The sequence below is a fragment of the Novosphingobium lindaniclasticum LE124 genome (assembly GCF_000445125.1).
In the GTDB taxonomy this organism is placed as follows: Bacteria; Pseudomonadota; Alphaproteobacteria; order Sphingomonadales; family Sphingomonadaceae; genus Novosphingobium; species Novosphingobium lindaniclasticum.
On record NZ_ATHL01000139.1, the window covers coordinates 1 to 57,671 of the forward strand.

Genomic DNA, 57,671 nt, shown 5'->3' on the forward strand with positions numbered 1-57,671 from the left:
CCGGGCCCTGTCGATGCCGGGCCCTGTCGATGCCGGGCCCTGTCGATGCCGGACGCGATAAGGGGCAGCCATCCCACAGGAAGGCTGCCCCTTATCGCGTTATCCTGTCGTAATCAGAGCTGGCCGAGCAGGTGGTCGGCCGAACTGACTTCGAAGGCGCCCGGCGCTTCGACATTGAGCTGCTCTACCACGCCGTCGTTGACGACCATCGAGAAACGCTTGCCGCGATGGCCCATGCCGAAGCCGGTGCCGTCCATCACGAGATCCAGCGCCTTCACGAAATCGCCGTTGCCGTCGGACAGCATGGTCACGTCCGCCGATCCCGAGGCCTTGCCCCAGGCGCCCATGACGAAAGCATCGTTGACGGCGGTGCAGGCGATCTCGTCCACACCCTTGGCCTTGAGTTCGGCGGCCTTGTCGACGAAGCCAGGCAGGTGCTTGGCCGAGCAGGTCGGGGTGAATGCACCGGGGACCGAGAACAGCGCGACCTTGCGGCCTGCGAAGAACTCCGCGCTTTGCACGGGTTCGGGGCCGCCTTCGCCGGCCTTGATGAGCTTCACGTCGGGCAGCTTGTCACCGATGGCGATGGTCATGGAATGGGTCCTTTCAGGCGTTTGAACTACGCCGCGCAGATATAGAGGTCCGCCGCGTTCCGGCAATGACGGCTGCTGCCGGGCGAGCGATTTAGATGGCGATTACCCGGCTGGCGAGCCGGTCCACTTCGGCGCGGTCGTGGCTGACGTAGAGGATCGGCAGGGCCAGTTCGTCCCGGATGCGCTCGATCACGGTGAGGATCTCCTCGCGCCTTTCCGCATCCACCGAGGCCAGCGGCTCGTCCATCAGCAGGAAGCGCGGACCGGAAAGCAAGGCCCGGCCGATCGCCACGCGCTGCGCCTCGCCGCCGGAAAGCGTGGCGGGGCGGCGATCCAGCAGATGGCCGATGCCCAGGAAACCGAGCGCGGCGTCGAAGTCCATCCAGCGCCGCTCGGCGGGAGCGAGGCGCCAGCCGTAGAGCAGGTTGTCACGCACGCTCTTGTGCGGGAACAGGCGCAGGTCCTGGAATACGTAGCCGCAGCGGCGTTGCTCCGGCCTAAGGTCGATGCGGCGCGCCTTGTCGAACAGCACCCGGTCTTCGACAAGGATGCGGCCCTCGCTCGGCCGGGCGAGACCGGCGATGGCGTCCAGCAGCGAGGTCTTGCCCGCACCGGAAGGGCCGAACAGGGCGGTCAGCCCGCCTTTCTCGGTCTGGAAGGCATAGTCGAGCCGCAGTTTGCCGCGCTGCAGGGTGATCGCGACGTCAAAGGGCATGGTGTGCGCCGCCTTGACCGCTTCGGCGCGCCAGCCACTCGGATGCGACGAGGGCCACGACCGAAACCAGGATCGACAATACTGCCAAGCGCGTCACCTGCCACTCGGAGCCGGGCATCTGAAGCGCACTGTAGATCGCCAGCGGCAGGGTCTGCGTCTCGCCGGGGATATTGGAGGCGAAGGTGATCGTCGCGCCGAATTCGCCGATCGAGCGGGCAAGGCCGAGGACGAGGCCGGCGAGCACGCCCGGCATCGCCAGCGGCAAGGTTACGGTGGCGAAGGTGCGCCAGCGCCCGGCGCCGAGCGTGCGCGCCGCCTGTTCGAGGCGGCGGTCCACCGCTTCGATGGAGAGGCGCATGGCGCGGACCATCAGCGGCAGCGCCATGACGGCAGCGGCCAGAGCGGCGCCGGTCCAGCGGAAGATGAACGTCAGCCCCAACCATTCCGCGAAGAAGCGGCCCAGCGGTCCGTTCGTCCCGAAAGCGATCAGCAGCAGCCAGCCGGTGACGACCGGCGGCAGGACCAGCGGCAGGTGGACCAGAGCGTCGAGCAGGACTTTCCCCGGAAACCGCCAGCGCGCCAGCACCCAGGCCAGCGCGAAGGCGAGGGGCAGGGCGGCGGCCATGGCGACGAAGCTGACTTTCAGCGACAGGACCAGCACCTGCCATTCCTCGGGGGTAAGCGCCGGCATGCCTTGCGTGGAACTAGCGGGTGCCGAAACCGAAGCGGCGGAACACCGCCTTGCCCTCGGCGGAGATCAGGTAGCGGCGAAATCCTTCGGCATCCTTGTGGCGCGACGATGCGAGCAGGGCGACGGGATAGCTGATCGGGTCGTGCGAATTCGCGGGGAAGATGCCGGCGACGCGCACGCCGCGTTCGGCCCGGGCATCGGTCGCGTAGACGATCCCCAGCGGCGCTGCCCCGCGACTGACCAGGGCAAGCGCGGCGCGCACGTTTTCCGCAGGGGCCAGCTTGCCTTGCACCGAAGGCCAGACCCTGAGCCGGATCAGGGCCTGTTTGGCATAAACCCCGGCCGGCACGGCATTGGTATCGGCAACGGCAAGGCGGCTGGACCCAAGGGCCGCTGCCAGCGGGAAGCCGGGCGCGATCTTCAGGCGCCGGGGCTTGCCGGCCGGAGCCACCAGCACGAGGCTATTGGTGAGGAACGACACGCGTGTCTTGGGGCGCAGGAGGCCTTTCGACTGGACCTCGTCCATCCAGGGTTCGTCGGCCGAAACGAACATGTCGGCAGGCGCGCCGGCTTCGATCTGGCGGGCCAGCGCGGAGGATCCGGCGAAGGAGATCTTCGGGCGGGCATGGCCCTTGGCCGCCCACGCATCGGCAGCGGCGGTCATCGATTCCTGCAGACTGGCGGCGGCGAGCACCAGCGGCCCCGTCTGCTGCGCGGCGGCAGGCTCCACCAGGGCTGCAACGGCCATGAAAAGGGAAGCAAGCAAGGCGAAAAGCCGGCGCATGTCGGATCGTCTCCGCGGAGTTGACTGTATCCGCCCGTATATGGCTGAATGGCGGTATTGCAAGGCGTGGATTCAAGCTTCGCTGGCGGCGCAGCGATGCTCTCGCCAAGGATTGAGGAAGATGATAGCATCCGATTCTGCGGGAAGGTTCGGGACGCCACGCCAAAAGGCGGGCGGCATCGGACCGGCGGAAAAAATCCGCCGCGCGAAAGGGGATGTTGTGAATGAACGTCGTTGACGAAGGTATGCTGTTTTTCGAACGCCGCGGCGAAGGTCTCGCCAGCCTCAATCGCGGGATCAGCTCAAGTCTCGTCTATGCCGCGCAGAATGGGCGGCTGGGCAATCCCGACCACGACGCGCGCGGCTTGGTGATCGCGGTGGCGCTCTGCGCGGTGTGCTGGCTGGGACTCGGGTACTTCCTGCTCACCTGAGCCGGCATCGAAAGTCACGGGCCCAGGAAAGCCTTCACGTCGGCGATGAAGCGATCGAACTGATCGTGATGGAGCCAGTGCCCGGCATTGTCGTACTCGATGAGCCGGGCGGTAGTGAAATGGTCGATCCGGCCATCTTCCGCCGGGCTCTGCGCGAAGCTGTTCCTGCCCCAGAGCATCAGCATCGGACACGTGATCGCCTGCCATAGCGCGACGACGTCCGAAGTCGGCAGGTCGGAGACGGACCAGACGTTGACGTAATTGTCGAATTTCCAGCTCCAGGTGCCGTCCTCGTTGCGGCTGGCGCCATGGATGGTGAGGTGGCGGGCCTGCTCCTCGGTGAGGAAGGAATTTTCCTCCTTCATGCGCTGGTAGGCATCCTTGCGCGTTGCATACTTGCGCGGGGTGCGTCCTGCGGCGCGGCGCTTGTCCTCGATCCATTGCTGGATCCGCTCGCCGATCCCGCGCTCTTCCATCTGGCGGCGGATGTGGGGCGGCGGGCCGAGACCTTCGATATTGACGAATTTCGCCACTTTCTCCGGGAACAGCCCGGTAAAGCGCGTGGCGATGCTGCCGCCCAGCGAATGCGCGACGATCGTCACTTGCTCGTGCCCCAGCGTGTGGACCAGCTGGGCAAAGTCGTAGACGAAGGCGTCCATGCCGTAGTGCCCTTCGGGCGACCACTCTGAATCCCCATGGCCGCGCAAGTCCGGGCAGATGACGTGCCAATCGTGGCGCAGTTCCTCGGCTACCCAGTCCCAACTGCGGCAATGATCGCGCCCGCCGTGCTGGAGGATCAGCGGCGGCGCCTCCGGATTGCCCCAATCGACATAGTTGAGCCGCAGGCGCTGCGAGATGAAGCGGTTCGAGGTCGGTCCAAGCTGGCTTTTCATGACTCGACCGTGATCCGCCAGAAGGCCCAGGTCAATGGAATGCTAGCCAGGATTTGCGGGGATCAAGTATTTCCTTACCCCGTACGCCGCTTGGCAAACCGGGGTGCTTGGCCCTATCTCGCGCCCCGACGATATTCGACAGATTCACGCCGGAGGTACACATGGCGACGACGCACAAGACCCGCATGCTCATCATCGGCTCCGGGCCGGCCGGACTTTCGGCCGCGATCTACGGCGCCCGCGCCGGGATGGAGCCGATCGTGGTGCAGGGTCTCCAGCCCGGCGGCCAGCTCACCATCACGACCGATGTCGAGAACTACCCCGGCTTCCGCGAAGTGATCCAGGGCCCCTGGCTGATGCAGGAAATGGAGGCCCAGGCCGTCCATGTCGGCACGCGCATGATGTACGACATCATCACTTCGGTCGATCTCGACGGCCCGGTCTTCACCGCCACCGGCGATTCGGGCGATATCTACGAAGGCGATACACTCGTCATCGCCACGGGTGCGCAGGCGCAGTGGCTGGGCGTACCGGGTGAGCAGGAGCTTTCGGGCAAGGGCGTCTCGGCCTGCGCCACCTGCGACGGCTTCTTCTATCGCGGCAAGAAGGTGGTGGTGATCGGCGGCGGCAACACTGCCGTCGAGGAAGCGCTCTACCTCACCAACCACTCGGACGAAGTGACCCTGATCCACCGCCGCGACAGCCTGCGCGCCGAGAAGATCCTGCAGGACCGCCTCTTCGCCAACCCCAAGATCAAGGTCGTCTGGGACAAGCGGGTCGAGCGTTTCATGGAAGGCGAGAACGGCGAGCTGCGCGCGCTCGCGCTGATCGACACCAAGACCGGCGAGCAGAGCGAGATCCTCACCGACGGCGCTTTCGTCGCCATCGGCCACGCGCCGGCTACCGACCTGTTCAAGGGCAAGCTCGCCATGGACGGGACCGGCTACCTTCTCGTGGAGCCGGGCACGCCCAAGACCGCCATTCCCGGCGTCTTCGCCTGCGGCGACGTGATGGACCACGTCTATCGCCAGGCGATCACCGCCGCCGGCACCGGCTGCATGGCGGCGCTTGACGCCGAGCGTTACCTGGCCGCGCGGGACTTCGCCGAGGCCGTGAAGGTCGAGGCCTGATTTTATTCTGGAACGGAAGGGATCCTGGGGGCTGAGCCCCCAGACCCGCGAAATGGCTCCCCCGCGCGTGCAGCCTCGTCGCGTGTGCATGGCGATGTATGTTGTGCAGCGCCGATCCCGCCTGCCTGACGACCGCGCGGAAGCGGCATCTTCCCGGGATAGCTGGCCTTCAGGACTTCCAGCACTTGCATGGCCAGCCATTCCCGCGCTTCAGGTTCGACATAGCTATGCGTAGCCCCTGCGCAGCGCCGCAACCGGCTATCGGACTTGTCCCAGTTCGCCATAAAGGCGAGCCCCGTCCGGTCTCTTTCGGCAACCAGCAAGCGAACTTCGCTTGAAAAGGCCGCCAGCCCTTGCGCAATCTCCTGAGCCAGACCCACCGGCTGTGCTGGAGAGGGGCGGGCGGCGGCCAGCAGGCTGCGGATCAGGCCGCCGATCGGGACCTGACCCGTGAGCAGGCGCAGGATCGCGGCGGGATCGGCCAAACGGCGGCGATAGTGGTCGCGCACGACTTGGGCGGGCGCTTCTGCCTCCTCGCCCTCGAGAGTCCACGGGTTGGAAAGCACGAGGCCGTCCAGGTCCGCGCCCCGCGCCAGCATCAGCGCACTGGCAGCGTCGCAATTCCCGAAACCGACGATGCGGCGCAGATGCGGGCACTCCGAGCGGAACGCCTCAAGCGCGGCGCGGATGTCGGGCGCGCTCGACCGGAAGCCGCCGTTCTCGCCTTCGCTGTCGCCCACGCCGCGCCGGTCGAAGCGCAGGACGGGAAACCCTGCGGCGGCGATCCTCGCGGCGAACCGGGCCTGTCCGTTCCATGCTCCGGCGCGCACTTCGTTGCCGCCTGAAACCAATAGAAGGCCCGTCTCGCCGGATGCCTCGTCGATGGTCGCCACAAGCCGGTGGCCTTCGCAAGAGAAGGTGACATGCCGCCGCGTCATGGGCGAATGGCCTCGACCAGCAAGGCGGCGAGGGCGTCGGCCTGCTGTGCGTCCTCGTCCGGCTCCGCGCGAAGCCACAGGCCACTGCCACCGATACGGTCCTGGGTGATGACGCTCGGTCCGATCTGCGGCTCAAGGTCCTCCAGTTCGCGGAACAGGCTTGCACCGAGCGGGTATCCGGCCAGCACCAAACCTTCCGCACGCCCTCTGGCCGTCAGCGCCTCACGCTCCTCCGCAAGCCCGGCTTCACGGCTGGCGAGCATTCGGGCCCGGAGCATTCCGCGCAGGATCTGCGCGCCCTTGACCGGGGCATAGTGATAGGCGGGCAAGCCCGGCGTGAACAGGCAGCCGCCGCGAATGCCCAGCACATGCGTTGCTGCGAAATGACGGGCTGCGGCCTGCATCGCATCGCGCCAACGAACCGCATTCTGCGCCTCCAGTCCCAGATCGCTCTCGTTCGTGCCGGGAAGATCCGGCAGCATCGTGTCGATACCGGCGCGGCCCAGCCGCCGCATGACTTCCACCGTGAAGCGGCGCAGGCGGTTGCCTTCGTCGAACAGGGCAGGGACGATCAGAAGGCGTGCTGGGCGCTGGGCATCGCAAGCGAGCGCCATTTCCGCGCCTGCGTCCTCACCGGGCAGCGGCCATGTAACGGGGGTCATGCGACCGCCTCCGCGCGCTGCCTCAGGCGGTTGCGCGCTTGGCTTTCGCGAATTCTAGCAGGCCGCCGAAGGTCTCCAGCATTTCGCCGTCGATCTCGTCGTCCTCGATGATGATGTCCAGGCGGTCTTCCAGCTCGGTCAGCAAGCCGGCGACCGCCATCGAATCCAGCTCGGGCAGGTGCCCGAACAGGCCGGTTCCGGCATCGAACGTCTCGGCCTGACCTTGCTTGAGGCCCAGCACGTCGGTCAGGATGCGACGCAGCAGCAGGTCGGTATCGTCTGGCATGGCCCCTCTCTTCGGGCATTTTTCGTTACCCCGCGCCTCTAGCCGCGCTTCGCAGTCGCGGCAAGGTATTGCGCGCCCGCTCGAAGCAGGTTGCGCCCCAGTATCGGCCAGTTCCGCGGCGAGCCGGGCCGAAACATGTCCAGCCGGTATCGCAGTCGCACAATTTCCATCCAGTCGCGCTTGTACGGATCGTCTCCGGTGCCGAAATCGACGAGATCGACCCGGTCCTCATCGATGACATGGCGGAACAGCGCGGCGCTGAGCACCGAGCCGGGCGATAGCGGCTTGGCCGCGTCACGATGCGCCAGCTTGTGGATCCACGCCGTGCCGCCCTCGACGGTCCACATCTGCGCAGCCACCGGCTCGCCGTCGGCATGGGCGATGCCCAGCCGGAGCCGACCGGCCCTGCCTTCCGCCGCGGCGAAGGCACGCAGGAAGGCGGGACTGCCTTCCTCCGGCTTCCAGCTTTCGGCGTAGATCGATTCGTAGGCGCGCCAGACCTGCTCGTCGAAACGGTCCAGCACCCGCGTTTCCACTTTGCCGGACTTGCGCCTGAGCGTCGTGCGCAGCTTGCCCGGACGCGCGGCGAGGTACTGATCGTAGCTGCGTCCACCCACCGGCAGGATGTGGTTGGTGTCGCAGGCGGTACGGCGCACCAGCCAGCCCGCCTTGCGAAAGGCGGTTTCCAGGCGCGTGGCGCTGCGGTCCTCGTCCGGCACGGCGGAAAGAGTGACGCGCCGTGCCTCAGCGGCAAGCCCCTGCGCAAGTGCGCCGAGCAAGGCATCGGAACGTGAGGCGAGGGGGCGATAGCGGAAGGTGTACCAGTTCGACAGCGCATGAAGATGCCCGCCATCTCCCTGCAAGGGCAGCACGGCCAGATCGCTGCCATCGCGAGCCACGGCGAGCATCGGCAAGAGTCCGCAATGCTCGGCAAGGCCTTCGAACCACGCCAGCCGGTCGAATGGCGCGTGCTGATTGCTGTCGGAAAGCCATGCGGTTAGCTGGCCATCCGATTGCACTTGCTTAAGATCGCGGTGATAATCGACCTTTATCACGTTCCTTCGAACTCCTGTGGAGCCTTTTCCGCCATGATCCTGCCGCTCGACCATCTCGCCTTGCGCGGAGAGGATTCGGCCGAGGCGCTCGTGCTGCGCGGAGACGTGCTGGACTACAAGGCCTTAAGATCGCGTGTCTCCCGCCTTGCGGCCTGGCTGGCGCGCGAAGTGCCGGAAAAAGGCGCGCGCGTGGCCTCCTGGGCGGCGAAGGGCGAACTGACCTGCCTGCTGCCGCTGGCGGCAGCGCGGGCGGGGCTGGTGCACGTGCCGGTCAACCCGCTGCTCAAGCGCGCGCAAGTCGCGCACATCATGGCCGACAGCGAGGCGGCTCTGCTGATCGCCACCCCTTCGCGTCTGGCTTCGCTGGACGAGGGGGACGTGCCCTTGGCTTGCCGCGTCGTCGAGGAAGCCTCCGCGCTGGCCGAGGCGGAAGGGCTTGGCGGGGATATGCCGCCCTCACAGGCAGACCCTGAGGAACTGGCGGCAATCCTCTACACCAGCGGGTCGACCGGACGGCCCAAGGGCGTGATGCTCAGCCACGCGAACATGTGGCTGGGGGCCGAAAGCGTGGCCGACTATCTCGGCCTTGCGCCGGACGATCGCACCCTGGCGGTGCTGCCGCTTTCGTTCGACTATGGGCAGAACCAGCTGTTTTCCACCTGGTATGCAGGCGGCTGCGTCATCCCGCTCGACTACCTGATGCCGCGCGACGTGATGAAGGCGGTCGATCGCCACGCCATCACCACGCTCGCCGCCGTCCCGCCGCTCTGGGTGCAGGTCTGCGAACTGGACTGGCCCGCCGAGGTCGCCGCGAAGCTGCGCTGCCTCACCAACAGCGGCGGGGCGCTGACGGTCGATCTCGTGCGCAGGATGCGCGTCCTGTTCCCCAAGGCGCGGCTTTTCGCGATGTACGGCCTGACCGAGGCGTTTCGCTCGACCTATCTCGATCCCGCGCTGATCGACACCCACCCCACCTCGATGGGCAAGGCGATCCCCCATGCCGAAGTGCTGGTCGTCAACGATGCGGGCGAGATTGCAGCCGATGACGAGGAGGGCGAACTGGTCCATTGCGGCCCGCTTGTCGCCCATGGCTACTGGCAGGATCCGGAGCGCACGGCGCAGCGCTACAGGCCGGCGCCCGCCGGATCGCGCTATGGGGGCATGGCGGTCTGGTCGGGCGACCGGGTGCGGCGCGATGCCGACGGCTTGCTCTATTTCGTCGGCCGCCGTGACGCGATGATCAAGAGTGCAGGCAACCGCATAAGTCCGCAGGAAGTCGAAGAGGCGGCGCTGGCCACGGGACTCGTCGCCGAAGCGGTGGCGCTGGGTGTAGCGGATACACGGCTGGGGCAGGCGGTGCACCTCGTGGTCCGCGCGGCGCCGGGAGTCTCAGGCGCGCAAGAAGAATTACCGCGTAAGCTCATGCAGGAACTGCCGAATTTCATGCAACCCAAAGTGATCCACTGGCGCGAGGCCATGCCGATCGGCCCCAATGGCAAGATCGACCGAACAGGCCTTGCGATGGAACTGGGCGCATGAAGCCGCTCGGTCCGATTCCGGCAGGTTTCACGGCCATCGACGGTGTTCTCGCAGTCGGTGGGAAACCGGTGACGACGTGGGTGGAGCAGGCCGGCGACACGCCGCTGTTCCTCTACGAAGCGGAGCGGGTTCGCGCCCGGGTCGCCGACCTGCGCGCGGCGATGCCCGGGCGATTGGCGCTGCACTACGCGGTCAAGGCCAATCCGTTCATGCCTCTTCTCTCGCTGATGGACGGGCTTGTCGACGGGTTCGATATCGCTTCTGGCGGCGAACTGGAGATCGTGCGCGGCGCGGGTATCGACCTCTCGCGCGTCAGCTTCGCCGGTCCCGGCAAGCGCGACCGCGAACTGGAAGCGGCGATCCGCGCGGGGGTGACGCTCAACCTCGAATCGGAAGCCGAAGCGCGGCGGGCCATCGCCATCGGCGACGAACTCAGCCTGACGCCGCGCCTCGCCCTCCGCGTCAATCCGGACTTCGACCTCAAGGGTTCGGGCATGAAGATGGGCGGCGGCGCCAAGCCCTTCGGCATCGACGCGGAACGGGTTCCCGAACTGGTCCGCCACATCGTGGCGAGCGGCGCGGAATGGCGCGGCTTCCACATTTTCGCCGGAAGCCAGGCGCTGGATGCAGAAGCGATCGCGGAGACCCAGGGTCAAGCGCTCGACCTCGCCGCGCGGCTGGCGCTGCAAAGCGGCGCGCCGCTGCCGCATTGCAACCTGGGCGGTGGGCTGGGTATACCCTATTTCCCGGGCGACAAGCCCGTCGATCTCACGCTGGTCGGGGAGCGGCTGGCGGCGCGGCTCGAGAACCTGCCGGACGTCTTGCAGGAGACCGCGTTCTGCATCGAACTCGGCCGCTATCTCGTTGGCGAATCGGGTGTCTATCTTGCCCGCGTGATCGATCGCAAGGAGAGCCACGGCGAGGTCTTCCTCATCACCGATGGCGGGCTCCATCACCAGCTCGCCGCCTCCGGTAACTTCGGAACCGTGGTCCGCCGCAACTATCCCTCCGCCATAGCTACCCGGTTTGACGCGCCTGTAGAGGAGGAAGCCTCGATCGTCGGTTGCCTCTGCACGCCGCTGGACAAGTTGGCCGACAAGGGCGGCTTCCCGCGGGCCGAAGCGGGCGATCTGATCGCCGTGTTCTGTGCCGGCGCTTACGGCGCGTCGGCCAGTCCGGCGAACTTCCTGGCACAGGGGCCGGCGGTGGAGATGCTGGTCTAGGCCGGGTCAGGGATCTCTGGCGTCCGACGATCGGCAGGAGCCGCACAAAACCGTCATCCTGAAACAGGTTCAGGATGACACGTGGGGATCGACTGAGGATTGTTCGAAAAGCCCGTCGTCGGCCTCAATGCACAACTCGGGCCCTGCTTAAGTTCAGGCGCCCACGTTGTCCCATTCCGGGACCGCGCGGGAATCGCCGTGTCACGACTAACGCAATGTTCATGCTTTTGCGCAATAGGCGAGGCTGGAATTTTGCCCGGTCCGCCAGTCCTGTACGGCGGAAGTGACGGGCGCCTGAAGGGATTGGTCTATGTCGCATCGCCGCTTTAACGGACTGCTGGCCGGCTCCGTGCTCGCCAGCGTGGTTATGACCGGCTGCGCCCATGCGGCGCCCAAGCCGGAGCTTCCGCCGGCGCAGTTCGTGGCCCAGCAGGAAGGGCCGAGCGAAGCCTATGTAATCGGGCCGCTGGATCAGCTTACGGTCTTCGTCTGGCGCAATCCCGAACTCGGCGCGAAAGTGCAGGTCCGGCCCGATGGGCGCATCACCACGCCGCTGATCTCCGACATGCCCGCCGTGGGCAAGACACCCGCGATCCTCGCCGAAGATATTCGCCGACAGCTGTCGCAATATATCCAGGACCCGCTGGTCTCGGTGATCGTCGACGGCTTTTCCGGCACCTACAGCCAGCAGATCCGCATCGTCGGCGCCACCGAGAAGCCCGCATCGATCCCCTATCGTGCCAATATGACCGTGCTCGATGCGATGATCGCGGTGGGCGGCCTCTCGGAATATGCCGCCGGCAATCGCGCCCGGCTGATCCGCTTCGACAAGGCGAGCGGCAAGCAGACCGAATATGCGCTGCGCCTCAGCGACCTGCTGAAGAAGGGCAAGAGCAAGGCCAACGTCATGCTCAATCCGGGCGACGTCATCATCATCCCGGAAAGCATGTTCTGAGAACCTGAGGGAAGCGGATCGGCGCGATGAACGGCCTCTACGAAGAATTGCTCGCGGCGCTCCACAGCGTCTGGCACCGGCGCTGGATCGCGCTGGCGGCGGCCTGGGCGATCTGTCTTCTGGGCTGGCTGATGGTCGCGCTGATCCCGAACACTTACGAATCGCGTGCGCGCATCTTCATCCAGCTCGACGACGCGCTGGCCGAGCAGGTCGGCATCGGCGTGGCCGACAAGAAGCGCGATATCGAGCGCATCCGCCAGACCCTGACCAGCGCGGTCAACCTCGAAAAGGTCGTGCGTGGCACCCGTCTGGGCGACACCATCCAGTCGCCCAAGCAGATGGAAGCGGCCGTGGCAGGGCTGGGCAAGAACGTCTCGGTGGTCGCACAGCAGGACAATCTCTTCGAAATCACGGCGACGGCCAATTACGGCTCGTTCTCCGATGCCGAGAATGCGCAGCTCGCCCGCGAAGTGGCGCAGAAGCTGATCGACATCTTCCGCGAGGAAAACCTCTCGGGCGACCGGGGCGACATGGTCGAGACCCTGACCTTCGTGAACCAGCAGCTTCGCGCCCGCGAGAAGGAACTGGAGACTGCCGAGCAGCGCCGCACCACGTTCGAAGCGCAGCACCCCGAAATGGTCCTGGGCGGCGCGGCGGCGGCGCAGCGGATGGAAAGCTCGCGCACTCAGTTGCGCGATCTGGAGGCGGACCTTTCCGCCGCGCAAAGCTCGCTGGCGGCGATCGACGGCCAGCTTGCAGGGACGCCGCGCGCGATTCCCGGCGGCGGAGCAGGCGGAGCCGCCGGCGCGCTTGCCGCCGCGCAGACCGAGCTCTCCGGCCTCAAGGCGCGCGGCCTGACCGACAACCATCCGGACGTCATCGTCGCCCGCAACCAGATCGCCGCCCTGCGAAGCCAGGCCGCGCAGGAAGCCGCCAATGGCGGCGGCATGCCTAACCCGGCCTATAGTTCGCTGCAGTCGATCCGCGCCGAGAGGCTGGCCAACGTCCAGGCGCTGACTTCGCGCAAGGCCGCCTTGCAGTCGGATCTGGCGTCGCTGACGGCCTCGGCCATCCAGGACCCGGAACTCGCCACCGAGGCGCAGCGCATCAACCGCGACTATGACGTGCTGCGCCAGCAATACGACAAGCTCCTGCAGGACCGCGAGGAACTGCGGCTGCGCGGCGAAGTGAAGACCGAGCGCGAGGCGGTGAAGTTCCAGGTGGTCGATCCACCGACGACGCCGCGCAAGCCGGTGGCCCCTAACCGTCCGCTGCTGCTGGTGGGCGTGCTGATCGCCGGGCTGGTCGGCGGCTGCGCGGGCGCTTTCGCGCTTGGCAAGATCCGTTCCGTCTTCGCGACGGCGGCAGGGCTGGAGCGGGCGACCGGCCTGCCGGTGCTCGGCGCGATTTCGCAGAACGTCACCGATCGGGTCCGCGAGCTTCGCCGCCGCCGCCTCAAGTATTTCTTCGGCGCGGGCGCGGTGCTCTGCGGGCTTTGCATGGTGCTGCTCGCGGTAGAGTTCGTCCAGCGCGGCATGGTGGCCTGAGGAGCGGTGATGACCAAGCACAGCAAGATGCCGTTCTCGGGTCGAGACGAGTCCCGTCACGGCGAGAAGGGTGAGGCTGAACCCCGTTCCGTCAAGACGCGCAGCCGGGGCGAATCGCTGATAGAACGTGCTGCAGGGCACTTCGATTTCAACGCCATGATTGCACGTCCCGGGCCGCTGCCGGCCGAGCCGGCGCGCAAGAAGGTGGCACCTGCGCCTGCGCCTGTCCTACCCGCCGCCGCTTCTGCGATCGACGTTCAGGCAAGCGCGCCGACGCCCAGGATTTCCGCCGAGATCGCGCCTGCTGCCGCGTCGCCCCATCCGGTCGCTTTTAGCGGCGCGCATCACCCGATCGATCGCGAGCATCTGCGCGAGCAGGGGCTGATCGTGCCGGAAGGCGCAGTCACGACGCTGCTGGAGGAGTTCCGCATCGTCAAGCGGCAGCTTCTGGTCCAGGCGGGCGACTTGCGCGGCCAGGGCGCGGGCGCTGCCGCGCAGCGCATCCTGATCAGTTCTCCCCATCCCGGCGAGGGGAAGACCTACTGTGCGCTCAACCTCGCCCTTTCCATCGCCGCCGAGAAGGAAAGCGAAGTTCTGCTGGTCGATGCCGATTTCGCCAAGCCTTCGATCCTCTCGGCGCTGGGACTGCCGGGCGGTCCGGGGCTGATGGACGCGCTGATGGACGAGACCATCGATCCGGCCGCCTGCGTGCTCGGCACCGATGTTCCCGGCCTCTGGGTCATGCCGGCGGGCGACGCTGCGATCAACGACAGCGAGTATCTCGCCTCCTCGCGCACTGCGCGGGTGCTGGAGCGGCTTACCGAGAACGCGCCGCACCGGATGGTGATCTTCGATTCGCCGCCTGCGCTGGCGGCTTCGCCCGCCGCCGAACTGGCCAAGTACGTCGGGCAGACAGTCGTGATCGTGCGCGCCGACCGCACCGCCCAGGGCGCTCTGGAAGACGCGATCTCGCTGCTGAATGCCTGCCCGAACGTGCAGCTTCTGCTCAACGATGCACAGTTCAGCCCCAGCGGTCGCCGCTTCGGCTCCTATTACGGGTACAAGGGATGAAGGCGGCTCTGTTCGGCTCGCTGGGGCTGGTCGCGCTGACCGTTCTGGCGGCGCCTTCCGGGAAGGCGCAGCCGATGAACCAGGACCAGGCGCGCAGCGGTTCGGGCGAAGCCTCGCGCCCGACCGAGCCTGGCGACAAGCGCGCGGGCGCGACCCGCGCCGGGCGCGGCAAACGCGCGCGCCGGCTGGACGTGACGCCCTATATCGAGATCGACCAGGTCGTCGACGCGCAGCTTTCGCCGGGTAACGACGTGCTCACCTATACGCAGCTTGCGGCGGGCGTGGATCTCGGCATCACCGGGCGCAACAATGCGCTGTCGGCCTCGGTCCGGTACGAGCGTTATATCGGTTGGGGCAGGAAGGCCCGCGACGGCGATGCCATAAGCGGCATCGTGCGCGGTTACACCGCGGTGGCGCCCGGCCTGACGTTGGAAGCGGGTGCTCTCGCGACCCAGGCCCGCGTAGAGAACGGCGGATCGGCCCTGTTCAACGGACTGGTCGATGACGACACCCGGACCAATATCTACTCGGTCTACGGAGGGCCTTCGTTCAAGACCCGCGCGGGGGACATCGATCTTTCCGCGAACTACCGGGCGGGCTTCACCAAAGTCGAGCAGTCGGACGCCTTCGTCGCGGCGCCAGGCAGGGCGGCAGCGGATCTGTTCGACAAGAGCGTCACGCAGATGGCCGACGTCCAGGCCGGGATCGCGCCCTATGTGATCGCGCCGGTGGGACTCGGCGTGGGCGGCAGCCTCTACCAGGAAGACGTGTCGAACCTCGACCAGCGCGTGCGCGACATGCAGGCGCGCGCCATGGTGACGGTCCCCGTCAGCCGTACGGTGCAGGTCGTGGGCGCGCTCGGCTATGAGGATGTCGAAGTTTCCAGCCGGGACGCGGTGCGCGACGCGGGCGGCAATCCCGTGGTCGGCCGCGACGGCCGCTACGTCACCGACAAGAGCGCGCCGCGCCGGCTGTCCTACGACGTCAGCGGCTTGCTTTGGGACGTCGCCGTCATGTGGCGCCCGAGTCGCCGCACTTCCCTTTCGGCCCATGTCGGCCGCCGCTATGGCTCCACCAGCTTCGGCGGCACCCTGGCCTATGCGCCGGACGATCGCAGCCAGCTCAGTGTCGGCGTCTACGACAGCATCAGCGGCTTCGGCGGCCAGCTCGGCCGTGCTCTGGACCAGTTGCCGGACGATTTCGTGGCCGTGCGCGACCCCGTCACCGGGGAACTGCGCGGCTGCGTGATCTCGCTTGAGGGCAACAACTGCCTGTCGGGCGCGCTGGGTTCGGTGCGCTCGGCGGTCTATCGCGGCCGGGGCATCGCCATGAGCTATTCGCGCCGGATCGGGCGCCGGATGGAGGCAGGGATCGGCGCCGGGTACGACCGCCGCGACTTCATCGCCGGACGCGACACCGTGCTTGCCGCCGCCGACGGCGTGATCGACGAGAACTGGTGGGTTTCCGCCTACCTCAGTGGCCAGCTTGGCAGCGATGCCGGATGGTCGGCCAACGTCTACGCCAACTGGCTCAGCAGCACCGACGCCTTGACCGGCAATGTCGAGGGCTACGGCGGGACGCTGGGCTACTACCGCATGCTGACCCGCCGCCTGCGCGCCAGCGTGGCCCTGGGCATCAACGGGATGACCCGAGACGATGCGCTTTACGACGACTACTGGACCGCGTCCGCGCTTGCGGGCTTGCGGTACAGCTTCTGATTGCGAAGGAGAGCAGGGATGTTCGACCAATACTACGGGTTCGAGGGCCGCCCTTTCCAGCTGACGCCCGATCCGGCCTTCTATTTCGAGAGCGCGACGCACCGCAAGGCGCTGTCCTATCTCGGCTACGGCCTGGCGCAGGGCGAGGGCTTCGTGGTCATCACCGGCGAAGTGGGCGCGGGCAAGTCCACGCTGGTCGCGCATCTCATGGCGACGATCGACCCGGCGCGCCTCACCGCCGCCTGCATCGTCACCAGCGCGCTCGACGGCGAGGCGATCGTCCATGTCGTGGCGCAGGCTTTCGGCCTGCCGGTAGCCGGGCATGACAAGGCCTCGGCGCTCGGTGCGATCGAGGGTTTCCTTCATGCCGAAGCGCGCGCGGGCCGCCGCTGCCTGCTGATCGTGGACGAGGCGCAGAACCTGGCGATCGATGCGGTCGAGGAACTGCGCATGCTGTCGAACTTCCAGCTCGGCTCGCACCCGCTGCTCCAGACCTTGCTCCTCGGCCAGCCGGAGTTCCGCGCGACCCTGCTGGAGAGCCCGCTTCTCGAACAGCTTCGCCAGCGGGTGATCGCGACGCATCACCTCACGGCCATGGAACCCCGCGAAGTGCAGGCCTACGTCGAGCACCGGCTGGGCCGCGTGGGCTGGAAAGGCAATCCCGGCTTCGACCACCGCCTGTTCGCCGAAGTGCATCAGGCGACGGGGGGCATTCCGCGCCGGATCAACCAGATCGTCAGCCGCCTGCTCCTGCTTGGCGCGGTGGAAAAGCGGTCGCTCATCGATCTCGACATGCTTGGCGAGGTGCTGGAGGAGCTGGACGAGGACGGCACCCGCGCCCTGGTCTGCCAGGGCGAGCCGAATGGCGGGGGCGCCGCGCCTGCCCCGGTCGGACAAGGCAGCGCGTCGCATCCCGGCGGGCCCGATGCGAAGGCGGCCATCGCCCTGATCGAAGCGGCCCTGGCCACGCGTGACGTGCAGATCGAGGAACTTCGGCATGCCATGCTCGAACTGGCCGACAAAGTGGAGCGCCGGAACGACGCGCCCCTGTCCGGCGAGACGCTGGAGGTGGCGGCCCTGCAGGATCAGCTAGCCCAGGCGGCAGCGCAGAACGCCCGGCTGGAAGCGCGCCTGGAAGAGCAGGAACGCACCCTGCGCCATACCCTTGCCATGCTGATCGAATGGTTCGAAGGCGGCGACGGTCGGCGCCGCGCGGCCTGATTTTCGCAGCGGAGCCGGAAGAGTGGACGCCATGAACGATCCAGGGCCGATCAACGGCCTCTCGGTCGATGTCGAGGACTGGTTCCAGGTCGGCGCGTTCGAGACCGTGATCGACCGGGCCGACTGGCCGGCGATCCGCACGCGGGTGGAGCGCAACTGCGACGCGATCCTCGCCTTGTTCGACGCTGCGGCGGTCAAGGGAACCTTCTTCACCCTCGGCTGGGTCGCGGTGCGCCACCCCCGGCTGCTTCGCCGTATCGCCGAGGCGGGGCACGAGGTCGCCAGCCACGGCTGGGACCATGAGCGCGTGTTCCGCATGGATGCCGCAACCTTCGGGCGCGATCTCGACATGAGCCGCAAGGCGATCGAAGACGCGGCGGGCGTGAAGGTCACCGGCTACCGCGCGCCCAGCTTCTCGATCGATGCGCGTACCCCCTGGGCTTTCGACGTGCTGGCGGAGCAGGGCTATGGCTATAGTTCCAGCGTCGCGCCGGTAGCCCACGACCATTACGGCTGGCGCGAGGCGCCGCGTTTCGCGTTCCGCCCGCTCCCGGACAGCCCGCTCGTGGAAATTCCGGTGACCACCGCCATGTTCGCGGGACGAAGGCTGGCGGCCGGTGGTGGCGGCTTCTTCCGGGTACTGCCCTACCGGTTCTCGCGCTGGGCGATCCGGCAAGTGAATGCGGAAGGTCGCCCGGCGGTGTTCTACTTCCATCCCTGGGAAATCGACCCCGAGCAACCTAGGGTGCCGAATGCGCCGCTGCGCTCGCGCCTCCGGCACTATACCAACCTGGGGGTGATGGCGGAGAAGCTGCGCCGGGTGATCGGGGAATTCGGTTGGGGCCGGATGGACGAGCTGGCCGCGCGAGAAGCGAGCCGTGCGCCGATCCTCGAACCTGCATCGCTGGCGGCGGTCGCCGCGTGACCGCGCCGTTCGCTCTCTCCACGGGTGAGGCGCATCTGGTCGATCTGGCGGATCCCGGCGAAGTCGCCCGGCTGGAGCGGTTCGCGGCGCATCATCCCCGGGCGACGCCGTTCCATCGGCCGGCCTGGTTCGTTTCGGTGGCCCGGGCGACAGGAAATCGCGCCATGGCCCTGGTGCAGGAGCGCCGGGGCGAGATCGTTGCTTTCCTGCCGCTCGATATGATCCATTCGCCGGTTTTCGGCCGCCTGCTCGCGTCCTCGGGCTTTGCGGTTGGCGGCGGATTGCTGACGGGGGATGGTGCCGACGTGCCGGCGCTGTTCGCCGCATTGGAAGAACTGGCGCTGCGGCACTCTTGCCCGACCATCGAACTGCGCGGCGGCCTGCTGCCGCAGGAGAATGCCCGCTGGTCGCTCAAGACCGAAAGCCACTGCAACTTCGCGCGGGCACTGGCCGCCGACGACGAGGCGCAACTGACGAGCGTTCCGCGCAAGCAGCGGGCCGAGGTCCGCAAGGCGCTGGCGGGCGATCTCGAGATCGAGATCGGCAGGTCCGAGCGGGACCGGTCGGCGCATTATGCGGTGTTTGCCGAGAGCTACCGCAATCTGGGTACGCCCGTGTTTCCGCGCGCATTGCTCGATGCCGTGCTCGACGCTTTCGGGGACGATGCCGACGTACTGACCGTCCGACATCGGCAGTGGCCGGTCGCCAGCGTGATCACGCTCTACCATCGCGGCGCCGCCATGCCCTATTGGGGCGGCGGCACCCGCGAGGCCCGCCAGCTTCGCGCCAATGACCGGATGTACTACGAACTCATGCTGCATGCCCGTCGGCGCGGCTGTTCGACATTCGATTTCGGCCGCTCGAAGACCGGTAGCGGTGCCTATCATTTCAAGCGCAACTGGGGCTTCGACCCCGAACCGCTGACCTATGCGACCTGGACCGCCCCCGGCGCTCCCCGGCGCGAGGCGGACCCGACCAGTTCCAGGCTCTCGCTCCAGATCCGGCTCTGGCAGCGCCTGCCGCTGGCGGTCGCCAACCGGCTGGGGCCGCTCATCGCGCGCGGGATCGGCTGATGGGCGAGATTCTCTTCCTCGCCCATCGCATCCCGTTTCCCCCCGACCGGGGCGACAAGATCCGCTCGCACCATGTGCTCAAGGCGTTGGCGGCGCTGGCTCCGGTCCATCTCGGCTGTTTCGCCGACGATGCGCTGGATCGGGCCTGCGAGGGCGACATGGCCGCCGCGACCGCAAGCCACCTGCTGCTCCCACGCGACAAGGCCTTGCCTCTGGCAGGCGTCGAAGCGCTCCTTCGCGCCCGTCCGATCAGCCTGACCGCCTTCCACGATGGCCGCATGGCGCAGTGGGTTCGCGAGGTGCTGCGCACGCGTCCGATTGACACGGTGTTCGTGTTCTCGGGCCAGATGGCGCAATATGTCCCGGCGGACTTTCAAGGACGGGTGATCGTCGATCTCGTCGATGTCGATTCGGCCAAGTTCGAAGCCTATGGCGCCAAGGGGCGAGGCCTTCGAAGCTGGATGGAGCGCCGGGAAGGGCGCCTGCTGCGTGCGGAGGAAGCACGGATCGCGCGGCGGGCCGATCGCACGCTCCTGGTCAGCAGGGCGGAAGCCGCGCTTTTCGAAGCGCGCCTGGGCGAGCCGACCTGCCGCGTCGCGGCAATGGGCAACGGCATCGATTCGGCGTTCTTCGATCCCGCAGGCGCGGTGCCCGAGCCGCGTATGCTGGAGATAGCAGGGCCGCGGCTGCTGTTTACCGGCCAGATGGATTACGCCCCCAATATCGAGGCCGTGGAGCGCGCGATAACGCGTATCCTGCCGCTGATACGCGCCTGGAATCCGCAGGCCAGTCTTCACGTCGTCGGCCGCAATCCGCCGCCGTCGCTGCTGGCCCATCACGGCCGCGAGGGCGTTCATGTCTGGGGCCGGGTCGATGACATCCGGCCATGGCTTGCGGCCGCGGACATCGCGCTGGTGCCGCTGGAGATCGCGCGGGGGGTGCAGAACAAGGTGCTGGAAGCGATGGCCATGGCCTTGCCGGTCGTGCTCTCGCCGGGCGCCGCGACCGGCATCGAAGCGGCGGATGGTCGTCATTTTTCGGTTGCCGAAAGCGACGAGGCCCTGGCCGATGCGGTCCTGGCACTTTCCGACGATCCGGGCCGTGGCAAGGCAATGGGGCAAGTCGCGCGGGAGTGGATCCTTGCCCATGCCGGTTGGGACGCCGCTCTCGCCGATCTGCCGCGTTTCCTGGGCTTGCAGGACGAGCGAGCCCCAGGCCTGACCGATGCCGCCTGAGCTTGCCGCACCGACGCGGCCTGCGCGCCTGCTCTGGCGAGACATGCCCTCGCACTGGCGTACCGGCCTGCTGCGCTGGGCCGTGGCGGCGCTCCTCATCGTCGCGGCGTTCCTGCACGATTGGGCGGCGATGGCCCGGCAATGGTGGGATATCTCCACGTACAACCATATCGTCCTGATCCCGCCGATCCTCGGGTGGCTGGTCTGGCAGCGCCGCAGCGAACTGGCGAAGCTGGCGCCGATGTGCTGGTGGCCGGGCCTCATTCCGATGGCCGGCGCCGCGTTCCTCTGGCTGCTGGGGGCCCTGTCTGGCCTCGATCTCGCGCGGCAGGCGGGCGCCGTGGCCATGCTCGGCGCGACGGTTCCGCTTCTGCTCGGGCCGCGCGTGGCGACCGGACTGTGCTTTCCCCTCTGCTACATGGCCTTTCTCATCCCCGTAGGCGAGGAACTGGTGGAGGTCCTGCAGACCATTACCGCCCGAATCACGGTCGCGCTGACTCATTTCAGCGGCATCCCCGCGGCGGTCGACGGCGTGTTCATCGATACGCCGGCGGGCCTCTTCGAGGTGGCGGAAGCGTGCTCGGGCGTGAAGTTCCTGATCGCGATGGTCGCTTTCGGCACGCTGACCGCGAACCTCTGCTTCCTCGCCTGGAGCCGCCGGGCGGCGATGGTGCTGGCTTGTCTGCTCGTTCCGATACTCGCAAACGGTGTACGCGCCTGGGGCACGATCTATGCCGCGCAGATCGTGGGCGTGGAGAAGGCGGCGGGCATCGACCACATCGTCTACGGCTGGGTCTTCTTCGCTCTCGTGCTGGCGCTGGTGCTGGCAGGCGCCTGGCGCTTCTTCGACCGGCCTCCCGGCGAACCGATGATCGACGCCGCCGCCCTGGCGCGTTCCCCCGTACTGGCGCGTCTGGAAAGAGCGAGGATCTCTCCCGCCGCGGCGCTCGCCTCGCTGGGGGTCCTGCTTGTCGCGGCCATGAGTTGGGCGCATCATGGCGCCACGCTTTCGGCGCCGCTGCCTCGGCACATCGCGCTGCCGGAGGTGCCGGGCTGGACGCGGGCCGACTACACGCCCGAGATCTGGTGGGAGCCGCGCGCCGAAGGTGCCGATCATCGCCTGCTGGGGCGCTATGCCGATTGGCAGGGCGGCACCGTGGATGTCTTCGTGGCGCTCTACGCGCGGCAGGGAGAGGGCCGCGAGGCGGGTGGCTTCGGGCAGGGCGCGCTGACCCCCGGGACGCAGTGGTCCTGGCAGTCGTCCGGCCCGGCCTTCCCGCAAGGCCGTAGCGAGCGCCTGCTCGGCAACGGCAAGGTCGAAAGGCTCGCCGTCACCTGGTATCGCACGGGAAAGGTGCTGACAGGCAGCAACAGCCGCCTCAAGCTGGCGGTCATCGGTGACAATCTCCTGCTGCGGGCAAGGCCGACCACCATGCTGATCCTTTCATCGCAAGACCGACCCACCGCCCGCGCCGCCGATGCGATCGCCCGTTTCCTGGCTGCATCCGGCCCCACCGCTGCATGGATCGACCGGGTCACGAAGCCCTGACGACATGAGGTCGCAACATCGGAACGATCAGGTGATTCCCCCCGATTGCAAAATGCTTTAGGTCCATCCGCAATGTGTGGCATCGCCGGTATCTACCATCTTGAAACGCCCAAGCCGGTCGACCCCGCGCGTGTGGAATCCATGTGCGACGCGCTGGCCCATCGCGGGCCTGACGGGAGCGGCGTCTGGACGGCGCCGGGCGTAGCGCTGGGCCATCGACGTCTCTCGATCATCGACGTGGCAGGTTCGCCGCAGCCGATGGCCTCGCTCGACGGGCGGGCGATGCTGGTGTTCAACGGCGAGATCTACAACTACCGCGAACTGCGCCGCGAGTTGCAGGCAAGCGGCGCGCAGTTTCGCACCGACGGCGACAGCGAGGTGATCCTCGCCGCCTGGCAGCGCTGGGGACCGGACTGCGTTTCACGCCTCCACGGCATGTTCGCCTTCGCGATATACGACCTCGATTCGCGAAGCCTGTTCCTTGCGCGCGACCGGCTGGGCGTGAAACCGCTGTTCATGGCGCCGCTGAGCGACGGTAGCCTGGCCTTCGGATCGGAGCTCAAGGCGCTGCTGGCCCATCCCCTGCTGCGCCGCGAGATCGATCCCCTGGCGGTGGAGGATTATCTCGCCTGGGGCTACGTGCCGGACACGCGCTCGATCCTGAAGGGCGTGACGAAGCTGCCGGCCGGCCATTCGCTGCTGCTGCGCCACGGCGCGCCACTGCCGAAGCCGGTGCAGTGGTGGGACGTCACCTTCGCCGATCGCCGCAAGGGCAAGGTCGAGGATCTCGAAGCCGAACTGCTCCATCTGCTGCGCCAGGCCGTCACGTCCCGCATGGTCGCGGACGTGCCGCTGGGCGCCTTTCTCTCGGGCGGCGTCGACAGTTCCAGCGTCGTCGCGCTCATGGCGGAGGCCAGCGGGCAGCCGGTGAAGACCTGCTCGATCGGCTTCGACGTGGCCGCGCTGGACGAAAGCGACTATGCCGCGCAAGTCGCCCGCCGTTTCGGCACCGACCACCGCGCCCGGCACGTCTCGCCCGACGATTTCGAAGCGATCGACAATCTTGCCGGGATGTTCGACGAGCCGTTTGCCGATGCCTCGGCTCTGCCGACCTGGCGGGTCTGCCAACTGGCGCGCGAATCGGTGACGGTGGCGCTATCGGGCGACGGCGCCGACGAAGCCTTTGCAGGGTATCGCCGCCACGTGTTCCAGCACGGAGAGGACCGCATTCGTGGTCTCATCCCCCAGGCGCTGCGTAGCCCGGTTTTCGGCGCGCTCGGCACACTTTACCCGAAGGCGGACTGGGCACCGCGTCCGCTGCGCGCGAAGTCGACCCTGCTCTCGCTGGCGGGAGACAGCGCTCAGGGCTACGCCCGTTCGATCGGTTTTACGCCGCCCGAACTGCGCGACCGCCTCTATTCCGAAGAGTTTCGCCGCCTGCGCGGTGATTATCGTGCCGAGCACACCTTGCTGGAGACGATGCGCGGGGCGCCGGCCCGCTCGGGGTTGGACCGGGCGCAATATGCCGATCTGAAGCAGTGGCTGCCCGGGGACATTCTGACCAAAGTGGATCGCACCAGCATGGCGGTAAGCCTCGAAGCGCGCGACCCCTTGCTCGACCACCGCCTCGTCGAGTTCGCCGCGACCCTGCCGGAAAGCATGCGCGTGCGCGGCGGACAGGGCAAATGGCTGATGAAGCGGACCATGCGGCGCAGCCTGCCGGACGAGATCCTCTATCGTCCCAAGCAGGGCTTCGTCACGCCGATCGCGCAGTGGTTTCGCGGTCCCCTGGCGCAATCCGCCCGGGAGATCGCATCCGGAGAGAGGCTTGCGCGGACCGGCTGGCTGGACGCCGCACGTCTTGGCACCATGGTCGAAGAGCACATCTCCGGACGCAGCGACCATTCCCGTCTGCTCTGGCAGTTCCTCATGCTGGATCGCTCGCTGATCCATCTGGGCATCTCCTGATTTCCTCTTTCTCGAGGGAACTGCCCGGTTAACAAAGGCCTGCGAAAAATATCGTGAAGGCCGGTTAACCTAACTTCTTCTTAGGACCTTTGCACTACTTCCGGCAGCGAAACGTCATCGCAGGGCCTGCATGAAGATATCAGGTTGCCACCACAAGACTGAAAAGCGGATGTTTTCCGCTGAGGAAAGCGACATCCTGCGACTGGGCGCGAAGGGGAACGATTTGCGGGGCCATCATGACTGACCTCGGTGCGAGGATCGCGAAAATCTGGAAAAGCGCCCGGTTTCGCATCGTCTTCTGGGCAGCCCTCACCGGCGTCCTGCTGGGCGTGACCGGCGCGGCGCTGCCGCTGGAGGATGTGCTCATCAACGGCCGAACCTGGCTGCGCCTGCACCCCTCCAAGGGCGAGATCGTCATGGTCCTTCAGGACGGGAAGACTCTGGAAGAACTGGAAGCTCTGGACGTTACGCGAGCAAACGACGCACAAGTCATCCGCAACTTGCAGAAGGCTGAAGTCAGCCGCGTTTTCATCGACCGGTTCCTAGACGATCACGATAAGGAGCCGGGTCGAAGTCAGTTCCTCCAAGCGCTAAAGGCGTTCCCGGATCGCGTGTTCCTGGGTGCGATGCCGGCCAAGGATGGGCCACGGGGCAATTATGCCGCGGCAATGCCGTCCGCTGGATTTCTCGAGAATGCTCACGCCGTTTCGCTTTTGGCGCTCGATCATCCATTCAATCTGAGCAAGAGCCTGCCATTCTCCTCCGACAGTCCAAGAGGGCAGATCCCCAGCCTTGCTGCGAGTATTGCGGGGGTGTCGAGGTCTAGCGATCGTGTCTTCAGACCGGATTACGCTATCGACTACACGACAATTCCGACCATAAGTTATGTCGATATACTCGAGGGGCGTTTCGATCAGGCGGCCGTGCGCGGCAAAGACGTCATCATCGCGCCAAGCGCAGAGGTCTATCATGATCTCCACACTTTGCCGGCGCAGGGCTACGCTCCTGGCGCGTTCTTCCATGCGATCGCGGCAGAGACCCTCAAGGAAGGTGTTCCGATCGAACTGGGATGGCTTCCAGCCTTTCTTGTCGTGCTGGGGGTCATCCTGTCCGGCCTGGGCCGAGGGCGCGTGCTCGACGTCTATCGCTTTTCGGGTCTGGTAGCTGTCGTCATCGTTGCGCCGCTTGCGCTCGACCAGTTCCGCTTTCAGGTCGATATCGTTCCTGCGATCGCCATGGCTGCCGTAGCCGTCTTCCGCATGCGCAATCTCGATCGCGTCGAGGTGGCCGGAGAAACCAACTCCGGTTCAGGCCTTCCGAGCATACAGGTTCTCCGCAAGTACGACGCCGTGTCGAGCCGCATCCTCGTCGCGCTCCAGATCCGGAATTACGGCGCTATTATCGGCAGTTTCGCCGAACACGTAGAGGCTCAGGTCGCCAATGAAATCGTGCGCCGCATTCGCATCAGCGACAGCGAAGTGACCGTCTATCACGAAGGCGGCATGTTCATGTGGCTCTCGACGATCCGCAGCACTTTCGACTTGTTCGAGAACCTCGAGGGGCTGCACCGTATCGTTCAGAACGGCATCCAGGTCGGCGGCCTGGATATCGATCTTTCATTCAATTGCGGAATCGACTCAGAATTCGACCGTCCTGTCTCGAGTCGCGTCGCCAGCGCCATGCAGTCGGCCGAAGAGGCCGTGCGCAACGACGAACTCGTCTACAAGTTCGACAGCCGCAAACATGAGGCGCAGTGGGAGATCTCACTGTTGACGCAACTCGACCGCGCGATCGACAATGGCGAAGTCTGGGTGGCCTATCAGCCGAAGCTGGACCTTACCAGCAATCGCGTAAGCGGGGCGGAAGCGCTGGTCCGTTGGACTCATCCTGAGCGTGGTCCGATCAGTCCGGACAAGTTCATCCGCATCGCCGAAGAGTTCCACCGGATCGAACGCATCACGCGTTTTGTAATTAATGATGCCGTGCGCACTGCCGTCGAACTGCGGCGGCAGGGCTTCGACATGACCATCTCGGTCAACATTTCGGCGCAGCTTCTGAGGAATCCCGGCTTGCCGGACATGATCGCGGAAATCCTCGCGATCTATGGGCTGCCCGCCGAGATGCTGATTCTCGAGATCACCGAGACGGACCGGCTCGATCGCAGTTCGCGCACGTTCCAGATGCTCCAGAAACTGGTTCAGTCCGGCATTCGCCTGTCTATCGACGACTTCGGTACCGGCAACGCGACGATCGACTATCTGCGTTATGTCCCTGCCGCCGAGGTCAAGATCGACAAGGTCTTCATTCAGGCGATGGAGGGCAACAAGGAGGATCTCCTGCTGGTCCAGTCTATCATCGAGATGGCGCATTCGCAGGATCGCACGGTCGTTGCCGAAGGCGTGGAAACCCAGGCGGCATTGGAGATCCTCCGGGCCATGCAGTGCGACGCCATCCAGGGGTACTACGTCAGCCGGCCCGTCCCGTTCCGGGACCTGCTCACGCAGATCGTGGGGAGGGAGGCTCGGCAGATAGGTTAAAAAAGTCTTGATGACCTTTTAACCTATTGTTATCCATGTGCTCAGCCGCAAGATAGCGGCGGATCACATGGGGTAATGTTATGTACAGCTGGAACTGGGGCAGCCTCGGCCGCTAATCATCAAATGGGTGCGGCACTTCGCAAGAAGTGCCGCACTTTTCCTTTCAGGACCGCAGAAATCTGCCGTTTTCGGTAAGATCATCGCATCGCCCTTCCTTCACGGGAACGGGCGTTTTTCATTCGTGCGCTGCTTGATGTCGGCGACAGAGGCGCGCGAATCTATCCACGCGAAGGCGATAGGACCCCTTCCACGTTAAGATTCGATTCGCAGATGTTAACGATTTCAGTCTTCGCCGTGACCCATGGCGAGATAATCGGCGCTCTGCATTTCGTTGAGACGGCTGACCGTCCGCTCGAATTCGAAGCGGCCATCGCCAGCTTCGTAGAGATCTTCAGGGGCGGCATCCGCAGCCGCGATCAGCTTGACCTTGTTCTCGTAAAGCGCGTCGATCAGCGTCACGAAGCGCGCCGCTTCATTGCGGCGGTCCGGCCCCATCTTGGGAATGCCCACGAGAATGACCGTGTGGTAGGCACGGGCGATGGCGAGGTAGTCGGCCGCGCCGCGAGCCTCGCCGCAAAGGCGCTTGAAACTGAAGACGCCCACGCCCTTCAGGCTCTTGGGGACGTGCAGTATGCGCCCGCCGCCGACATCGAGGTCCGCCGAGGGGACATGGTCGCTGTCCTCGGGGGGATAGTCGGTCAGGCGGTAGAAGGCCTCACGCGCCTGCTCGGTCGCGGCTTCGCCCAGCGGGAAGTGCCAGGTCGCCATTCCGCCCAGTCTATGAAGGCGATAATCGGTCGGTCCGTTCAGCGTCAGCACGTCCAGTTCCTTCTCGATCAGGTCGATGAAGGGCAGGAAGTGCTCCCGATTGAGGCCGTTCTTGTAGAGGTCCTTGGGCGCACGGTTCGACGTAGTGACGATCGTCACGCCTTCGTCGAGGATGAGGTGTGTGAACAGCCGGCTCATGATCATGGCGTCGGCGGAATTGTTCACCACCATCTCGTCGAAGGCGAGCACGCGGACGTTGCGCGCGATGGTTGCCGCGACCGGCGGTATGGGGTCGCCGCTTTCCTTACGGCGCTCGTCACGCAAAAGGGCATGAACCTCCAGCATGAAGGCATGGAAGTGGATGCGCCGCTTTTCCTCGATATCGAGTGTCTGGTGGAACAGGTCCATCAGCATCGATTTCCCGCGTCCGACGCCGCCCCACATGTAGAGGCCGCGAGGAGAGGGCTCCTTCTTGCCCAGCAGCTTGCCGAACAATCCGGTAGACTTACGGGCCTTGTAGATCTCGCGCTGAAGCCGGTTGAGGCGGTCGGCAGCGGCAGCCTGCTCCGGATCGGAGCGCAGTTCGCCGGTCGCGACAAGCGCTTCGTATCTCTCGAGCATGGCGGTCATCGCACGCTCGGCTTTCGCAAGGTGCCCAGGAAGCTCGAAACCAGAGTGTCGCCTTGCTCGGCGGTTCCGCGCAGGAACGCGAGGCGCCCCGTTTCGTGCATGACCTCGCAGACGGCGTCGAGCGGCTGACCGATGCGGCCTGCGCCGATGAACTGGTTATGCAGATCGAGCGTCACCGCGCCGGATACCGCCGGTCCTAGAACGGTGTAGATCGCTGCGAACATGGCGACGTCGATGAAGGCGAGAGTCACGCCGCCATGAACATTGCCATGCATGTTGCTGTGGCGGCGTTCGAGTTCGAGCAGGCGCACACGCGCGCTGCGCTCGCCTTCGCGCCGGATGATCATCCGGCCCAGGCCCGCCGTGTTGAAGCAGCTATCGTCGTCGAGGTTCCAGGTGAACCAGCCCGGATGGTCCGGGGCCGGTTCATGGATGAATGCCGCTTCAGACGTCACGACGGCGATACCGTGGCCGGATCCGTAAGGATCAGACCTGGCGCTCCGCCTGCATCTTCTTGATTTCGGCGATGGCGCGCGCGGGCGACAGGCCCTTGGGGCAGACGTTGGCGCAGTTCATGATCGTGTGGCAGCGATAGAGACGGAAGGGATCTTCCAGCTCGTCGAGGCGCTCGCCGGTCATCTCATCGCGGCTGTCAGCCAGCCAGCGATAGGCCTGGAGCAGGATTGCCGGACCCAGGAACTTGTCGGAGTTCCACCAGTAGCTCGGGCACGAGGTCGAGCAGCAGGCGCAGAGGATGCACTCATAGAGGCCGTCGAGCTTTTCGCGCTGTTCGGGGCTCTGGAGGCGCTCCTTGCCCGACGGGGTGGTCGAGACGGTTTGCAGCCAGGGGCGGATCGAGGCGTATTGCGCGTAGAAGTGCGTGAAGTCGGGAACGAGGTCCTTGATCACTTCCATGTGCGGCAGCGGGGTGATGCGGATGTCGCCCTTGAGATCCTCGATCGCGGTGGTGCAGGCGAGGCCGTTCTTGCCGTTCATGTTCATCGAGCAGGAGCCGCAGATACCTTCGCGGCACGAGCGGCGGAAGGTCAGCGTCGAGTCGATCTCGTTCTTGATCTTGATGATCGCGTCGAGCACCATCGGGCCGCAATCGTCGAGGTCGATCTCGAACGTGTCGTAGCGCGGGTTCTCGCCGGAATCCGGGTCGTAGCGGTAGACGGTGAACTTCTTGACGCGCGCAGCGCCCTCGGCCTTGTGAACCTTGCCCTGCTTCTTGATCTTGCTGTTGGCCGGGAGGGTGAAGCTCGCCATGAAGAAATCCCCGTGATCTTGCACTGCGGCACGAACCGCGACTGTGAATGTCCCCTTAGCGATTCAGTCGCGCGGGGCAAGGGCAAGAGTGCGCGCAATAGCGGTTTCCTGGCCTCAGGGTGTTGCAAATCGGTCCGGCGGGATTGCGGCAGGCGAACGATTCCGGGCGCCGGGCGGGCGAAACGGGGGCATGATCGCGCGGTACAGCGGCCTTCCGCTGAGGGCGGGTTTGCGGCTTGACTCCAAACACCGCGGCGCGGCTTGCGAACACATGTGAGCGCGACAATGATGAAGCGCTATGTGATCGAACGCGATTTTACCCGGCGTGGGCGGGCTGAGCGAGGCGGAACTGGGCGGGGCGGCGCGGACATCCCATCCGGCGCTGGGACAGATACCCGGCCTGCGATGGCAGCATTCCTATGTCGCCGGTGACAAGACCTTCTGCATCTACCTGGCCGAAAGCGAAGGGCGGATTCGCGAACATGCGCAGCGGTCCGCCTTTCCGGCGCCGCGCATTACCGAAATTGCGGCGATCATCGATCCGACGAGCGAAAGTAGCTGCGCGAACTGACGTCCGTTTTCCCGCCGGCAAATGAAAGGCCCGCACGTCGCCGTGCGGGGCCTTTCATTTGCCGGGCGGGGCGAGGGCGGGGGTGAACCGCCCTCGCGCACTCAGTTGCCGAACGTGCGCTGCCACCAGCCGCGACGCGGCGCCGATGCGTCATCCAAAGACTCGGCGGCAGTTCCGTCGTTGCTCGGCGCCAGAGCGACCGCCTCTTCGGCGACCGGCGCTTCGGGGGCCGGCTGGACCTCTGCACTGGCAGCGGCCTTGGGCTTGGCCCGGGTTGCGGTCTTTCGCGCAGGCTTGGCCGGAGTCTCGGCGGTTTCGGCCTTCTTGGCGCGAGTGCGCTTCGGCTTGGCCGGAACTTCCTCGGCGGCGGGCGCCTCGGCCGTTGCCTCGACGGTTTCGTCGGCCTTCTTGCGGCGCGTGCGCTTCGGCTTTGCAGGCGCCTCTTCCTCGGCGGCAGGCGCTTCGGCAGCCGGTGCTTCGGCGACCGCCTCGACCGTTTCGGCCTTCTTGCGGCGGGTACGCTTCGGCTTGGCAGGTGCCTCTTCCTCGGCGGCCGGTGCTTCGGCAGTCGGTGCTTGCGATGCTTCGGCAACCGCCTCGACCGTTTCAGCCTTCTTGCGGCGCGTACGTTTCGGCTTGGCAGGCGCTTCCTCGGCCTCGACGACCGGTTCGGCGGCGACGATCACTTCGGCGACGACTTCGACCGGCTCTTCGGCTTCGGTCACGGTCTCGGCCGCATCCTCGCCGCCGTTCTCGGCGCCTTCACCGTTCTCGTCGCGACGTCCGCGCCGGCGACGACCACCACGGCGGCGGCGCTTGCGCGGAGCCTCCGAGTCGTCACCTTCCGCGGCAGGCGCGAATTCGCCGTCGGTTTCGGCATCCGCTTCGCCTTCATCGCCGGCAGCTTCAGGCTCACCTTCGCCTTCACCTTCGAGCTCGGCGCCCTCGTCCGCGCCGTTCTCGTCGCGGCGATCGCGACCACGGCCCCGGCGGCGCTTGCGGCGCTTGCGGCGCGATCCGCCTTCGCCCTCGTCGTCGCGGGCTTCACCGCGTTCACCGCGTCCGCGCGCTTCCTCGCGCTCTTCTTCCTCGAACTCGTCCTCTTCGTCGATGAAGTCATCCTCGACGTCTTCGGCGATCGGGTCGAAGCGCGGCACGAACTCGTTACGCGGGCCGGACGAGATCACGCGCATCTTCGCGCCTTCGTTCTCACCCTCGGGGATCACTTCGACGGTGACGCCGTAGCGGTCCTCGATGTCGGCAAGGTCCGTGCGCTTGGCGTTGAGCAGGTAGATCGCCGCTTCGGTCGAGGCGAAGAGCGATACCACGACGCCCTTGCCCTTGGCCGCTTCGTCCTCGATGAGGCGCAGCGCCGAGAGGCCTGCGGAACTGGCGGTGCGGACGAGGCCGGTGCCGTCGCAGTGCGGGCAAGAGCGGGTGGTCGCTTCCAGAACGCCGGTGCGCAGGCGCTGGCGGCTCATTTCCATCAGGCCGAAGCTGGAGATGCGGCCCACCTGGATGCGCGCGCGGTCGTTCTTGAGTGCTTCCTTGACCGCCTTCTCGACCTTGCGGACGTTGGAGCCGTACTCCATGTCGATGAAGTCGATGACGACCAGGCCGGCCATGTCGCGCAGGCGAAGCTGGCGGGCGATTTCCTGCGCGGCTTCGAGGTTGGTGGCGACCGCCGTCTGCTCGATGCCGTGCTCCTTGGTGGCGCGGCCCGAGTTGATATCGATCGAGACGAGGGCCTCGGTCGGGTTGATGACGATATAGCCGCCCGAACGCAGCTGCACGACCGGGTCGTACATCGCGGTGAGCTGGTCTTCGGCGCCGTAGCGCTGGAACAGCGGCACGGGGTCGGAGTAGGGCTTAACCTTGCGGCCGTGGCTCGGCATCAGGAGCTTCATGAAGTCCTTGGCCGCGCGGTAGCCTTCCTCGCCCTCGACGACGACTTCCTCGATATCGCGGTTATAGATGTCGCGGATGGCGCGCTTGATGAGGTCGCTGTCCGAGTGAATCAGCGCCGGTGCGGCCGAGCGCATCGTCTGCTCGCGCAGTTCGTCCCAGAGGCGGGCGAGATAGTCGAAGTCGCGCTTGATCTCGGTCTTGGTGCGCTGGAGGCCGGCAGTGCGGACGATGCAGCCCATCGAGCGCGGCAGATCCATCTCGGCGATGATCGACTTCAGGCGCTTGCGGTCCGAGGCCGAGCTGATCTTGCGGCTGATGCCGCCGCCGTGGCTGGAGTTCGGCATGAGCACGCAGTAGCGGCCCGCGAGGCTGAGGTAGGTGGTAAGGGCGGCGCCCTTGTTGCCGCGTTCTTCCTTGACGACCTGCACCAGCAGCACCTGGCGGCGGTGGATCACGTCCTGGATCTTGTAGCGGCGACGCAGCGCCATGCGCTTGGCGCGCAGTTCGTCGGCTTCCTTCGAGCGACCGCCGCTGCGGCCACCCTGGCGGCGTCCACGGCCGCGGCGACCGCGGCCACCGTTCTCGTCCTCGGAGGCTTCTTCCTCGCCGGTTTCGAAGCCGTTTTCGACGGCGCCGTCCTCGATGGTGGCGACCTGGTCCTTTTCGGAGGTGTCGACTTCGGTCAGGCCGCCGTCCGAGTAACCCTCGGCATCGTAGCCTTCGCCGCCTTCTTCGTCCTCGTCATCGCCTTCGGAAGCGCGCAGGGCGGCTTCTTCCTCGGCATGAGCGGCTTCTTCCGCCAGCAGGGCCTCGCGGTCCTCCTTGGGGATCTGGTAGTAGTCGGGATGAATTTCGCTGAAGGCCAGGAAGCCGTGGCGATTGCCACCGAAATCGACGAAGGCAGCCTGGAGCGAAGGCTCCACGCGGGTGACCTTCGCCAGGTAGATGTTGCCCTTTATCTGCTTCTTGTCGGCCGATTCGAAATCGAACTCTTCAATGCGATTTCCCTTGAGTACCGCCACCCGCGTTTCTTCCGGGTGGCGCGCATCGATGAGCATGCGCGTTGCCATTGTATAGTCTCCGTACGCGCTCTGCCCCGGCCGGATCAGCCAGGGCGGCGCGTGTCTGTTCGATGGTGCCCGCCGCGAGAGAATAGCGCCTGCCGGATGCGGCAAGGCCTGTCTCGATGCGGGCGGAGGTAAAGTGAGAAACGAGGCAATCCAGCGCCCCGAGTGCGACTGTTCTTTTGTCTGCCGCGCCGTGGGGCGCGGTGTTGCCTGCTGCCGGATGGCGAAGTGCCAAGAGGCGGGCGGGCGTGTCTGCGAGCGGAAGTGCGCGTGGCGAGTTCGAACACGCGAAGAATTGCGCCCACACCGCCACCGCCCTTTCGGGCGTCGGCTGGCAGGGCGGCAATTGGCTTCTCATCTCTCGCGTCAACCTGTTCGATCCGGAACGAATTTTCCGGTTTTTGACGGCCGGGCTTTGGCTGTGTCGGTCCTGTTCCGGCACCATCCAGGTGGTGTCGTTCCGAAATCGAAGGACCGAAGCGTCTTGGGCCCGGGTCGAAACGGCCTAGCATTCAAGACGCTGCACGGCAAGTTCATTGCCCAACTGTGTGTGCGATCGCAGAGTCGATTGCGGCAGGCGCGTCAAATCGGGGGAAAAGCGCCGAGGGACGGGATTGCCGCGGGCGCGGACCGATCCTAGTCAAACGGCATGTCGCGCAGTCTCCAGCTCGTCATGATCCTGTCGGCGCCTCTGGCGATGGCGATCGCCTTGCTGGTGCTGTGGCCGCGTTTCTTCCTTTCGCAAACCGCTCTCGACTATGTCGTGCGTTTCGATCTGCCGGACGCCGCCATGCCGGTCGACCTGCCGCGCGTGGACGGGCCGGCCGACGCCAGCCGCCCGCTCGTGGTGATCGACGCGGGGCACGGTGGGTTCGATCCTGGCGCCGGGCAGGGCGATGTCAGGGAGAAGACGGTCGCGCTGCGAATCGCGCTGGCGCTGCGCAATCGCCTGCTGGAAGAGGGCGGCATTCGCGTGGCTCTTACGCGCGACGCGGACCGCTTCATCGGCCTGCCGGATCGGCCCGATATCGCCCGCCGGCTCGGCGCCGATCTGTTCGTCTCGATCCACGCCGACAGTGCCGAGAGCGATGCCGCGCGGGGCGCCAGCGTCTATGTCCTGTCCGAAAAGGGGTCCAGCGAAGCCGCCGAGCGGTTCGCCGCGCGGGAGAACGCCGCCGGCCGCATCAACGGCGTGGCGTTGGGGCAGACCAGCGAGACGGTGGGCGCGATCCTGCTCGACCTGTCGCAGCGCGGCACCCAGGCCGGTTCCACGCAAGTCGGGGAACTCGTGCTACGGGAACTGCGCGGCGCGAACCTGGGCCTGCACCGGGAAGAGGTGCAGACCGCCGCGCTGGCGGTGCTGAAGGCGCCGGACATCCCTTCCATCCTGTTCGAAACAGGATATATCAACAACAAGGCGGACGCCGAACTGCTGACCTCGCGGGCCGGACAGCAATCGCTTGCGGACGCGGCAGCGCGGGCCATCCGTGCCTACTTCGCGCGAAAGGGCCTCTGATCTCCGCAGGCGGGGCCGGATGGTGCGGCTTGCCCGCCGGGCCTCTTGGTGCGACGAGACGTGCGGCACGCGTCTGGTCTTGCAGGAAAGCGCCGTGCTAGGGCGTGAACCGCGCAATGGGCGCCGATCAAGCGCCGATTAATCCAATCTTGCTGCATTTTCCGGATGCTCAGGTGTTTCCACCGGCCTTCGAAATGCTCTAGAGGCAGTCGAAATGACCGACGAGATCATCGACAACGGCTCCGAGCAGCCGCCCGAGGACGCCCACTATCGCATCCGTCGCGGTGCCCGCGGCCGTTTCGCCAGCCCGTTCGCTGCGATGGGCAGGGCCTGGCGCGAACGCAAGGGATTGCGGCGCCTGACGTATGTGGGCGGCGCCGGCTTGGTCGTGCTGGGCGGCGTCTGGCTGGCGTTCACCCATGATCTGCCCGATGCCAACAAGCTGCTCGAATACCAGCCGCCGCTGCCCACCATGGTGCGCGGCATCGATGGCGAGATCGTCTACAGCTACGCCCGCGAAAGGCGCGTGCAACTGCGCTACGTGGACTTTCCCAAGCCACTGATCGACGCGTTCCTTTCTGCCGAGGACAAGACGTTCTGGTCGCACGGCGGGGTCGACGTGACCGGCCTGGCCGGTGCCGTCGTCGACTATGCCTCGAAGCTCGGCACCGGGGGACGCGCGCGCGGCGGGTCGACCATTACCCAGCAGGTCGCCAAGAACATCCTGATCGGCGACGAATATTCGGTCACGCGCAAGCTTAAGGAAATGGTCGTCGCGCGCAGGATCGAAAGCGTGCTGAACAAGCAGCAGATCCTGGAGCTCTATCTCAACGAAATCCCGCTCGGACGGCAGAGCTTCGGCGTCCAGGCGGCCGCGCGCGCCTATTTCGGCAAGGACGTGGACCAGTTGCAGCTTCATGAGGCTGCATTCCTGGCGATCCTGCCCAAGGCGCCGGAACGCTACGGCCGCAAGCAGTACGAGGACATGGCGATCGAGCGCCGCAACTGGGTGCTCGATCAAATGGTGACCAATGGCTGGGCCACGCGCAGCGATGCAGATGCCGCCAAGGCGCAGCCGCTCGGTCTCATCGCCCGCCGTGTCGAGACTTACCCCTCCGGCAACGGCTATTTCATCGAGGAAGTGCGCCGCCGCCTGATCGAACAGTACGGTGAAAAGGCCGAGGATGGCGCGAACAGCGTCTACGCCGGCGGTCTCTGGGTGCGCACCTCGCTGGACCGGCAGATGCAGGACGCCGTGCGCGATGCCTTGCGTGCCGGACTGCTGCGCTATCAGGGCGGACGGGCCTGGTCGCGGCCGATCGCGCATATTTCCGACATGGATACCTGGCAGACCCAGTTGATCGTCTCCAACAAGACCATCGATTACAAGGACTGGCGGGTCGGCGTGATTCTGGAACGCAGTGGCTCGACGGGAAGGATCGGCTTCTCCGACGGCAACACGTCCTCGCTGACCAACATCTCGGAACTCGCCAAAGTCGGCGACCTGGTCGCCGCTGCCCCGGTTTCCCCGGATAGCTATGCAGTTCGCACCATTCCCGAGGTTTCTGGCGGCATGGTGATCGAGCAGCCGGGCACCGGCCGCATCATGGCCATGCAGGGCGGTTTCGACTCGGGGCTGGATTCCTTCAATCGCGCCGTTCAGGCCGAACGCCAGCCGGGTTCGACCATCAAGCCCTTCGTCTATGCGACCGGTCTCCAATACGGCATGACCCCGGCAACGCAGGTGGTGGACGGCACTTTCTGCGTCTACCAGGGCGCCGCGCTCGGCAACAAGTGCTTCCGCAACTTCGGTGGCGAGGGCGGGGCCGGTAGCCACACGATGCGATGGGGCCTTGAACAGTCCCGCAACCTGATGACTGTGCGCATCGCCAACGACACCGGCATGAAGCGCGTGGTGAAGACCTTCAAGACCGTGGGCATCGGCGATTACAAGCCTTATCTGTCCTTCGCCCTGGGGGCCGGCGAGACTACGGTGGCGCGCATGGTCAACGCCTATGCGGCCTTGGCCAACAACGGCGTCCAGTTCCCGGCATCGCCGATCGACTACGTTCAGGACCGCAATGGCAAGGTGATCTGGAAGCCCGACAACCGGCGCTGCGACACTTGCAACATGGCGGAGTGGGATGGCAAGCCGATGCCCCGCGTGGTGCGACGCGGCAAGCAGGTGCTCGATTCCGGGACGGCCTATCAGGTGGTTCACATGCTCGAGGGCGTTGTGACGCGCGGCACGGCCGTGGTTCTGCGCGATCTCAACATGCCGATGTTCGGCAAGACCGGGACGACCAACGGGCCGACGGACGTCTGGTTCGTCGGCGGCACCCAGGACTATGTGGGCGGCGTCTATCTCGGCTATGATACGCCGCGCTCGCTGGGCGGTTATGCCCAGGGCGGCCGCATCTCCGCGCCCATCTTCAAGCAGGTGGTCCAGGCCACGCGCGAGCGTTGGGGCACGCAGCCGTTCGTCGCGCCGGCCGGGATTCGCATGGTCCGCATCGATCGCGCGAGCGGCAAGCAGGTCATGGGGGTGGAGCCCGGCAACGATCCCAAGGCCGCAGTCATCTGGGAAGCGTTCAAGCCCGACACCGAACCGCGTCAATATACGCCGGAAGACGAATTCGCGCGGCGCCGCGATGCGCTCGTGGCGGAGATTCGCGGAGCTCGCGCCGCCCGTCAGGCCGCTGCCGCCGCCAGTGCCGGAGAGCAACAGGATTTCGCCGAACAGCAGGGCGGGGTCTACTGATAGCGTGAGGTGGGTGACAGGCCAGGAAGGAGTCCTGGCGCTCGCCAAGCCTGGATTGCGCAAGGAGAACGATCCTCACGAGCAGGTAGGATCGGGTGTAAGGCGTGATCGACACGCATAAACGGCTTCGACTGTTGCCCGCATGGCTTGGGCGATCGCGATGCTGCCAGTCGTCGCGCTGCCGGGGACGGGCGCCGCCAGGGAACCCGCTGCGCCGGCAAATGCGTCGACGATGGCACCACGACGGCGAACTGCGGCGCCAGCCAAGCCCGCTATCCGGCCGGAAGTCGCCGCCGTCGCGAGGTGACCTTCACCCTGACGATGCCGTCCCTGAAGGCAACCTTGATCGCGCAGAGTTGTAAACTTTCGAGGTCCGCCAGGCCTTCGCAAGATTTGCGGTGGGGGAACTGGCGGCGATGAGAAGTCTCTCGGTGACGGGGCCGGGCGGGCCATTCCGCTGTGCCTGTTCGATACGCGGCCAGAGCGCCGCCTCGGCCCGTGGTCGTGATCTATCATCGCGGGGGCTGTGTACTCGGCAGTATCGACGGCCATGCCGCCTCGCGGCTGAGATATGCCGCCAGCTCGATCTGCCGGTGATGTCGGTGGAATATCCCCTGGCGCCGGAGCATCCCTGGCCTGCGGCCCCGGACGATGGCGAAGCGGCCACCCGCTGGGTCGCCGCCAATGGCAAGGCGTTGGCCCGCGAGGTGACCGGTCTGGTGCTCAGCGGTGACCGCGCCGGCGGCCACATTTAAAGGCGCAAGGGCGGTCAACGGCGTTCCTGCTTACGCCGTTTGCCGGGTATTCGCAGGAGGGTAGATCTGCCGCAGGTGCTGCTGCGCTCCGGCGCCTCCTGCCTATCAGGACGACGCCGGGAATCGCTGCGATTTCGAAGCGATGCAGGCGCTATTCGACGGTTACGCTCTTGGCAAGGTTGCGGGGCTGATCGACGTCGGTGCCTTTCACGCAGGCGACGTGATAGGCGAGCAGTTGCACCGGCACGGCGTAGACCAGCGGTGCGATCAGCGGGTGGACGCGCGGCATCTCGATCGTGGCGATGCAACCCTCTCCAGCTTCGGCGATGCCTTCGGCGTCGGAGATCAGCACGACCTTGCCGCCGCGTGCGCGCACTTCCTGCATGTTGCTTACCGTCTTCTCGAACAGCGGTCCGGAAGGCGCGAGGACGATGACGGGAACGGCTTCGTCGATCAGGGCGATCGGGCCGTGCTTCATCTCGCCCGAGGCATAGCCCTCGGCATGAATGTAGCTAATTTCCTTCAGCTTCAGCGCGCCTTCCAGAGCCAGCGGGTAGTCCGGCCCCCGGCCCAGGTAGAGCACGTCGCGGGCTGGGGCGATGAGGTGGGCCATGGCCGCGATCTCTTCGTCGAAAGCGAGCGCGGCGTTGAGGCTGGCCGGGGTCTGCAGCAGATGCTGGACGACCTCGGTTTCTTCGGCCCGGTCCATGCGGCCACGCTTCACCGCCAGATGCGCGGCGAGGGCGGCGAGCACCGCAAGCTGGCAGGAGAACGCCTTGGTGGAGGCGACGCCGATTTCCGGCCCGGCGTGAGTCGGCAGAAGCAAGTCCGCTTCGCGCGCCATCGTGCTGGTGGGCACGTTGACGACGACCGCGATGGTCTGCCCGGCCGCCTTGCAGTGCTTGAGCGCGGCCAAAGTGTCCGCCGTCTCGCCCGACTGCGAGATGAACAGGGCCAGGCCGCCCGGCTCCAGCACCGGATCGCGGTAGCGGAACTCGGAAGCCACATCGATATCGACCGGCAGCCGGGCGAAGGTCTCGATCCAGTATTTCGCCACCATGCCTGCGTAGAAGCTAGTGCCGCAGGCGACGATGGTGATGCGCTTGACCGCCGAAAGGTCGAAGTCGATCTGCGGCAGGGCGACCGACTCGTCCACCTGGTGGATGTAGCTGCGCAGGGTTTGCGCCACCACGGTCGGCTGCTCGAAGATCTCCTTCTGCATGAAGTGGCGGTAATTGCCCTTCTCGATGGCGACGGCCGAGGCACCGGAGGCGACGACCTCTCGTTCCACCGGGTTGTTGTCGGCGTCGAAAATCTTGGCGCCTTCGCGCGTGATGACGACCCAGTCGCCTTCCTCGAGGTAGGTGATGCGCTGGGTCAGCGGAGCAAGCGCCAGGGCGTCCGAGCCGAGGTAGGTTTCGCCTTCGCCATAGCCGACGACCAGCGGCGAGCCCAGGCGGGCCCCGATCAGCAGGTCCGGGTGCTGGCGGAAAGCGATGGCCAGCGCGAAGGCACCGCGCAGTTGCGGCAGCACGACCTTCACGGCCTCCTGCGGCGAGAGCCCGGCTTCGACTTGTTCGGAAACGAGATGGGCGACCACTTCGGTATCGGTCTGGCTCTCGAAAGTGCGGCCGCGCGATTCGAGCGCTTCGCGTAGCGGCTTGAAGTTCTCGATGATGCCGTTGTGGACCAGCGCGAGGTGCTCGGTGGCGTGGGGGTGGGCGTTAGCCGCGGTGGGTGCGCCGTGGGTGGCCCAGCGTGTATGGGCGATGCCGATCAGGCCCGGTGCGGGATCCCGGGCGAGTTCGTTCACCAGGTTGACCAGCTTGCCCTGCGCGCGGCGGCGGATCAGCTGGCCGTTCTCGACCGTGCAGACGCCCGCGCTGTCATAGCCGCGATATTCCATGCGGCGAAGGCCGTCGACGAGCCGATCCGCGACCTGTTCCTTGCCGACGATGCCGATGATTCCACACATTGCGCTTGCTGTATCCTGGTTCGAGACGAGACTGTCTTACCGATACCTCGATAATGGGTGGCATCTGGTGGCGCCACCATGAAGGCTTGGTAATGTGTGCAAAGTAGCTGGCTTTTCGGATGTAATCCGGTGGGGTCGGTGCTGCAAACTGGCCACCGACCCTTCAGGCCGACCCTCAGTCGTCGCCGCTGAGCAAGGCTCCGATCCCGCCCACGGCGCCGAGGCCGAGCAAAGTGCTCTCGCCGCGATTCTGTCCGCCGTAAGGCACGGCTGCCGCCATCATCCGTCCTGCCAGGCGCGAGAACGGCAGCGACTGGATCCAGACTTTGCCCGGCCCGCGCAGGCGCGCGAAGAACACGCCTTCGCCGCCGAAGATCATCGATTTCACCGAACCGGCGCGTACCACGTCGAAGTCGATGCCCGAAGTGAAAGCGGCGACGCAGCCGGTGTCGATATGAAGTTCCTCGCCGGGGGCAAGCGTCTTCTCGACCACCGTGCCGCCCATCTGGACGAAGACCCAGCCGTCTCCTTCCAGGCGCTGCATGATGAAGCCTTCGCCGCCGAACAGGCCGGTCATGATCTTCTGCTGGAAGTGAATGCCGATGGAGACCCCGCGCGCGGCGCAAAGGAAGGCGTCCTTCTGGCAGATCAGCCTTCCGTCCACGTCGTCGAGCTTGATTGGCACGATCGAGCCTGGAATCGGAGCGGCGAAGGCCACTCGGGCCTTGCCTCTGCCCTCGTGCGTGAAGACGGTGGTGAACAGGCTCTCGCCGGTCACGAGTCGCTTGCCTGCACCGAGCAGCTTGCCCATGAAGCCGCTGCCCTGCTGGGCGGAGCCGTCGCCGAACACCGTGGACATGGCGATGGAAGCGTCCTTCCAGACCATTGCGCCCGCTTCGGCCACGGCGCTCTCGCCAGGGTCCAGTTCGATTTCCACGAACTGCAGTTCCTGACCCTTGATCTCGAAATCGACATCGTCGGCGATCGCGGAATTACGGCTGTGGCTCCAGGGGTTGTTGGGCATGGATACTCCGGTGGGCGAGAAAGATTCAGTTGCCACTATGTGGGTTTGGCGAAAGTTCTTGTCAAACCGCGTCGGTCGGATAGTCTGCATGCTTCGACGAACACCGTTTCGACGAAAATCGCCTGAACAGAAAAGACGGCGCGCGCACGGTGTTCCTGGAGAGGATGCTCCTGAAAAGGACGTCCGTGGAGAGGACAGCGCCGATGAACTTCATCAAGAAGTCGGTTTCACATGTTTTTATCGGGGTCGCCGCCTGTTCGGGCGTGGCCTTGTCAGGATCATCTTTTGCGCGCGACATCGGCAGCGCCTCGGTGGTCAATACGGCGCTTCATGTCGAAGGCCGCAACGGCGTCAGCAAGGGCTTCGCCCTGATCCGCGCGGGCAAGCCGGCGCAGGCGGTGAAGATGTTCGATTCGGTGATACTCGCTAGCGAACAGGCGCTCACCGGCGATGCCCGGCCGCGTCTCTGCCGCTCGGACTCGGCCGCCGGCCAGGTCGCCGCAGGCAAGGTGGCGGTCAGCAGCGCGGTTTGCGACGCTCACTTCGGCAAGGGCTTCGCGTTGGTCGATCTCGGCCGTGGCGATCTCGCCGAAGCGGAACTGCGCCGCGCCACCGAACTCGCGCCGGACAATGCGCACTTCGCCAATGAATATGCCGAACTCTTCAAGTCCCGCCGCGAATGGCAGCGTTCCTATGACCTGTTCTCGCATGCCTGGCAGATCGTGGACAAGGATGCCAAGGGCGCTGACGCTTCGGTAGCTGCCCGGGCCCTTCGCGGCATGGGATATGCCAAGATCGAGATGGGCCGGCTGGACGAGGCGCAGACGCTGTTCCGGCAATCACTGGATTACGACCCTGCAAACGCCGGCGCCAAAAGCGAACTGGATTTCATCGCCCAAAAGCAGGCGATTGGCGCCTGATCCGAGAATGCTGTCCCCGGCATGAGACGGGCGGTCCGAAAGGGCCGCCCGTTTTCGTTCAGCCTGCGGTTTTCTCCGCCTTCTTCTTCTTCATCGCGTCGTGGAAGCGGTCAGCCCAGCCGGGCTTGACCAGTTGCTCGCCGCGTACGAGGCGAAGTTCTCCGTCCGCGACATCGCGGGTGACCGTGCTGCCAGCCGCGACGATGGCGTCCGCACCGATCTTGACCGGCGCGACGAGGGCGCTGTTCGAGCCGATGAAGGCGCGCTCGCCAATGACGGTGCGGTGCTTGAAGTACCCGTCGTAGTTGCAGGTTATGGTGCCCGCGCCGAGGTTGGCCTTGGCGCCGACCGTGGCATCGCCGACGTAAGTGAGGTGGTTGGCCTTGGCGCCTTCGCCCAGTTCCGCGTTCTTCACTTCCACGAAGTTGCCCACCTTCGACCCCCTGCGCAGCACTGCGCCGGGACGCAGGCGGGCGTATGGCCCGATGGCGACGCCGCTTTCCAGCGTTGCACCTTCGAGGTGCGAGAAGGCGTGGATGATGACGTCGTCGGCAACGGTCACGCCGGGAGCGAAGACCACGTTGGGCTCCACGGTGACGTCGCGGCCCAGCTTGGTGTCCCAGGCAAAGAACACGGTTTCGGGCGCGATCAGCGTCACCCCTTCGGCCATGGCGGCGAGGCGGCGCCGGGCCTGCCAGCGCGCTTCGGCTTCTGCCAGTTCGCTGCGGCTGTTGATGCCGCCCACTTCGTCCGGATCGGGCGTGACGATCACCGCGCAGGCCCGTCCTTCGAGCGTTGCCACGTTGACGATGTCGACCAGGTAGTATTCGCCCTGGGCATTGTCGTTGCCGACGCGGGCGAGCAGGTCGAAGAGGTCGGCGGACTTCACCGCCATCAGCCCGGAATTGCAGAGGCGGCAGGCGCGCTGCTCTTCGGTGGCGTCCTTGTACTCCACCATCATCGCAATGCGTCCGTCGTCATGGGCGAGCACGCGGCCGTACTGGAGCGGTTCTTCCGGCTCGAAGCCGAGCACGACCACGGCGGGCGAATCGTCGGCGTGGAGCCGGTCGATCATGGCGCGCATCGTTGCGGTGCTGACGAAAGGCACGTCGCCGTAGAGAATCAGCACGTCGCCAGCGAACCCGGAAAGCGCCGCTTCCGCCTGCTGCACCGCATGGCCGGTGCCGAGCTGCGGTTCCTGCACGGCGATCGCCGCACGGCTGCCGAGGGCTTGCTCCAGTTGCTCCCGCCCATGCCCGGCCACGACGACCTGGCGTTCCGGCGCCAGCGCGGCTGCACTTTCCAGCAGGTGGTCCAGCATGGGCCGGCCGGCTATGGGATGAAGCACCTTGTGCAGGTCACTCTTCATGCGAGTGCCTTTACCGGCAGCGAGAACGACGATAGCGAGAGGCGTGGAATGTTCGACCATGGGCATCACTTGCCAGCAAATTGTTGCGGTTTCCACAGCGACAAGCCACTGATCTGCAAATGACGGACTTCCCCTTCGATATTGTCGGTTTCGACCTGGATGGAACCCTGCTGGATTCGCTCGGCGATCTGGGCGTCGCGCTCAATCACGCCCTGTCGCTGGAGGGGCGGGCCGCCATCCCGAGAGACGCGGTGCGCGATCTTGTCGGCGGCGGCGCCAGGAAGATGCTGGCCAAGGGTCTGGAGGTTACGGGAGGCCCGGTATCGGACGAGCGCCTCAACGAACTGCACCATGCGCTGATCGAGTTCTACAGCGATCATATCGCCGTGGAAACGCGGCTGTACCCAGGCGGCGAGGCCATGCTGCAGGGCTTGGCGGCGCGGGACGTGAAGATCGCAGTCGTCACCAACAAGCTAGAGGGGCTGGCCGTCAAGATCTTCGCCGAGATGGGCCTTTCGCATCACTTCTTCACGGTGATCGGCGGCGATACGCTCGGCCCAGGCCGGGCCAAGCCGAAGCCGGACCTCATCGAGCTGATGCTGGAGCGGGCCGGGGGCGGGCGGGCCGCCTTCGTGGGCGACACCACCTACGATACCGGCGCGGCGGCGGCCGCCGGCATTCCCTGCGTGGCCGTCAGCTTCGGCTTCAACGACAGACCGCCGCAGGACCTCGGCGCGGCAGCGGTCATCGATCACTTCGACGATCTGATTCCCACCCTTGCACGCATCGGTGCGGAGGCCGAAACCGCCTGATGACCCTCGGAATGTCTACTTCGCGCGCCGCCCGCCCTTAGTGCGCTCGCTGCGGCGCAGCCAACAAGTCTCCCGACGCTGCCGTGAGCGCGCAACGGCCTTGGCCCGTGTGACCTGGATTGTACCGGGGCGCAGGGGCGATGGCCCCTGCTTCTTCCCTCACTTCTGGGGAACGTCCACCCCTTCCGGCAAAGCCAGAACTTCCAGCCCCCGCGCCGGATCGAGGTAGCGCTGGGCCATGGCCTGAACCTCGGCGGAGGTGATCGTCGTCAGCCGGTCGCGGGCCTTGCTGAAGCGCTCGATCTGGTCCGGCTGCCTTTGTGCGCGATCGACCAGCGAGAGCCAGCCGGCATTGCCCTTGAGAGCGTTCTGGTAGGCTTCGATCAGTGGCGCGCGGGCGCGTTGCAGCACGTCGTCGCTGACCGGCGCGGCGCGTAGTTCGCGCAGGACTTTGGCGATGGCTTCGCGGCTGGCGGGAACGTCCGCGACGTCGATGGACGCGCTGATCGCGAAAGTGCCATAGCCTTTCCAGTAGTGCGAGAGGGAACTCCCGGCCGACGGCGAGTAGGCCTTGCCCAGCGCTTCGCGCAGGCTGTCGGTCAGCTCGATCCGTACCACCCGCTCCAGCATCTGGAGCCGGAGCGCGTCGAGCGGATCGGCGTCGTCCCGCGTCGGCCAGGTGAGGCGCAGCAGGGCCTGGTCAGCGGGGCCGGTGTGGCGCACCACGCGGGGGCTGCGGTCCGAGGTGAAGGTGCGGGGCGGCTGCTGGTCGTAGGAGCGAAACGCGGCTTCGCGCGGGGGAAGGGCGCCGAACGTGGCGGCGACGAATGCGATCGCCTTGTCTTCGTCGAAATCACCGACGAGGCCCAGCTCGATGGCGCCATGGGAAAGGCGGTCGGTTATGCTTTCCCGCAGTTTCGCGAAGGTTAGGTGGCGATAGGCCTCCACCGGCTGGAGGCTGAAGCGTGGATCGTCGTCGGAGAGGATCCTCCCGAGATCCGCGCCCAGCGCCGAGGACGGGGTAGCGCGGAGCTGGGCGAAAGTGTTGTTCACCTGCTGCCGGTACTGCACCTCGCCTTCGAGGCGATAGCCGGGATCGGTGATGAGGGCCGAGAGGAGTTGCAGCTGAAGTTCCAGGTCGCGCGGTGTCGTGGCGGCCTGGGCCCCGAAGCTGGCGGTGTCGCTGGACAGGCCGAAGCCGAGCGAATGACCGGCCATGATCGTGTCGAGATCGTCGCGGCTATGCTTGCCGAGCCCGCCTTTTTCCAGCCAGCCGACCATGTCGGTGGCCAGCGGATTCTCGCGCGTGTCGAGCATGTCGCCACCGTCGATCGACAGGCTGACACGCACGCGGTCCTTTTCCAGCTCGGTCTGCTTGAGGTTGAGCATGACGCCATTGGCGAAGCGTAACTGCCGGATGCCGAGCACCGGATCGCGCCTGTCGCTCACCACCGTGCCCGCGGCGCCGAAGTCGCCATAGGCGAAATGGGCGGCGACCTGGTCTGCTTCCCGCGGGACTGGACCGCGCATGGCGCGCTGCCAGGCAGTGCGCAAGGCCGCCTCTCCACCTTCGGGCGCCCTGCGGCCTTCGAAGCGGATCAGCGGCTTGTCGAGCTTCACCGCTTCCCGCTTGACGGCGGCATGAACGGCCTTGGCGGTGATCCTGGGGGCGAAAGCCTCGAACCGCTCGAGGGCGGAAGCGGGGGTGGAGGGAACGATGCGATCGTCGATGAGCGCGAGGGCAATGCCAGCCAATACGGCGTTGCTGCGGGTATTGGCGGAGGCGGCGGCATTTACCAGCGAGGTCCGCAGTTGTGCGATCTGCTCGGCGACTTCGCCTTCGCTGAAGCCGTGGGCGAGTGCACGGCGGTACTCGCGGGCGGCGGCGGCGAGGCCGCCCGACCATTTCCCGTCGACGCTGTCGATGATGAGGCGGCTGGAGCGCGCCGTCTCGAACACGTCCCCCGTGCCGAAGCCGGCGCCGCGAAACGGCGGTTGCGGGCTTCTGGAAAGGCGCTGGAGACGGCGGTTGACCACGGCGTAGCCGATCGAGCGCAGCAGGTTTTCCTGGCGCTGGGCGATCGTGTCGGGCTCATCCAGCCAGGGACCATTGCGCTGGATCGTCAGCCGTTCGGAGAGGGCGGGATCGATCCAGATGCCGGTGCGTCCGCGATCCTTGCGGTCGACGGGGCCCGCGTCCGGCTGAGGCTCGGCCGCTGCAGGCTGCCAGTCGCCGAAATGCCGGACGATGCCTGCCTCGACCGCAGCCGCGTCGAAATCGCCGACGATCACCAGCGTGACATGGGCGGGGACGTATTCGCGTTCGTAGAATGCGCGCAGGTTCGTCGCATCGGCTGCCGCCAGCGTTGCGGATGTGCCGATCGGGAAGCGGCTGGCATAGCGGGCGCCGGGATAGAAGAAGCGCGTCGAATTGATCGTGTTGCGCAAGGCGAAGGTGTTGCGATCCCGCATTTCCGACAGGACCACGCCGCGCTCGCGCTCAATCGCGGCTTGCGAGATGGTCAGCTCGCTCGCGGTTTCGCGCATCAGCATCAAGGCGGTGTCGAGCAGCCGGGCGTCGGTGCGGGGCAGGTCGAGCTTGTAGACCGTCCGTTCGAAGCTGGTGGAAGCATTGGTGTCGGCGCCGAAGGCCAGGCCGTCGCGCTCCAGCAGGGGTATCATCTGTCCTTCGGGCACGCGTTTGCTGCCGTTGAACGCCATATGCTCCACGAAATGCGCGAAGCCCTGCTCGTGGTCGTGCTCGTCGAGCGAACCGGCGGCCACCTCCATACGCACAACTGCGGTTCCCGCAGGCGTGGCATTGTGGCGGATGACGTAGCGCATGCCGTTGGCCAGGCGGCCGAAGCGAAAGTCGGGATCGAGGGGCACGTCGCTCTTGTCGAAAGCCCAATCCATATACGCCGGCCTTGCGGCATCGACGGGGGTGGACTTTTCGCGGGCAAGCGCCGGCGTAAGAGCAGGCAGGGGCGCGGCGAGGAGCAGGGCGGTCACGAGAATCATCCGCATGAGGCCGGATTGCCTCACCAAGCCGCTGATAACAAGAGGGTGCCAAAAAGCAGGAAAGCCCGACTCGCCTTGCGGCGGCCGGGCTTCACCATGCGGGCTTGAGGCTTGCAGGCCTTACTTGCCGCGCAGCTTGCGGTGCTTGGAAAGGTCGAGGACTTCGCTAGGGCCGTTGTCGTCCTGAAGCAGGCCGAGACGGCGGGCGACTTCCTGGTAGGCCTCTTCCTCACCGCCCAGGTCGCGGCGGAAGCGGTCCTTGTCCAGCTTCTCGCCTGTGTGCATGTCCCAGAGGCGGCAGCCGTCCGGGCTGATTTCGTCCGCCAGGATCACGCGGCTGTAATCGCCATCCCAGATGCGGCCGAATTCGAGCTTGAAGTCGACGAGGCGGATGTTGATCGCCGCGAACATGCCGCACATGAAGTCGTTCACGCGGATGGCCATCGCTGCGATGTCCTGCATCTCCTCGTTGGTGGCCCAACCGAAGCAGGCGATGTGCTCTTCGGCGATCATCGGATCGCCCAGTGCATCGTCCTTGTAGTAATATTCGATCAGCGTGTGCGGCAGCGGCTCGCCCTCGGGAATGCCGAGGCGCTTGGAGATCGAGCCGGCGGCAACGTTGCGCACCACGACCTCGATCGGGATGATCTCGACCTGACGGACCAGCTGCTCACGCATGTTGAGGCGGCGGATGAAGTGGTTGGGCACGCCGATGTGGTTGAGGCGCGTGAACACGTACTCGCTGATACGGTTGTTGATCACGCCCTTGCCCTGGATCGTGCCCTTTTTCTGCGCGTTGAACGCAGTGGCGTCGTCCTTGAAGTACTGGATCAGGGTGCCGGGTTCAGGGCCTTCGTAGAGGATCTTGGCCTTGCCCTCGTAGATCTGGCGGCGACGGGACATGCGTGTTCGTCCTTGAAACTGTATAAAGAGCGTACCCCGGTCCGTCGGACGTCGCTTGGCGACCGGGCCGGGGCGTTCGAGCGGGCATATAATGGAAGCAGGGCCAAAAGCAAATGAAGGCGCGCGGCGATGGATGATCGGAGCGGCGAGGCGTGGCCTCGGACTAGCGCCCGGCCAGTTCCGCCACAAGATTGCGGGCGGCGGCGCTAACCTGGCTCCAGGTCGTCTCGAAGCCGTCCAGGCCGCCATAATAGGGATCTTCCACGTCCCGTCCTTCAAGGCCGGGGACGTGATCGAGCAGCAGCGAAAGTCGGGCCTTGCCGCCGGGGGGAGCGAGCTGCCGCAAGTCTGCCAGGTTCCTCGCATCGAGCGCGACGATGCGATCGAATCGCAGGAAATCGTCCGGCGAGACCTGGCGTGCGCGATAGGCGGATATGTCGATCCCATGCCGAAGCGCTGCGGCGCAGGAGCGCGGGTCCGGTCCTTTACCGACGTGCCAGTTTCCCGTCCCCGCCGAGTCGATCTCGATGTTCAGCCCGGCCGCCTCCGCCGCTTCGCGCAGCGCGGCTTCGGCCAGGGGCGAACGGCAGATGTTGCCGAGGCATACGAAGAGGACGGAAACGGGCTTGTCGGACATTTCACCGGCCTAACGCCGGGCCGAGCGATCGCAAGCGGATTTCAGCGATGTCCGAACAGGCGTTCGAGGAAAGTGGGCTGGTCCATCGGCTGGATCGGGCCATGAAAGCGGCGGCGCAGTCCGGGATCGAGCGGCGCGCGGGGCGTCCAGATCCGTTCCGAGCGGTAGGTACTGTCTTGCGTCAGGGCCATCTGGCAGCGGCTCCCTTCCTGAGGTCCATTCCTACGGATAAACCCTGGGCCGCGCGGAAAGTTTCTTACCGCGCGGCATGGAGCTTTCGCAAAGGGTCAACGCGCGGTGGTTTCGGCCTCTTCGGCAAGCTGGCGGACCATTGCCGAAACCTCGCGCCCAAGGAATGGCTTGCCCAGCATCGGGCGCTTGCTGTGGTTCGGAGGGAGATGCTGCCGGTCGTAGCCGCTGACGAAAGCGAAAGGCGTTGCGCGGGCGGCCAACTCGTCGGCCACCGCGTCGATCCGCTCGCCATTGAGATTGCCGTCGAGCAGCGCCAGATCGGGGCCGGTCTCGCGAATCATGGCAATGGCCTGCTCGCAGGAGGTAGCTGGCCCGAGGGGGACAGCGCCGCTATCCTCGATCTCCATCATCAGTTCCATCGCCACCAGTGGTTCGTCCTCGACGATGAGGATCCTGAGACCCTGCGACAGCGCGGGGGAGGCCGTGGCTGTCTCGTCCTCGGGTGGCACCGGCGGCTGCGGTTCGAAAAGCGCCGGTTCGGGAGCCATCCCCGCTGCCGACGGCAGTTCCGTTGCCGGTGGAAGTTCGTCGGCGAGGGGAAGGACAAGATGCCATCGCACACCGGCCGGTGCGTACTCGGCGCTGATCCTCGCGCCATCGGCGGCCATGCTGCTCTCGATCAGAGTGGAGCCGAAGCCTCGGCGCTGCGGCGGCACGACGGGAGGACCGCCGTGTTCCGTCCAGGTCAGCGAGAGCACATGGCGCGATAGCGACCAGTCGAGGGAGACAGTCCCCGTGTCGTTCGACAGGGCCCCGTACTTGTGCGCATTCGTCGCCAGTTCGTGGAGTATCAGCGAGAACCGCAGAGCAAGTTCCGGCGGCAGGTCCACGTCGGGACCGGCAAGCCGCAGCCGTTCCTCGCTGACAGTGCCGATCGCGACCTGGTCGGCGATGAGGTTGCGCAGGCTGGCAGGCTCCCACGTCGTGGCGCTCAGCAGCGAATGGGCGCGCGCCAGCGACTGCAGGCGGCCGCTGAAGGATTGCTGGAAATCCTCGGCGGACAAGGCGTGGCGGAAGCCCTGCGAGGCGATCGCCTGGACGGTGGCCAGCGTGTTCTTCACCCGGTGGTTGAGTTCGCCGATCAGCAGGCGCTGCGTTTCCTCCGCCCGGTGGCGTTCGGTAACGTCGAGCAGTTCGATCATCACGCTGGCCCCGCGCGAACCGGTTCCGGCGAGCGAGGAGCAGTACCACTCGCCTTCGCGCAAGGCGCCGTCGGCCCGAACGAAGCGATGTTCCTGTGTCTCGCGGCGATCTTCCCCGCCGAGCAGGGCGCGCATGGCCTCCACGAAGCCGGGCCGGTCGGCGGGCGCCAGGAACGGCGCTTCCTCGACCTTGAGGCCAAGCACGTCCTGCGCCGAGAAGCCGACTTCACGCTCCGCGCTGCGATACCAGCTGACGATCCTGAGGTTCGCGTCGATCTCCAGCACGGCCAGCGGCGAGTTGTCGCCGTGCGCGCGCAGGCGCCCGAGCGCGAGCCCGAGTTCGTCGCGCTGGCGAGCGATTTCCCGGCGCTGGCGGGCCAGTTCGACGAAGACCGCCACTTTCGAATTGAGCTCGACCATGTCGAGCGGCTTGAGCAGGTAGTCGACCGCGCCCGCCTCGTAGCCGCGAAAGCGGCGACGCTCGTCGGTGGCCAGGGCGGTCAGGAAGATGATCGGGACGGCGCGCGTCCTCTCGGTCCCGCGCATCAGTTCGGCGAGTTCGAAGCCGTCCATCTCTGGCATCATGACGTCGAGCAGGGCCAGGGCGAAATCGTGGCGCAGCATGGCTTCCAGCGCCTCGAACCCGGAGGAGACGGTGACCAGTTCCACGCCGGGCTGGTCCAGGGCCGCTTCGAGGACGAGCAGGTTCTCCCTGATGTCGTCCACGGCCAGGATCTTGAGCGGCTCATTCAGCAAGGGCGGCCTCCTGGACGTCGTGTTTGGTGCGTCGCCAGATCTTTTCCAAGGGCGCGAATTCGGCGAAACTGTCTACTTCGGCGGAAAAATGCACGGTTTCCTTCGATCCCAGGCCGAGGAAGCCCCCCGGCGGTAGCGACTGCGCGAAGAGGCCGAGGGCCCGGTCCTGCAAGGCGCGGTCGAAGTAGATCAGCACGTTGCGGCTGGACACCAGCTGAACCTCGGAAAAAACAGCGTCGCTGGCGAGGTTGTGATCGGCGAAGACCGCGCGCCGGCGCAAGGTGGGATCGAAACGGGCGACGCCGTAGTTGGCGGTATAGTATTCCGACAACGAAGCCTTGCCCCCCGCTTCGCCGTAGTTGCGGGAGAAACCGGCGATCCGCTCGATCTCGTAGACACCGGCTTCCGCCTTGGCGAGCGCGGAAGGGTTGATGTCCGTGCAGTAGAACAAGGTGCGATCTTCCAGGCCTTCCTCGCGGAACAGGATCGCCAGCGAATAGAATTCCTCGCCGTTGGCGCAGCCGGCGACCCAGACCTTGATCGAGGGCCAGGTGCGCAGATGCGGTATGACCTGCTCGCGGATGGCGCGGAAATACTCAGGGTCGCGGAACATCTCGCTGACCTGGATCGTCAGGAAACCGATCAGGACATTGAGGCTACCGCTATCGTGCAGGATGCGGTCGAGCAGGCTGGACAGGTGCGGATAGCCGAAATGCGACTGCGCCCGCTGAAGCCGGCGCAGCAGCGAGGCGCGCGAATAGTCGCGGAAATCGTACTGGTATCGCCGCCAGATCGCCTCGACCAGCAGGTCGACCTCGATATCCTCGACGGGCTCGACGGCGCGCCGTCCCAGCGGCCTCATCGCGGCATCCATACACGCACGAGGCTGAGCAGCTTGTCCACGTCGAGCGGCTTGGAGAGGTAGTCGTTGGCACCCGCCTCCAGGCATTCACGATGGTCGCGCTCCATGGCCTTGGCGGTCAGGGCGATGATCGGCAGGGAGCGCCAATGAGGATCCTTGCGGATTTCGCGCGTGCAGGTGAGGCCGTCCATTTCCGGCATCATCACGTCCATCAGCACGAGGTCCACGGCTCCGCCGTCGCTGTCCGCCACGCGTGCCAGTTCGTTGAGCGCCTCGATCCCGTTGCGGGCGATGCGGACGTGGACGCCGTGCGGTTCGAGGACGGAGGTGAGGGCGTAGATGTTGCGGATGTCGTCTTCCACCACCAGGATCTGGCGGCCCTCCAGGGCGGCGTCCCGGCCGAGCGAACGCGCGAGCAACTGCTGCTTCTCGTCCGGAAGATCCGAGACGACCTGGTGGAGGAACAGGGTGACCTCGTCGAGCAGGCGCTCGGGGCTCTTGGCGCCCTTGACGATGATCGACTTGGAGTAGCGGCGCAGCCGCATCTCTTCCTCGTCGGAGAGTTCGCGGCCGGTATAGACGATCACCGGCGGGAAGCCGACACTCTCGTCGAGCGAGAGGCGTTCGAGCAGGTCGAGGCCGGACATGTCGGGCAGGTTGAGGTCCAGCACCATGCAGTCGAAGGTTTCCTGGCCCAGGCGCGCAAGGCAGTCGGCGGCGCTCTGGACGTCCACGGTCTCGACATCGCGCGAGGCGAGCAGGAGGTGGATCGCTTCCGCCTGGCGGGGGTCGTCCTCCACCACCAGCACGCGGCGCAGGCGTTGGTCCATGCGGGCTTCGAGGCCCTCCAGCATGCCCATCAGGCTGTTGCGGCTTACCGGCTTGAACAGATAGCCCACCGCGCCGCTGGCCAGCGCGGCGTGGTCGTCATGATCTGCCGATACGATGTGGACGGGGATGTGGCGCGTGCGGGCATCGCGCTTGATCCGGTCGAGCACCGAAAGACCCGTATGGTCGGGCAAGTGCATGTCGAGAATCACCGCCTGCGGCAAGTATTGCCGTGCGAGCAGGGCGCCCTCGTCCGCAGTGCCGGCGATCAGGCATTCGAAGCCGACTTCATGAGCGAGATCGCAGAGGATTCGGGCAAACGCAGGGTCGTCCTCGACGATCAGGATCACGCGCGAATCGCCGGATAGGGTCTCGCGGTCGTCCTGCGGCTTGGGGCCGCGGCGCGTGGCAGGTGCGGTGGTCGGCGTGGCTGCCGGCGTCGGCGTCGGGCTGGTCCTTCCGGGGATCTGCGGAGCGCTGGCGCTGTCGCCCGGCCGGAATGCCACGGGAAGTTCCAGGGTGAAGGTGCTGCCCTTGCCCGGCGTGCTGTCGACCGAGATCGTGCCGCCCAGCAGATGCGCCAGCTCGCGCGAGATGGAAAGGCCAAGGCCGGTGCCGCCGTACTTGCGGGCAATGCCGCCGTCGGCCTGGCGGAATGCCTCGAAGATCGCGTCCTGCTGGTCCTCGGGGATGCCGGGGCCGGTGTCGCGCACGGAGAAGGCGATGCGGTCGGACGAGACGGGCGCAACGGTCAACGATACTTCGCCGTGCGAGGTAAACTTGATGGCATTGGACAGGAAGTTCTTGAGCACCTGCTCCAGGCGCAGCGGATCGGTCTCGATCTCGTTCACGCCTTCCGCCGCGGTCATCCTGAGGGAGAGGCCCTTGCCGGAGGCGGGAGCGCCGAACGTGTTCTCCAGCTTGCCGAGCATGGCCGCCACCGGCACGCGGTGCGGTTCCAGTTCCAGCCGGCCGGCCTCGATCTTCGAGATGTCCAGCACGTCGTTGATCAGCGTCAGCAGGTCGTTGCCGGAGGATTCGATCGTCTCGGCATAGCGGACCTGCTCGCCCGAAAGGTTGCCCTGACGATTGTCGGCCAGGAGGCGGGCCATGATCAGCAGCGAATTGAGCGGGGTGCGCAGTTCGTGGCTCATGTTGGCGAGGAATTCGGACTTGTAGCGGCTGGCCTGTTCGAGTTCGTCGGCCTGGCCGCGCAGGCGCGTCTGCGAGCGGGTCAGTTCGTCGCGCTGCGCCTCCAGAGACTGTGCCTGCTCCTCCAGCTGCGAATTGCTGCGCTCAAGCTCGGCCTGCTGTTCTTCGAGCTGGGTCTGCGAATGGAGCAGCAGCTTGCTTTGCGCTTCCAGCTCGTCGTTGGTGGCGCGCAGTTCCTCGCTCTGGTTCTGGAGTTCCTCGGCCTGTTGCTGCGTCTCGGAAAGCAGATGCTCCAGCCGCGCGCGGTACTTGGCGGAGCGCAGGGTGATGCCCAGCGAGCCGCCGACGATGTCGAGGAAGGCGACGAGATCCTCGGGCCGAGCGTCGCGCGCGTTCACGAAGCCGATCTCGATGACGGCATTTATCGTCTCGTCCACATGGGCAGCACCCAGCACGAGCGTTGCCGGTGTGGCCTGCCCAAGGGCCGTTCCAAACGAGAGGTAACCGGCAGGCACTTGCGTCAGCGTGGTCGTGCGGCCGTGGCGCATGACTTCGCCGAGCAGGCTTTCGCCCGGTTCGATAGTCTCCGGTACGAGTGCGTCGGCGGGTACGCCGTAGGTCGCGATCCTACGGAAGGTTCCGTCTTCCTTGACGTAGAGGGCGCCGGCGATCGCACCGAACCGCTCAGCCAGGAACGAGAGCGTGCGATTGCCAAGCTCGCTGAGCGCGAGACTGCCGGAAGTGGCACGCGATAGGTCGGTCTCGCTCTCGCGCAGCCACTGCTGGTGGCGGCTGGCATTGCGGTAGCGGATGAGGAAGAAGCCGATCGCCGCCAGCAGGAAATTGGTGACGCCCGAAAAGGCCCGGTTCGTCAGCGCGATCTCCAGGCCCAGGCCCTGCGGCGCGATGAAATAGGCGGCCAAGGCGCAGCCGACGCCCGCTATGGCGGCGAGCAGCGGCGTCACCGGCCGCTGTGCGACGAAAGCGATCACCGTCGGCAGGAGGTAAAGCACGCTCACCCCCGTCCCCAGGGGTATCGTCGCGTCTATCAGCAGGCAGAGGCCCAGGACGATGATGATGACAAGCGCAAGCTGGACGTGAGGACTGAAGGCCTTGCTGGGCGACATTACGAATCTCAAGGGGAAACGCCGGCTGCAGGCGGACCGCTCCTCCCCCCAAAATTCAAGGGCGGTCCCCGGATCGGCATAGGAAACTCCCCGCGTTCCGTTCGGTTCCGGAAATATTTCAAGAACGCCGAATTTTTTCAGGACAGCCGGCTGGATCGGGTGCCGAGATGGCGACGAAGCAGGGCGAGGAAGTCAGGGTTTCATTAAGTAAGTTCCGTTAGATCGTGCCGGAAACCCGACGAAACTCCGGCGAAAGACTGGCCTTTCCGATGCGCATGATCCTCCGTCAGTTGCACCGCCTGTCCAGGGATATCTCGGGCAATGTCCTGCCGCTCGCGGCAGTCGGAATGGTCGTGGCCGCCGCGGTCGTCGGCTCAGCGATCGATCTCAGCCGCAATTTCAAAGTCGAGAACCAGCTTCAGGCCGCCTGCGACTCCGCCGTACTGGCTGCGCGGCGGACGGTGGCGACCGATGCGGATACGACGACGCCGGTGAACGGCCTCGCGCCGTCCGTCCACACGGTGGCTGACAACTATTTCGCGACTAATTTCAACACCGTTCAGGGCACGGGATCGACCGCGTTCGAAGTCTCTTCAGACGACAAGGGGCAGACGGTGAAAGGCGCCGCCACCACCGTCCTGGACACCGTGGTCATGCGGCTTTTCGGGTTCGACCATTTCACCGTCAACGTGGCCTGCACCTCGTCGATGGGGATTGGAAACGCCGACGTGATGATGGTGCTGGATACCACCGGATCGATGGGCGAAGCGCTCGGCGGCAGCACCCGCATCGCCGCTTTGCGCGCCGCGATGAAGAACTTCTACACGACGATCTCGACCGCGACGAAGGAAACCAATGCGCGGGTCCGCTACGGCTTCGTGCCCTATAGTTCGACGGTCAACGTCGGGCGGCTGCTCAAGGATCTGGACCCTAGTTATCTGGCCGACAGTTGGAACTATCAGTCTCGCATACCGATCTTCGTGAACCTTTCGGCAGGAACGAAGACGGGCTCCGCGACGGTCGAGTACGAGTCCTCCGGCCAGACCAAGACAAAGGGGAAAAATAGCTACTCGTACAACGACTGCACCAAGGCTCTGCCGAAGAACCAGACCAGCTATTCGGACACCGGTTCGCCCACGACCACTCCGGTTCTTTCGGGCACGAGCCCGAACATCACCGTCAATGTCGTGACCAGGCAAGAGCAGCAGATGCTGACCTACACCTGCGAAGGCAACTGGAGCAGCTACTACATATACACGACCACCAACAAACGCACCAAAGTGACGACGGAGCCTTACAAGGACGCGACCAACTCCACCGGCGGAGCGGGCTCGACCTTCGACCATTGGGAGTACCGGCAGGTTACCGGGGTGAACACGAGCACCTACAAGACCTTCGCCCGCACGACCGTTCCCAACGGCAGCAACGGCGCTGCGGTATCCTACACCTGGGGCGGCTGCATCGAGGAGCGCAGCACCTCCAACACCGCGACGTTCGGCTACAACTCGATCACCGGCATTACCCCGTCCTCGGCGCTCGACATCGACATAGACTCTGCGCCGACCTCCGATCCCGCCACCAAGTGGGGGCCGCTCTGGCCGGAGATCTCCTATCGCCGCGCCGGCAGCAGTTCCAGCACCTGGACGCGCGCCATCACCGAGGACGGCGCCCTGGCCGGCTCCTATTGCCCCGCGCAGGCGCAACTCCTCAAGGAAATGGATAAGTCCAGCTTCGACACTTACGCCAATTCCCTGACGGCGGCGGGCGGGACCTACCTCGACATCGGCATGATCTGGGGCGGGCGCATGCTCTCTCCGGACGGCATCTTCCGCAATGTCGTCAACCTCGAGCCGACCAACGGCGGCGAAGTGGCGCGGCACATCATCTTCATGACCGACGGCCAGATGGATACCTCGAACTCCGTGCCCACCGCATGGGGACTGGACTGGTGGGATCTGCGCACGACGTCCGACGGCTCGGAAAGCACCGCCGACGCGCGGCATACCTCGCGTTTCCTGGCGGTCTGCGAGGCGGTCAAGGCCAAGGGCATCCGTGTCTGGGTGATCGCCTTCACGTCCGGCCTTTCGAGGGACCTGAAGACCTGCGCTTCCGACGACAGCTCCTACGTGGCGACCAATGCCGCCGACCTCAACACCGCCTTTCAGGAAATCGCCAAGCAGGTAGGCGAGTTGAGGATCACCGAGTGACCGAAGGCTCCAGGCAAGCGGTGCGGCAAGGGATGCGCGCGCTCCGCGCCCTGAGCGAGGACCGCCGGGGCGTGACGATCATCGAATTCGCCGTGGCCGGGCCGGTTCTCATCATCCTGCTCATGGGTATCTTCGACCTCGGGCACATGGCCTATGTCCGTGCGGTTCTCCAGGGCGGCGTTCAGCAAGTCGCCCGTAACGGCACGCTGGAAATCGCGCAGACCGAAGCGGGAGACGCCTATGTCCGCAAGCTCGTCGAAGGAGTGGCACCCGGCGCCGAAGTGGAGATCGCGCGGTCGAGCTATTTCGACTTCACCGACATCGCCCGCGCGGAAGCCTGGAACGACAAGAACAACAACGACCGCTGCGACGACGGGGAATCCTATACCGACGAGAACAAGAACGGGCACTGGGACGCCGATGTCGGCAAGAGCGGCAACGGCGGTGCAAACGATGTCGTGGTCTATACCGTCAAGGTAACCTACACGCCGGTTTTCCCGGTACCGGGCCTAACCGACCTGAGCACGAAGCGCACGCTCACCGCGACCGCCGTGCGCAAGAACCAGCCTTACGCCTTGCAGCAGGCCATGGGTTCGACGGCGGGGATCTGCAAGTGATCGCAGGCCTTTCGCCAAAGCGC

The 57,671-nt window shown here is 65.9% G+C and carries 47 protein-coding genes (1 of these 47 running past the window's edge); 24 read left to right on the top strand and 23 right to left on the bottom strand.

Annotated features, from left to right (window positions below; all coding sequences use genetic code 11):
• Positions 1-113 precede the first annotated feature (113 nt).
• The 4 genes from L284_RS43980 to modA form a co-directional block, all read right to left on the bottom strand.
• Entirely contained in the window at positions 114-593 is a 480-nt protein-coding gene (locus L284_RS43980; RefSeq protein ID WP_021235783.1) for a peroxiredoxin, read from the bottom strand.
• 91 nt (positions 594-684) lie between these two features.
• The gene (locus tag L284_RS43985; RefSeq protein ID WP_021235784.1) at positions 685-1,308 is read right to left on the bottom strand and encodes a molybdenum ABC transporter ATP-binding protein; all 624 of its coding nucleotides are present in this window, start codon (positions 1,306-1,308) and stop codon (positions 685-687) included.
• Complete coding sequence (gene modB, locus L284_RS43990) at positions 1,298-1,999, bottom strand: molybdate ABC transporter permease subunit (RefSeq protein ID WP_021235785.1); 702 nt, start codon at positions 1,997-1,999, stop codon at positions 1,298-1,300. Before modB ends, L284_RS43985 begins: the two co-directional genes overlap by 11 nt.
• A 13-nt stretch (positions 2,000-2,012) precedes the next feature.
• Positions 2,013-2,747 carry a molybdate ABC transporter substrate-binding protein gene (modA, locus tag L284_RS43995; protein WP_235054571.1) on the bottom strand — a complete coding sequence of 245 codons (735 nt, stop codon included), beginning with the start codon at positions 2,745-2,747 and terminating at the stop codon, positions 2,013-2,015.
• A gap of 260 nt (positions 2,748-3,007) precedes the next feature.
• Between modA and L284_RS44000 the strand changes: the two genes are divergently transcribed.
• Entirely contained in the window at positions 3,008-3,214 is a 207-nt protein-coding gene (locus L284_RS44000; RefSeq protein WP_021235787.1) for a hypothetical protein, read from the top strand.
• A 14-nt stretch (positions 3,215-3,228) separates the two neighbouring features.
• On the opposite strand, the gene L284_RS44005 is transcribed toward L284_RS44000, so the two are convergent.
• Complete coding sequence (locus L284_RS44005) at positions 3,229-4,107, bottom strand: alpha/beta fold hydrolase (protein WP_021235788.1); 879 nt, start codon at positions 4,105-4,107, stop codon at positions 3,229-3,231.
• Between the two features lie 161 nt (positions 4,108-4,268).
• Between L284_RS44005 and trxB the strand changes: the two genes are divergently transcribed.
• The gene (gene trxB / locus L284_RS44010; RefSeq protein WP_021235789.1) at positions 4,269-5,237 is read left to right on the top strand and encodes a thioredoxin-disulfide reductase; all 969 of its coding nucleotides are present in this window, start codon (positions 4,269-4,271) and stop codon (positions 5,235-5,237) included.
• Between the two features lie 2 nt (positions 5,238-5,239).
• Here the strand turns inward: trxB and L284_RS44015 are convergent, their stop codons facing one another.
• From L284_RS44015 to L284_RS44030, 4 genes are read right to left on the bottom strand one after another with little or no spacing between them, the layout of a single operon-like run.
• The gene (locus L284_RS44015) at positions 5,240-6,175 is read right to left on the bottom strand and encodes a hydrolase 1, exosortase A system-associated (RefSeq protein WP_021235790.1); all 936 of its coding nucleotides are present in this window, start codon (positions 6,173-6,175) and stop codon (positions 5,240-5,242) included.
• Entirely contained in the window at positions 6,172-6,837 is a 666-nt protein-coding gene (locus L284_RS44020) for a hypothetical protein (RefSeq protein WP_031343062.1), read from the bottom strand. The genes L284_RS44015 and L284_RS44020 overlap by 4 nt, the downstream gene beginning before the upstream one ends.
• Before the next feature lie 22 nt (positions 6,838-6,859).
• Positions 6,860-7,123 carry a phosphopantetheine-binding protein gene (locus tag L284_RS44025; protein WP_021235792.1) on the bottom strand — a complete coding sequence of 88 codons (264 nt, stop codon included), beginning with the start codon at positions 7,121-7,123 and terminating at the stop codon, positions 6,860-6,862.
• A gap of 38 nt (positions 7,124-7,161) precedes the next feature.
• Positions 7,162-8,178, bottom strand: a complete 1,017-nt coding sequence (locus L284_RS44030; protein ID WP_021235793.1) for a GNAT family N-acetyltransferase — start codon at positions 8,176-8,178, stop codon at positions 7,162-7,164.
• Between the two features lie 33 nt (positions 8,179-8,211).
• On the opposite strand from L284_RS44030, the gene L284_RS44035 reads away from it, so the two are divergent.
• The 13 genes from L284_RS44035 to L284_RS44095 all read left to right on the top strand — a co-directional run bounded on the left by L284_RS44035 (position 8,212) and on the right by L284_RS44095 (position 26,739).
• Entirely contained in the window at positions 8,212-9,717 is a 1,506-nt protein-coding gene (locus L284_RS44035; protein ID WP_021235794.1) for an acyl-CoA ligase (AMP-forming), exosortase A system-associated, read from the top strand.
• Entirely contained in the window at positions 9,714-10,940 is a 1,227-nt protein-coding gene (locus L284_RS44040; RefSeq protein WP_021235795.1) for a pyridoxal-dependent decarboxylase, exosortase A system-associated, read from the top strand. Before L284_RS44035 ends, L284_RS44040 begins: the two co-directional genes overlap by 4 nt.
• Before the next feature lie 310 nt (positions 10,941-11,250).
• Complete coding sequence (locus L284_RS44045) at positions 11,251-11,895, top strand: XrtA/PEP-CTERM system exopolysaccharide export protein (protein ID WP_021235796.1); 645 nt, start codon at positions 11,251-11,253, stop codon at positions 11,893-11,895.
• 26 nt (positions 11,896-11,921) lie between these two features.
• Positions 11,922-13,442, top strand: coding sequence for an XrtA system polysaccharide chain length determinant (locus L284_RS44050; RefSeq protein WP_021235797.1), 1,521 nt, complete (start codon positions 11,922-11,924; stop codon positions 13,440-13,442).
• A 9-nt stretch (positions 13,443-13,451) separates the two neighbouring features.
• Positions 13,452-14,513, top strand: coding sequence for a P-loop NTPase family protein (locus L284_RS44055; protein ID WP_021235798.1), 1,062 nt, complete (start codon positions 13,452-13,454; stop codon positions 14,511-14,513).
• On the top strand, positions 14,510-16,231 hold the full coding sequence (locus tag L284_RS44060; protein WP_021235799.1) for a hypothetical protein: 1,722 nt from the start codon (positions 14,510-14,512) through the stop codon (positions 16,229-16,231). The genes L284_RS44055 and L284_RS44060 overlap by 4 nt, the downstream gene beginning before the upstream one ends.
• 18 nt (positions 16,232-16,249) lie before the next feature.
• Positions 16,250-17,452, top strand: a complete 1,203-nt coding sequence (locus L284_RS44065) for an XrtA/PEP-CTERM system-associated ATPase (protein ID WP_021235800.1) — start codon at positions 16,250-16,252, stop codon at positions 17,450-17,452.
• 31 nt (positions 17,453-17,483) lie between these two features.
• Entirely contained in the window at positions 17,484-18,377 is an 894-nt protein-coding gene (locus L284_RS44070) for an XrtA system polysaccharide deacetylase (protein WP_021235801.1), read from the top strand.
• Positions 18,374-19,450 (top strand): FemAB family XrtA/PEP-CTERM system-associated protein, encoded by a 1,077-nt coding sequence (locus tag L284_RS44075; RefSeq protein ID WP_021235802.1) that lies wholly within the window; start codon positions 18,374-18,376, stop codon positions 19,448-19,450. The genes L284_RS44070 and L284_RS44075 overlap by 4 nt, the downstream gene beginning before the upstream one ends.
• On the top strand, positions 19,450-20,685 hold the full coding sequence (locus tag L284_RS44080; protein ID WP_021235803.1) for a TIGR03087 family PEP-CTERM/XrtA system glycosyltransferase: 1,236 nt from the start codon (positions 19,450-19,452) through the stop codon (positions 20,683-20,685). The genes L284_RS44075 and L284_RS44080 overlap by 1 nt, the downstream gene beginning before the upstream one ends.
• Positions 20,675-22,234 (top strand): exosortase A, encoded by a 1,560-nt coding sequence (gene xrtA / locus L284_RS44085; protein ID WP_021235804.1) that lies wholly within the window; start codon positions 20,675-20,677, stop codon positions 22,232-22,234. Before L284_RS44080 ends, xrtA begins: the two co-directional genes overlap by 11 nt.
• Positions 22,235-22,306: 72 nt before the next feature.
• On the top strand, positions 22,307-24,202 hold the full coding sequence (locus L284_RS44090) for an XrtA/PEP-CTERM system amidotransferase (protein ID WP_021235805.1): 1,896 nt from the start codon (positions 22,307-22,309) through the stop codon (positions 24,200-24,202).
• Positions 24,203-24,438: 236 nt separating this feature from the next.
• Complete coding sequence (locus tag L284_RS44095) at positions 24,439-26,739, top strand: EAL domain-containing protein (protein WP_021235807.1); 2,301 nt, start codon at positions 24,439-24,441, stop codon at positions 26,737-26,739.
• 342 nt (positions 26,740-27,081) lie between these two features.
• Here L284_RS44095 and zapE read toward each other — a convergent pair whose 3' ends face one another.
• Genes zapE through L284_RS44110 form a run of 3 tightly spaced genes read right to left on the bottom strand, consistent with a single transcriptional unit; the run spans position 27,082 to position 29,466 of the window.
• Positions 27,082-28,197, bottom strand: coding sequence for a cell division protein ZapE (zapE, locus tag L284_RS44100; protein ID WP_021235808.1), 1,116 nt, complete (start codon positions 28,195-28,197; stop codon positions 27,082-27,084).
• Positions 28,194-28,652, bottom strand: a complete 459-nt coding sequence (locus L284_RS44105) for a PaaI family thioesterase (protein WP_021235809.1) — start codon at positions 28,650-28,652, stop codon at positions 28,194-28,196. Before L284_RS44105 ends, zapE begins: the two co-directional genes overlap by 4 nt.
• A 31-nt stretch (positions 28,653-28,683) precedes the next feature.
• Complete coding sequence (locus tag L284_RS44110) at positions 28,684-29,466, bottom strand: succinate dehydrogenase iron-sulfur subunit (RefSeq protein WP_021235810.1); 783 nt, start codon at positions 29,464-29,466, stop codon at positions 28,684-28,686.
• 325 nt (positions 29,467-29,791) lie between these two features.
• Between L284_RS44110 and L284_RS44115 the strand changes: the two genes are divergently transcribed.
• Positions 29,792-30,037: a DUF4242 domain-containing protein gene (locus L284_RS44115; RefSeq protein ID WP_021235811.1), complete on the top strand. Its 246-nt coding sequence runs from the start codon at positions 29,792-29,794 to the stop codon at positions 30,035-30,037.
• A gap of 101 nt (positions 30,038-30,138) precedes the next feature.
• Here L284_RS44115 and L284_RS44120 read toward each other — a convergent pair whose 3' ends face one another.
• Entirely contained in the window at positions 30,139-33,015 is a 2,877-nt protein-coding gene (locus L284_RS44120) for an Rne/Rng family ribonuclease (protein WP_021235812.1), read from the bottom strand.
• A 646-nt stretch (positions 33,016-33,661) separates the two neighbouring features.
• Between L284_RS44120 and L284_RS44130 the strand changes: the two genes are divergently transcribed.
• The 3 genes from L284_RS44130 (at position 33,662) to L284_RS49125 (ending at position 38,044) form a co-directional block, all read left to right on the top strand.
• Entirely contained in the window at positions 33,662-34,528 is an 867-nt protein-coding gene (locus L284_RS44130) for an N-acetylmuramoyl-L-alanine amidase family protein (RefSeq protein WP_021235814.1), read from the top strand.
• A gap of 214 nt (positions 34,529-34,742) precedes the next feature.
• Complete coding sequence (locus tag L284_RS44135) at positions 34,743-37,289, top strand: penicillin-binding protein 1A (RefSeq protein WP_021235815.1); 2,547 nt, start codon at positions 34,743-34,745, stop codon at positions 37,287-37,289.
• Between the two features lie 416 nt (positions 37,290-37,705).
• Positions 37,706-38,044: an alpha/beta hydrolase fold domain-containing protein gene (locus L284_RS49125; protein WP_407635856.1), complete on the top strand. Its 339-nt coding sequence runs from the start codon at positions 37,706-37,708 to the stop codon at positions 38,042-38,044.
• 151 nt (positions 38,045-38,195) lie between these two features.
• Here the strand turns inward: L284_RS49125 and glmS are convergent, their stop codons facing one another.
• Positions 38,196-40,019, bottom strand: a complete 1,824-nt coding sequence (glmS, locus tag L284_RS44145) for a glutamine--fructose-6-phosphate transaminase (isomerizing) (RefSeq protein WP_021235817.1) — start codon at positions 40,017-40,019, stop codon at positions 38,196-38,198.
• Between the two features lie 175 nt (positions 40,020-40,194).
• Positions 40,195-41,043, bottom strand: a complete 849-nt coding sequence (locus L284_RS44150) for a TIGR00266 family protein (RefSeq protein WP_021235818.1) — start codon at positions 41,041-41,043, stop codon at positions 40,195-40,197.
• Between the two features lie 203 nt (positions 41,044-41,246).
• On the opposite strand from L284_RS44150, the gene L284_RS44155 reads away from it, so the two are divergent.
• Positions 41,247-41,963, top strand: a complete 717-nt coding sequence (locus tag L284_RS44155; RefSeq protein WP_021235819.1) for a tetratricopeptide repeat protein — start codon at positions 41,247-41,249, stop codon at positions 41,961-41,963.
• Between the two features lie 58 nt (positions 41,964-42,021).
• Here the strand turns inward: L284_RS44155 and glmU are convergent, their stop codons facing one another.
• Positions 42,022-43,392 (bottom strand): bifunctional UDP-N-acetylglucosamine diphosphorylase/glucosamine-1-phosphate N-acetyltransferase GlmU, encoded by a 1,371-nt coding sequence (glmU, locus tag L284_RS44160; protein ID WP_021235820.1) that lies wholly within the window; start codon positions 43,390-43,392, stop codon positions 42,022-42,024.
• A gap of 59 nt (positions 43,393-43,451) precedes the next feature.
• Here glmU and L284_RS44165 point away from each other — a divergent pair, with 59 nt between their 5' ends.
• Positions 43,452-44,144 carry an HAD-IA family hydrolase gene (locus L284_RS44165; protein ID WP_021235821.1) on the top strand — a complete coding sequence of 231 codons (693 nt, stop codon included), beginning with the start codon at positions 43,452-43,454 and terminating at the stop codon, positions 44,142-44,144.
• Positions 44,145-44,303: 159 nt separating this feature from the next.
• Here the strand turns inward: L284_RS44165 and L284_RS44170 are convergent, their stop codons facing one another.
• From L284_RS44170 to L284_RS44195, 7 genes are all read right to left on the bottom strand, one after another.
• Positions 44,304-47,171, bottom strand: coding sequence for a M16 family metallopeptidase (locus tag L284_RS44170; RefSeq protein ID WP_021235822.1), 2,868 nt, complete (start codon positions 47,169-47,171; stop codon positions 44,304-44,306).
• Between the two features lie 114 nt (positions 47,172-47,285).
• Complete coding sequence (gene purC / locus L284_RS44175; RefSeq protein WP_021235823.1) at positions 47,286-48,068, bottom strand: phosphoribosylaminoimidazolesuccinocarboxamide synthase; 783 nt, start codon at positions 48,066-48,068, stop codon at positions 47,286-47,288.
• 163 nt (positions 48,069-48,231) lie between these two features.
• The gene (locus L284_RS44180) at positions 48,232-48,705 is read right to left on the bottom strand and encodes a low molecular weight protein-tyrosine-phosphatase (protein ID WP_021235824.1); all 474 of its coding nucleotides are present in this window, start codon (positions 48,703-48,705) and stop codon (positions 48,232-48,234) included.
• Positions 48,706-48,746: 41 nt separating this feature from the next.
• Positions 48,747-48,896, bottom strand: a complete 150-nt coding sequence (locus L284_RS48445; RefSeq protein WP_021235825.1) for a hypothetical protein — start codon at positions 48,894-48,896, stop codon at positions 48,747-48,749.
• 96 nt (positions 48,897-48,992) lie between these two features.
• Positions 48,993-50,855: a response regulator gene (locus L284_RS44185; RefSeq protein ID WP_021235826.1), complete on the bottom strand. Its 1,863-nt coding sequence runs from the start codon at positions 50,853-50,855 to the stop codon at positions 48,993-48,995.
• Positions 50,845-51,729: a CheR family methyltransferase gene (locus tag L284_RS44190; RefSeq protein ID WP_021235827.1), complete on the bottom strand. Its 885-nt coding sequence runs from the start codon at positions 51,727-51,729 to the stop codon at positions 50,845-50,847. The genes L284_RS44185 and L284_RS44190 overlap by 11 nt, the downstream gene beginning before the upstream one ends.
• The gene (locus tag L284_RS44195) at positions 51,714-54,824 is read right to left on the bottom strand and encodes a response regulator (RefSeq protein ID WP_021235828.1); all 3,111 of its coding nucleotides are present in this window, start codon (positions 54,822-54,824) and stop codon (positions 51,714-51,716) included. Before L284_RS44195 ends, L284_RS44190 begins: the two co-directional genes overlap by 16 nt.
• Before the next feature lie 269 nt (positions 54,825-55,093).
• Between L284_RS44195 and L284_RS44200 the strand changes: the two genes are divergently transcribed.
• The 3 genes in view from L284_RS44200 to L284_RS44210 are tightly spaced (each overlapping or abutting the next) and all read left to right on the top strand, a layout consistent with a single transcriptional unit that may run on beyond the window.
• A complete protein-coding gene (locus L284_RS44200) occupies positions 55,094-57,031 on the top strand; it encodes a pilus assembly protein TadG-related protein (protein ID WP_021235829.1) in 1,938 nt (645 codons plus the stop codon).
• Positions 57,028-57,648, top strand: coding sequence for a TadE/TadG family type IV pilus assembly protein (locus tag L284_RS44205; protein ID WP_021235830.1), 621 nt, complete (start codon positions 57,028-57,030; stop codon positions 57,646-57,648). The genes L284_RS44200 and L284_RS44205 overlap by 4 nt, the downstream gene beginning before the upstream one ends.
• On the top strand, positions 57,645-57,671 hold the beginning of the coding sequence (locus L284_RS44210; protein ID WP_021235831.1) for a TadE/TadG family type IV pilus assembly protein. The gene runs 657 nt beyond the window's last position; 27 of the gene's 684 nt are visible here — the first part of the coding sequence; it begins with the start codon at positions 57,645-57,647; the stop codon falls past the right edge of the window. The genes L284_RS44205 and L284_RS44210 overlap by 4 nt, the downstream gene beginning before the upstream one ends.

Coding starts and splice junctions, on each gene's coding strand:
- L284_RS44180 (WP_021235824.1), bottom strand. CDS start 48,705: ATGTCCGACAAGCCCGTTTCCGTCCTCTTCGTATGCCTCGGCAACATC.
- L284_RS44200 (WP_021235829.1), top strand. CDS start 55,094: ATGCGCATGATCCTCCGTCAGTTGCACCGCCTGTCCAGGGATATCTCG.
- L284_RS44190 (WP_021235827.1), bottom strand. CDS start 51,729: ATGGATGCCGCGATGAGGCCGCTGGGACGGCGCGCCGTCGAGCCCGTC.
- L284_RS44015 (WP_021235790.1), bottom strand. CDS start 6,175: ATGACGCGGCGGCATGTCACCTTCTCTTGCGAAGGCCACCGGCTTGTG.
- L284_RS44065 (WP_021235800.1), top strand. CDS start 16,250: ATGTTCGACCAATACTACGGGTTCGAGGGCCGCCCTTTCCAGCTGACG.
- L284_RS44035 (WP_021235794.1), top strand. CDS start 8,212: ATGATCCTGCCGCTCGACCATCTCGCCTTGCGCGGAGAGGATTCGGCC.
- L284_RS44000 (WP_021235787.1), top strand. CDS start 3,008: ATGAACGTCGTTGACGAAGGTATGCTGTTTTTCGAACGCCGCGGCGAA.
- glmU (WP_021235820.1), bottom strand. CDS start 43,392: ATGGTCGAACATTCCACGCCTCTCGCTATCGTCGTTCTCGCTGCCGGT.
- purC (WP_021235823.1), bottom strand. CDS start 48,068: ATGTCCCGTCGCCGCCAGATCTACGAGGGCAAGGCCAAGATCCTCTAC.
- L284_RS44055 (WP_021235798.1), top strand. CDS start 13,452: ATGACCAAGCACAGCAAGATGCCGTTCTCGGGTCGAGACGAGTCCCGT.
- L284_RS44135 (WP_021235815.1), top strand. CDS start 34,743: ATGACCGACGAGATCATCGACAACGGCTCCGAGCAGCCGCCCGAGGAC.
- L284_RS44120 (WP_021235812.1), bottom strand. CDS start 33,015: ATGGCAACGCGCATGCTCATCGATGCGCGCCACCCGGAAGAAACGCGG.
- L284_RS44150 (WP_021235818.1), bottom strand. CDS start 41,043: ATGCCCAACAACCCCTGGAGCCACAGCCGTAATTCCGCGATCGCCGAC.
- L284_RS44040 (WP_021235795.1), top strand. CDS start 9,714: ATGAAGCCGCTCGGTCCGATTCCGGCAGGTTTCACGGCCATCGACGGT.
- L284_RS44165 (WP_021235821.1), top strand. CDS start 43,452: ATGACGGACTTCCCCTTCGATATTGTCGGTTTCGACCTGGATGGAACC.
- L284_RS44025 (WP_021235792.1), bottom strand. CDS start 7,123: ATGCCAGACGATACCGACCTGCTGCTGCGTCGCATCCTGACCGACGTG.
- zapE (WP_021235808.1), bottom strand. CDS start 28,197: ATGACCGCCATGCTCGAGAGATACGAAGCGCTTGTCGCGACCGGCGAA.
- L284_RS44005 (WP_021235788.1), bottom strand. CDS start 4,107: ATGAAAAGCCAGCTTGGACCGACCTCGAACCGCTTCATCTCGCAGCGC.
- L284_RS44110 (WP_021235810.1), bottom strand. CDS start 29,466: ATGGCGAGCTTCACCCTCCCGGCCAACAGCAAGATCAAGAAGCAGGGC.
- L284_RS43985 (WP_021235784.1), bottom strand. CDS start 1,308: ATGCCCTTTGACGTCGCGATCACCCTGCAGCGCGGCAAACTGCGGCTC.
- L284_RS43980 (WP_021235783.1), bottom strand. CDS start 593: ATGACCATCGCCATCGGTGACAAGCTGCCCGACGTGAAGCTCATCAAG.
- L284_RS44170 (WP_021235822.1), bottom strand. CDS start 47,171: ATGCGGATGATTCTCGTGACCGCCCTGCTCCTCGCCGCGCCCCTGCCT.
- L284_RS48445 (WP_021235825.1), bottom strand. CDS start 48,896: ATGGCCCTGACGCAAGACAGTACCTACCGCTCGGAACGGATCTGGACG.
- xrtA (WP_021235804.1), top strand. CDS start 20,675: ATGCCGCCTGAGCTTGCCGCACCGACGCGGCCTGCGCGCCTGCTCTGG.
- L284_RS44195 (WP_021235828.1), bottom strand. CDS start 54,824: ATGTCGCCCAGCAAGGCCTTCAGTCCTCACGTCCAGCTTGCGCTTGTC.
- L284_RS44080 (WP_021235803.1), top strand. CDS start 19,450: ATGGGCGAGATTCTCTTCCTCGCCCATCGCATCCCGTTTCCCCCCGAC.
- L284_RS44130 (WP_021235814.1), top strand. CDS start 33,662: ATGTCGCGCAGTCTCCAGCTCGTCATGATCCTGTCGGCGCCTCTGGCG.
- L284_RS44045 (WP_021235796.1), top strand. CDS start 11,251: ATGTCGCATCGCCGCTTTAACGGACTGCTGGCCGGCTCCGTGCTCGCC.
- L284_RS49125 (WP_407635856.1), top strand. CDS start 37,706: ATGAGAAGTCTCTCGGTGACGGGGCCGGGCGGGCCATTCCGCTGTGCC.
- L284_RS44020 (WP_031343062.1), bottom strand. CDS start 6,837: ATGACCCCCGTTACATGGCCGCTGCCCGGTGAGGACGCAGGCGCGGAA.
- glmS (WP_021235817.1), bottom strand. CDS start 40,019: ATGTGTGGAATCATCGGCATCGTCGGCAAGGAACAGGTCGCGGATCGG.
- trxB (WP_021235789.1), top strand. CDS start 4,269: ATGGCGACGACGCACAAGACCCGCATGCTCATCATCGGCTCCGGGCCG.
- L284_RS44090 (WP_021235805.1), top strand. CDS start 22,307: ATGTGTGGCATCGCCGGTATCTACCATCTTGAAACGCCCAAGCCGGTC.
- L284_RS44095 (WP_021235807.1), top strand. CDS start 24,439: ATGACTGACCTCGGTGCGAGGATCGCGAAAATCTGGAAAAGCGCCCGG.
- L284_RS44155 (WP_021235819.1), top strand. CDS start 41,247: ATGAACTTCATCAAGAAGTCGGTTTCACATGTTTTTATCGGGGTCGCC.
- modB (WP_021235785.1), bottom strand. CDS start 1,999: ATGCCGGCGCTTACCCCCGAGGAATGGCAGGTGCTGGTCCTGTCGCTG.
- L284_RS44070 (WP_021235801.1), top strand. CDS start 17,484: ATGAACGATCCAGGGCCGATCAACGGCCTCTCGGTCGATGTCGAGGAC.
- L284_RS44060 (WP_021235799.1), top strand. CDS start 14,510: ATGAAGGCGGCTCTGTTCGGCTCGCTGGGGCTGGTCGCGCTGACCGTT.
- modA (WP_235054571.1), bottom strand. CDS start 2,747: ATGGCCGTTGCAGCCCTGGTGGAGCCTGCCGCCGCGCAGCAGACGGGG.
- L284_RS44050 (WP_021235797.1), top strand. CDS start 11,922: ATGAACGGCCTCTACGAAGAATTGCTCGCGGCGCTCCACAGCGTCTGG.